The sequence below is a fragment of the Paenibacillus cellulositrophicus genome, assembly GCF_009363095.1.
Lineage (GTDB): Bacteria > Bacillota > Bacilli > Paenibacillales > Paenibacillaceae > Paenibacillus_AQ > Paenibacillus_AQ favisporus.
On sequence record NZ_CP045295.1, the window covers coordinates 4231372 to 4289042 of the forward strand.

General features: G+C 50.9%; 46 protein-coding genes (1 of these 46 running past the window's edge). All 46 read left to right on the forward strand.

The genetic code is table 11. The features are described 5' to 3' along the window. Positions 1–340 precede the first annotated feature (340 nt). The gene (gene murA, locus GCU45_RS18905) at positions 341–1696 is read left to right on the forward strand and encodes a UDP-N-acetylglucosamine 1-carboxyvinyltransferase (protein ID WP_145162902.1); all 1356 of its coding nucleotides are present in this window, start codon (positions 341–343) and stop codon (positions 1694–1696) included. Between the two features lie 560 nt (positions 1697–2256). Beyond that, positions 2257–3591 (forward strand): stage II sporulation protein D, encoded by a 1335-nt coding sequence (gene spoIID / locus GCU45_RS18910; RefSeq protein ID WP_152399966.1) that lies wholly within the window; start codon positions 2257–2259, stop codon positions 3589–3591. Positions 3592–3660: 69 nt separating this feature from the next. Next, on the forward strand, positions 3661–4416 hold the full coding sequence (locus GCU45_RS18915; RefSeq protein ID WP_076174658.1) for a M23 family metallopeptidase: 756 nt from the start codon (positions 3661–3663) through the stop codon (positions 4414–4416). A 236-nt stretch (positions 4417–4652) separates the two neighbouring features. Then, positions 4653–4940 carry a sporulation transcriptional regulator SpoIIID gene (gene spoIIID / locus GCU45_RS18920; RefSeq protein ID WP_089549722.1) on the forward strand — a complete coding sequence of 96 codons (288 nt, stop codon included), beginning with the start codon at positions 4653–4655 and terminating at the stop codon, positions 4938–4940. 232 nt (positions 4941–5172) lie between these two features. After that, the gene (locus GCU45_RS18925; RefSeq protein ID WP_163882780.1) at positions 5173–6171 is read left to right on the forward strand and encodes a rod shape-determining protein; all 999 of its coding nucleotides are present in this window, start codon (positions 5173–5175) and stop codon (positions 6169–6171) included. 384 nt (positions 6172–6555) lie between these two features. Beyond that, positions 6556–7437, forward strand: coding sequence for a flagellar hook-basal body protein (locus tag GCU45_RS18930; RefSeq protein WP_152399967.1), 882 nt, complete (start codon positions 6556–6558; stop codon positions 7435–7437). 30 nt (positions 7438–7467) lie between these two features. Next, entirely contained in the window at positions 7468–8292 is an 825-nt protein-coding gene (locus GCU45_RS18935; RefSeq protein ID WP_152399968.1) for a flagellar hook-basal body protein, read from the forward strand. Between the two features lie 10 nt (positions 8293–8302). After that, positions 8303–8521, forward strand: coding sequence for a DNA-directed RNA polymerase subunit beta (locus tag GCU45_RS18940; RefSeq protein ID WP_076174647.1), 219 nt, complete (start codon positions 8303–8305; stop codon positions 8519–8521). A 286-nt stretch (positions 8522–8807) separates the two neighbouring features. Further along, positions 8808–9245 carry a 3-hydroxyacyl-ACP dehydratase FabZ gene (gene fabZ / locus GCU45_RS18945; RefSeq protein ID WP_076174644.1) on the forward strand — a complete coding sequence of 146 codons (438 nt, stop codon included), beginning with the start codon at positions 8808–8810 and terminating at the stop codon, positions 9243–9245. A gap of 37 nt (positions 9246–9282) precedes the next feature. Further along, positions 9283–11004 (forward strand): phospho-sugar mutase, encoded by a 1722-nt coding sequence (locus tag GCU45_RS18950; protein ID WP_152399969.1) that lies wholly within the window; start codon positions 9283–9285, stop codon positions 11002–11004. 86 nt (positions 11005–11090) lie between these two features. Continuing rightward, positions 11091–13109 (forward strand): DUF5693 family protein, encoded by a 2019-nt coding sequence (locus tag GCU45_RS18955; protein WP_152399970.1) that lies wholly within the window; start codon positions 11091–11093, stop codon positions 13107–13109. Beyond that, positions 13082–14212 carry a polysaccharide pyruvyl transferase CsaB gene (gene csaB / locus GCU45_RS18960; RefSeq protein WP_152399971.1) on the forward strand — a complete coding sequence of 377 codons (1131 nt, stop codon included), beginning with the start codon at positions 13082–13084 and terminating at the stop codon, positions 14210–14212. Before GCU45_RS18955 ends, csaB begins: the two co-directional genes overlap by 28 nt. Positions 14213–14231: 19 nt before the next feature. Continuing rightward, positions 14232–14996, forward strand: a complete 765-nt coding sequence (locus GCU45_RS18965; protein ID WP_244364157.1) for a WecB/TagA/CpsF family glycosyltransferase — start codon at positions 14232–14234, stop codon at positions 14994–14996. Positions 14997–15109: 113 nt separating this feature from the next. After that, the gene (locus GCU45_RS18970) at positions 15110–16231 is read left to right on the forward strand and encodes a glycosyltransferase family 4 protein (RefSeq protein ID WP_116233481.1); all 1122 of its coding nucleotides are present in this window, start codon (positions 15110–15112) and stop codon (positions 16229–16231) included. Positions 16232–16466: 235 nt separating this feature from the next. Then, complete coding sequence (locus GCU45_RS18975) at positions 16467–16988, forward strand: stalk domain-containing protein (protein ID WP_105444848.1); 522 nt, start codon at positions 16467–16469, stop codon at positions 16986–16988. Positions 16989–17247: 259 nt separating this feature from the next. Next, positions 17248–21183: an S-layer homology domain-containing protein gene (locus GCU45_RS18980; RefSeq protein ID WP_152399972.1), complete on the forward strand. Its 3936-nt coding sequence runs from the start codon at positions 17248–17250 to the stop codon at positions 21181–21183. Between the two features lie 132 nt (positions 21184–21315). Beyond that, positions 21316–21657 carry a hypothetical protein gene (locus GCU45_RS18985; protein WP_152399973.1) on the forward strand — a complete coding sequence of 114 codons (342 nt, stop codon included), beginning with the start codon at positions 21316–21318 and terminating at the stop codon, positions 21655–21657. Positions 21658–22112: 455 nt separating this feature from the next. Continuing rightward, positions 22113–25403, forward strand: coding sequence for an immunoglobulin-like domain-containing protein (locus tag GCU45_RS18990; RefSeq protein ID WP_167527166.1), 3291 nt, complete (start codon positions 22113–22115; stop codon positions 25401–25403). 128 nt (positions 25404–25531) lie between these two features. Further along, on the forward strand, positions 25532–26068 hold the full coding sequence (locus GCU45_RS18995; protein ID WP_152399975.1) for a hypothetical protein: 537 nt from the start codon (positions 25532–25534) through the stop codon (positions 26066–26068). A gap of 113 nt (positions 26069–26181) precedes the next feature. Then, complete coding sequence (locus tag GCU45_RS19000) at positions 26182–26454, forward strand: alpha/beta-type small acid-soluble spore protein (RefSeq protein WP_152399976.1); 273 nt, start codon at positions 26182–26184, stop codon at positions 26452–26454. Positions 26455–26660: 206 nt separating this feature from the next. Next, positions 26661–27863, forward strand: coding sequence for a methionine adenosyltransferase (metK, locus tag GCU45_RS19005; protein ID WP_076174616.1), 1203 nt, complete (start codon positions 26661–26663; stop codon positions 27861–27863). Between the two features lie 292 nt (positions 27864–28155). Continuing rightward, positions 28156–32151 carry an Ig-like domain-containing protein gene (locus GCU45_RS19010; RefSeq protein WP_167527167.1) on the forward strand — a complete coding sequence of 1332 codons (3996 nt, stop codon included), beginning with the start codon at positions 28156–28158 and terminating at the stop codon, positions 32149–32151. A gap of 296 nt (positions 32152–32447) precedes the next feature. Further along, positions 32448–35162 (forward strand): stalk domain-containing protein, encoded by a 2715-nt coding sequence (locus GCU45_RS19015; RefSeq protein WP_152399978.1) that lies wholly within the window; start codon positions 32448–32450, stop codon positions 35160–35162. A gap of 93 nt (positions 35163–35255) precedes the next feature. After that, a complete protein-coding gene (locus tag GCU45_RS19020; protein WP_089549739.1) occupies positions 35256–36410 on the forward strand; it encodes a sensor histidine kinase in 1155 nt (384 codons plus the stop codon). Positions 36411–36414: 4 nt separating this feature from the next. Continuing rightward, complete coding sequence (locus GCU45_RS19025; RefSeq protein ID WP_076174607.1) at positions 36415–37137, forward strand: response regulator transcription factor; 723 nt, start codon at positions 36415–36417, stop codon at positions 37135–37137. Between the two features lie 165 nt (positions 37138–37302). Next, positions 37303–37713, forward strand: coding sequence for a hypothetical protein (locus GCU45_RS19030; RefSeq protein ID WP_152399979.1), 411 nt, complete (start codon positions 37303–37305; stop codon positions 37711–37713). 348 nt (positions 37714–38061) lie between these two features. Next, the gene (locus GCU45_RS19035) at positions 38062–40356 is read left to right on the forward strand and encodes a helicase-related protein (RefSeq protein ID WP_244364159.1); all 2295 of its coding nucleotides are present in this window, start codon (positions 38062–38064) and stop codon (positions 40354–40356) included. Positions 40357–40749: 393 nt separating this feature from the next. Continuing rightward, complete coding sequence (locus tag GCU45_RS19040) at positions 40750–41406, forward strand: ComF family protein (RefSeq protein ID WP_152399980.1); 657 nt, start codon at positions 40750–40752, stop codon at positions 41404–41406. A 130-nt stretch (positions 41407–41536) separates the two neighbouring features. Then, positions 41537–41947 carry a TIGR03826 family flagellar region protein gene (locus GCU45_RS19045; RefSeq protein ID WP_152399981.1) on the forward strand — a complete coding sequence of 137 codons (411 nt, stop codon included), beginning with the start codon at positions 41537–41539 and terminating at the stop codon, positions 41945–41947. A 178-nt stretch (positions 41948–42125) separates the two neighbouring features. Further along, a complete protein-coding gene (flgM, locus tag GCU45_RS19050) occupies positions 42126–42410 on the forward strand; it encodes a flagellar biosynthesis anti-sigma factor FlgM (protein ID WP_076174595.1) in 285 nt (94 codons plus the stop codon). 9 nt (positions 42411–42419) lie between these two features. After that, positions 42420–42920 (forward strand): flagellar protein FlgN, encoded by a 501-nt coding sequence (locus GCU45_RS19055; RefSeq protein ID WP_152399982.1) that lies wholly within the window; start codon positions 42420–42422, stop codon positions 42918–42920. 157 nt (positions 42921–43077) lie between these two features. Then, positions 43078–44637, forward strand: coding sequence for a flagellar hook-associated protein FlgK (gene flgK / locus GCU45_RS19060; protein ID WP_152399983.1), 1560 nt, complete (start codon positions 43078–43080; stop codon positions 44635–44637). A gap of 21 nt (positions 44638–44658) precedes the next feature. Continuing rightward, positions 44659–45615, forward strand: coding sequence for a flagellar hook-associated protein FlgL (gene flgL / locus GCU45_RS19065; protein WP_152399984.1), 957 nt, complete (start codon positions 44659–44661; stop codon positions 45613–45615). Positions 45616–45636: 21 nt separating this feature from the next. Next, a complete protein-coding gene (locus GCU45_RS19070; RefSeq protein ID WP_152399985.1) occupies positions 45637–46203 on the forward strand; it encodes a DUF6470 family protein in 567 nt (188 codons plus the stop codon). Between the two features lie 167 nt (positions 46204–46370). Continuing rightward, positions 46371–46820 (forward strand): flagellar assembly protein FliW, encoded by a 450-nt coding sequence (gene fliW, locus GCU45_RS19075; protein ID WP_152399986.1) that lies wholly within the window; start codon positions 46371–46373, stop codon positions 46818–46820. Positions 46821–46823: 3 nt separating this feature from the next. Next, complete coding sequence (gene csrA / locus GCU45_RS19080; RefSeq protein WP_152399987.1) at positions 46824–47063, forward strand: carbon storage regulator CsrA; 240 nt, start codon at positions 46824–46826, stop codon at positions 47061–47063. Between the two features lie 152 nt (positions 47064–47215). Next, positions 47216–48853 (forward strand): flagellin N-terminal helical domain-containing protein, encoded by a 1638-nt coding sequence (locus GCU45_RS19085; protein WP_152399988.1) that lies wholly within the window; start codon positions 47216–47218, stop codon positions 48851–48853. A 137-nt stretch (positions 48854–48990) separates the two neighbouring features. Next, the gene (locus tag GCU45_RS19090; protein WP_076174578.1) at positions 48991–49359 is read left to right on the forward strand and encodes a flagellar protein FlaG; all 369 of its coding nucleotides are present in this window, start codon (positions 48991–48993) and stop codon (positions 49357–49359) included. Positions 49360–49374: 15 nt separating this feature from the next. After that, positions 49375–50895 (forward strand): flagellar filament capping protein FliD, encoded by a 1521-nt coding sequence (gene fliD / locus GCU45_RS19095; protein ID WP_152399989.1) that lies wholly within the window; start codon positions 49375–49377, stop codon positions 50893–50895. A 24-nt stretch (positions 50896–50919) separates the two neighbouring features. After that, positions 50920–51318: a flagellar export chaperone FliS gene (gene fliS, locus GCU45_RS19100; RefSeq protein WP_152399990.1), complete on the forward strand. Its 399-nt coding sequence runs from the start codon at positions 50920–50922 to the stop codon at positions 51316–51318. Beyond that, the gene (locus GCU45_RS19105) at positions 51311–51646 is read left to right on the forward strand and encodes a flagellar protein FliT (protein WP_089549752.1); all 336 of its coding nucleotides are present in this window, start codon (positions 51311–51313) and stop codon (positions 51644–51646) included. The genes fliS and GCU45_RS19105 overlap by 8 nt, the downstream gene beginning before the upstream one ends. Before the next feature lie 332 nt (positions 51647–51978). After that, on the forward strand, positions 51979–53490 hold the full coding sequence (locus GCU45_RS19110; protein ID WP_152399991.1) for an S-layer homology domain-containing protein: 1512 nt from the start codon (positions 51979–51981) through the stop codon (positions 53488–53490). Further along, positions 53491–55362 carry a hypothetical protein gene (locus tag GCU45_RS19115; RefSeq protein ID WP_152399992.1) on the forward strand — a complete coding sequence of 624 codons (1872 nt, stop codon included), beginning with the start codon at positions 53491–53493 and terminating at the stop codon, positions 55360–55362. It abuts the gene before it with no gap. Between the two features lie 225 nt (positions 55363–55587). After that, the gene (locus GCU45_RS19120) at positions 55588–55785 is read left to right on the forward strand and encodes a cold shock domain-containing protein (protein ID WP_152399993.1); all 198 of its coding nucleotides are present in this window, start codon (positions 55588–55590) and stop codon (positions 55783–55785) included. Positions 55786–56069: 284 nt separating this feature from the next. Beyond that, the gene (gene hpf / locus GCU45_RS19125; RefSeq protein ID WP_076174563.1) at positions 56070–56648 is read left to right on the forward strand and encodes a ribosome hibernation-promoting factor, HPF/YfiA family; all 579 of its coding nucleotides are present in this window, start codon (positions 56070–56072) and stop codon (positions 56646–56648) included. A 445-nt stretch (positions 56649–57093) separates the two neighbouring features. Further along, positions 57094–57671, forward strand: the start of a protein-coding gene (gene secA / locus GCU45_RS19130; RefSeq protein WP_152399994.1) for a preprotein translocase subunit SecA. Its footprint extends 1921 nt past the window's final position; the window shows 578 of its 2499 coding nt (coding positions 1–578); its start codon is at positions 57094–57096; the stop codon falls past the right edge of the window.

Consider the following 57671-nt stretch of genomic DNA (forward strand, 5'->3'; position numbering starts at 1 on the left):
ATGGTTGAAAGATGTCGAATAATAACATTTTTTTATGTCAACAATGAAAAAGAACAGTTTAGGTAAGGCTGGCGGTTCCACTTGCCGATGGTGGCAGGAAAGCCTTACACGTTTAAAAAAGATGTGGACCTGGAGCCGAAAAAGTCTGATTTCGTAACTCATCCCGCTTAGCGTGCCCTGATGCCGGCCGGCTTGAAGCGATAGTTCCTCCGGAGCATATTCGCCAAAAAACGCTTGTATCCGTCAAAAGGTCAGTGTTATGATGGAAGTTAGGGAATTAGCAATGTAATTTCTTGAATATCCAGAAATAAAGGAAAAATTGGACGCGGAGGGAATCATGATGAGCAAATTTATCGTCCGCGGTGGCAATAAACTGACCGGAAGCGTGAAAGTCAGCGGGGCAAAAAATTCTGTTCTTCCGATCATCGCTGCCTCTCTTCTTGGGGAAGAAGGAGAAAGCATCATTATCGATGCGCCTCCTCTTGACGATGTAATTACAATCAGTAAAGTATTGGAATCCATAGGTGCAGTCATTACATACGAAAACGATGTAATGAGGGTCAATGCCCAAACGATTTCCTCATGTGAGGCACCTTATGAGTGGGTGCGGAAGATGCGGGCGTCTTTTCTGGTCATGGGTCCTCTGCTTACGAGAATGGGCCATACGCGGATTTCACTGCCGGGCGGGTGTGCCATCGGTACAAGACCTATCGATCAGCATCTGAAGGGCTTTGAAGCGCTGGGTGCCGAAATCAGCCTGGGACAAGGATACATTGAAGCGAAAAGTAATGGCAGACTGCGCGGAGCCAAGATCTATCTGGACGTGGCCAGCGTAGGCGCTACTGAAAATATTATGATGGCCGCCACGCTGGCTGAAGGCGTGACGGTGATCGAAAATGCGGCGAAAGAGCCGGAAATTGTCGATTTGGCGAACTACCTGAACGGCATGGGCGCGAAAGTGCGCGGTGCCGGTACGGGTATCATCCGGATCGAAGGCGTGGAGAAGCTGCACGGTACCGAGCATACGGTCATTCCGGACCGGATCGAAGCAGGCACCTACATGGTGGCGGCCGCGATTACCGGCGGAGACGTGTACGTTGAAGGCGCGATTCCGGATCATTTGGGTCCGGTGATTGCCAAGCTTGAGGAGATGGGCGTTGAGATCGAACCAGGCGAAAACGGCGTGCGCGTAAAGGCGAACCATCCGCTCAAAGCGGTTGATATCAAGACGCTGCCGTATCCGGGCTTCCCGACCGACATGCAGTCGCAAATGATGGCGCTGCTGCTAAAGTCGGAGGGCACGAGTGTCGTGACCGAAACGGTGTTTGAGAACCGCTTTATGCATGTGGACCAGTTCCAGCTGATGAATGCGGAGATCAAGGTTGAGGGCCGTACGGCCATCGTAACCGGCGGTGCCAAGCTGACAGGCGCCAAGGTATGCGCTACCGACCTTCGGGCCGGAGCAGCCTTGATTCTGGCGGGCCTCGTGTCGGAAGGAACGACAGAGGTCAGCGGTACGCATCATATCGACCGGGGCTATGTTCACCTGGCTGAGAAGCTGCAAGGCCTTGGAGCCGATATTTGGCGGATTTCCGTCGATGAGCCGACCTTGACTCAGCCGGTAGCGGCTAAGAAAGAGGCGGACAGCAAAGAAGAGGAAGTCAAGCTGGTGAATGTGCAGCCGACTTGGGTGTAAGTCCTTATTTGATCTTGTGATAGGCGGAACATTTTACTGGAAACGATTCATTGTACTGTAAACAAACAAACGGCCGGAGCCACGCGGCCATCCACCATAAGCAGCTGAGAAAAGACCAGGCCCGTTGCGGCCTGGTCTTTTCTGTCGTCGACTGGTCTACGATCCACCATCTCCTTCGTTTTCATCTCCCCAATCAAAGTCTTTCTTATTATAAAGAGAGCTTTCCGAGTGAATGAACGATCCTGCCGATGTCACTGGGCCGTTTCGGCTCTGGGCCAGTTCATACTTCTTCATATACGATGCAGGGCATCGGGTTCTGACTCAGCCTATTTGTTCTCTTAAGGAATGGAAGGTTCCTTCTGATTGGAAGGCACAATCTCTGTTTCTCTTAAAAAGGGTTCTATCACTCTCAAGCCTCTCATATGTATGAATATCGGATGTGAACGGTGAAGACGGGAGCGGACGATAGCGCCGCGTCCCATCGATATCTGCCCGCCGCGCAGCCGGTATCCGGAAGGTCTAGTAACAAAGACGAAGCATGGACGGAGGTTTGAGAGAATATGAAGGATCCACGCACACAATTAAAAATTCCCGTCGCTCCCAGAAGCGAAGCGCTCACGCCGGATGATCCGAGAAGCACGGCCCCCCAGCCGGGCAGGCCGCAGCTGACGCTGCTGCCCGGCCAGGCTGCGCAGCCGCCAGAGGCTGCAGCGCCGGCGAGGCCGGAGCGCCAAGGCACGCTCCGGCCCGAAGCCCCGGGCGCGCCTGGCGGCGCCCGGCACACCCCAGGGCGGCGCCCATGGACGCCGCCGCCAAGCCGCGGCCCGGCCAAAGGGCCGCGGCGCCCGGGTAGCGCCCGCAAGGTGCCCCCAGCCGCCCTGTGGGGGGCGGGCGGGGTGCTCGCACTGGCGCTGCTGCTGCCCACGCTGGTGGTGGTGTCGACGCACCACCACCCTGCGCCGGTGCCCGCGCCCATTCCGGCGCCGGCACCGGCCAAGCCCGCTGCGCCGCAAACGGAGGCGCAGCTGCCGAACGTGTCCGTCTATCTGACGAAGACGGGACAAGTGGAAGTGCTGCCGATGGAAGACTACGTCACCGGCGTGCTGGCGGCCGAGATGCCGGCGGACTTTGAGCTTGAGGCCCTCAAAGCGCAGGCGATCGCGGCCCGCACCTTTATCGTCCGCCGTCTCGTGGACGGCGACATGAGCGGCGTGCCGGACCGCAAGGCTATGGTGACCGATACGGTCAGCCACCAGGCGTATATCTCCAAGGAAGTATTGGAGAAGGAATGGAAGGCGCAGGGGAAATCCGCGGAGCTGGCCAAGCTGCAGCGGGCGGTGCAGGAAACTCGCAATACGATCATGACCTATAAAGGCAAGCCGATTACGGCATCCTTTTTCTCTACCAGCAACGGGTATACCGAAAATTCAGAAGATTATTGGAAGGAAGACATTCCGTACCTCCGCAGCGTAGCAAGCCCATGGGACAAAGAGCTGTCGCCGGGGTACAAGGAAACGGTCACGATCAGCCGGAAAGATTTTATCACCAAGCTCGGTTTGGCCGGACAGGCTATCACGGTATCGACGGGTCAGCCTTTCATTCAAGTCTTGTCTACGACGGAGGGGCACCGGATTAAAGAGATTTCCATCGGGGGTCATGTGTTCAGCGGCCGGGAAGTGAGAGAGAAGCTGAACCTGCGGTCCAGCGAGTTTACTTGGAAGACCTCGGGGGCGGACATCCAGATCACCACGTACGGATACGGGCATGGCGTCGGGATGAGCCAGTGGGGCGCGGACGGGATGGCCAAGGAAGGGTCGACCGCCACGCAAATTCTCAAACACTACTATACGGGCATCGACTTTACGCAAGCCTCAAAACTTCTCTCTAAAGATTGAAAAAATAATATAAAGAGATACGTATAAAAGATTCCGCCCCGGTAACAATGTTACTGAGGTGATAAACATATGAATGAACAAAACAAAAGTAGTCAAAACCACGGCGAAGCTCCTAAAAAAGTGCAAGGAGAGCCTGTAAATCAGCCTTCTTCGTGGAAAAAGCTGTTGTCCAAACGGTGGGTATACCCGGCAGCTTACGTGGCCGCAGCAGCAATTATACTAACCTTAGTGTGGGTCTACCAGGATACCAGCCAGAAGAACCTTACCCAAGACCCCGCTAAAGTAACGGAGCAATCTACTACCGCTTCGGATGCTGCAGCAAGCAAGGACACTGCCACAGACGCCAAGGACAATGCCGTTGAAGTAACCGCCAATGCCGAAGGTATGGTTTGGCCGGTGGCGAATGCCAAAGACGTAAAAGTCGTGAAGCCGTTCTATGATGAAAATGGTACCGAAGAAAATCATCAAGCCGCGATGGTTCAGTACGATGACACGTTCACGCCGAACGTCGGTGTCGACCTGGCCCGCGCAGATGACCAAGCGTTTGACGTCAAAGCCGCTCTCGGCGGAAAAGTCACTCGCGTCGATTTGAACCCGCCGCTGACGGGAACCGTGATCGAGATTACCCATGACAACAATCTCAAGACGGTTTACCAAAGCCTCTCGGACGCCAAAGTTAAACTGGGCGACACCGTGAAGCAGGGCGATACGATCGGCACCGCCGGACGCAGCGAAATCGAGAAGGAACTGGGCAACCACGTACACTTCGAAGTGTACGACAAGGGAACACCGGTCAATCCGGAAACCGTTCTTCCGAAGCAATAACCGAAAGCGTGAAGAAAAAATAAGCCTAAAGGCAGGGACAATCCCTGCCTTTTTGTGTGCAAACCCTTGTGAATGGCGGGAAAGGGCTCTTGGCAGCCCCCTCGATTTGCGGGGTTATTTTGCGCTGCCCGTAAAATAAATGGGCCTTGCGGAGCTTGTCAGGCTTGGAAAGCGCGAATATATAGGCACGCCCCTCATATAATGTACCAAACTATCCACAGTAGGGAGGCGGGAGCGTGCACGATTACATCAAAGAACGGACCATTAAAATTGGTCGTTGTATCGTGGAAACGAGACACACGGTCCGAACCATTGCCAAGGAATTTGGCGTATCGAAGAGCACAGTGCATAAGGATTTGACCGAACGTTTGCCGGAAATCAATCCCGATCTGGCTGATCAGGTTAAGCACATTCTTGAATACCACAAATCGATCCGTCATCTCCGGGGAGGCGAAGCGACCAAGATTAAGTATAAAAAGACCAGCGGGAAAAAACGGGAAGCCGTCGCTTCCGCCAAAGCCTGACCATCTGGGCTTCCGGGCCCGGTTCATATGATCTTGCGGCAGGGCACACCTGTGCCCATTGTATCCCTCCCCTGAAGTATGATATGTTAAAAGATGGTATAAGGTCGACAAATGTGATCCCTTTTTCCCAAAAATACATAACTTCCTGCCACATCCTGTCGAAATGGGACTTCGATAAGCGGTAACAGGGACTCTTTTACCATAAAATAATACTTTGGGGGCTCTTTTCATGATGTTTAGCAAGGATATTGGAATTGATCTTGGCACAGCCAACGTGCTGATTCATGTCAAAGGGAGGGGGGTTGTACTCAACGAGCCTTCCGTCGTGACGATCGAAAGCGACACCAAAAGAGTCCTTGCCGTCGGGGAAGAAGCCCGGAGAATGGTTGGCCGCACGCCTGGGAATATTGTGGCGATTCGTCCGCTGCGCGACGGGGTCATTGCCGATTTTGCGATTACGGAAGCGATGCTGAAGTACTTCATCAGCAGTGTGGGAGGACGCAGCTGGAGCAGCCGGCCGCGGATTCTGATCTGCGCGCCTACGAATATTACCTCTGTTGAACAGAAGGCCATCCGGGAAGCCGCCGAGCGAAGCGGAGCCAAGGATGTGTTCCTGGAAGAAGAACCGAAAGCCGCAGCCATTGGCGCGGGTATGGATATTTATCAGCCAAGCGGCAATATGGTCGTCGATATCGGCGGCGGAACGACGGATGTAGCCGTCCTGTCTATGGGCGACGTCGTTACCGCCTCTTCTATTAAAATGGCGGGGGACAAGTTCGACGAAGCCATCGTGAAATATATTAAAAATAAGTACAAGCTCCTCATCGGTGAACGCACCTCGGAGGATATCAAGATCAAGGTAGGCACCGTCCGTCCGGGCGGACGCCAGGATGAGATCGATATCCGCGGGCGCGATATGGTCAGCGGGCTGCCGCTTACCGTGACGGTCTCTTCGAACGAAGTTCAGGAAGCGCTGTGGGAACCGGTCTCGATGATCGTGGCCGCTGCCAAGTCGGTGCTGGAACGGACGCCTCCCGAGCTGTCCGCCGACATTATCGACCGCGGCGTCATTCTCACCGGCGGTGGCGCTTTGCTTGACGGATTGGACGAGCTGCTCGCCGAAGAGCTGCACGTGCCGGTATTAATCGCAGAAGACCCGATGCACTGTGTCGTGAAAGGCACGGGACTCATGCTCGATCACTTGGACAAGGTGTCCAAGAAAGCATTCTAATAACTTGTGGCCGGCCCCTGAGCCGGCTGCGGCAAAACCCTAAAAAAACCCGGGCCTATGTCCGATATATGTACTATGGATCGCGGGCTCTGAGGAGCTCGTTCATATAGATCAGCGATGTATTCTATATAAGTTGAACTAAAGAATAGGATGCAGGCAAGGGAGTAAAAGGATTCCGAAGAAGCAAAGCGGTCGTATTTGGCTTTCGGATTTCTACCTTAAGTGGGCTCTATACCATCAAGAAATCCGAAAACAAGAGCGATCGTAGGAACATTTTACGCACTTGCCCCTTCATCCATTTCAATGGTTTAGCTTATATATATGAAGATAAAATTTTTATTACCCAATGAACAAGCACATGAAACAGGGAGGGACCCCATCTCAATGCTGAGAGGACTTTACACCGCCGCTGCCGGCATGATGACGCAGCAGAGCCGCCATGACACCGACGTCCAAAATATTGCCAACATCAACACCCCTGGGTACAAGCAGGTCAACAGCGTTGCCCGTTCGTTCCCCGAGGTGCTGATTTCGATGATCGGCGGGGGAGCGGAGAACCCGAACCCGCAGCTCGGCAAGCTGAACACGGGCGTTTTTGCGGAAGAGAGCTTGTCCATGTACCAGCAGGGCGTCATCACAGAGAGCGAGAAGCCGACCGACTTTGCGCTGGTGTCTGATATTGAAGTCACCGATCCGGCAACGGGCCAGAACATTCCGTTCGACCAATCCGGCAAGTATGTTGACCCGGACGGCAATGTGACCTACAAGCCGGAGGCGTACTTTACAGTCCGTAATGCGGATGGGGAAATCGGGTATACGAAAGACGGCAGCTTCCAGGTGACACCAGACGGTTTGCTGCTGACTTCGGCCGGGTACCAGGTATTGGATGCCAATAATCAGCCCATTCGGTTGACAGGCTCGGTGGACAGCCTTAAAGTGAACGAGCAGGGGTTTATTTTGAATCCCGCAACGGGTGCGCCCGGAACACGGCTCGGCATTGCCGTCGTGGGGCAGCCCGGCCAGATGGTGCGTACGGGTGACGGATTGTTCAAGGTGGATGATACCGCAGCTGCCGGTGTCCGCGCGTTGGGTAACGCCGACCGCGTAGAAGTGCGGCAGCATTATTTGGAGCAGTCCAACGTGGATTCCTCTGCGGCGGTCGTAGACATGAACACGGCGCTTCGGGCCTATGAGGCCAATCAGAAGGTCGTGCAATTTTATGATAAAAGTTTGGACAAGGCTGTCAACGAGGTCGGCAAGGTATAGGATGCTACGGACTAGGGAGGGTGGACGTAAATGAATAACTCCATGATCAGCGCGATGGTATCCATGAATGCGCTGCAGCGGAAGCTGGACGTTATCGCGGATAACATCGCCAACATCGATACGGACGGATACAAGCGGAAGGAGAGTTCCTTCGAGGACGTGCTGACGACGGTCACGCAGCAGCCGGACGGCTTCAAGCAGAACGGACGGGTTTCCCCGCTTGGATACAATAACGGTTTTGGCATGCGGATGACGGAAATCACCCGTGACATGCAGCAGGGACCGCTGAATCAGACGGGGAATCCGCTGGATCTCGCCATTGAAGGCACGGGCCTGTTTGCAGTTGAAGCGAACGGACGCACGGCCTACACCCGGGAAGGCGCCTTCCATTTTGTGCCCGATCCCGATCCTGCCAAGCCGGATAACATGGTGCTGGTGAACAATCAGGGATACTTCGTTCTGGACACGAACGGCAGACAAATCTCCGTCGCCAACAATGCCAAGGTGGCCGTCGATCAGGACGGACAGGTCATTGTTAAGAATGCAGCGGGGACAAGTGCCGTGGCTACCATTCAGCTGGCATCGCCGGTCCGCCCGGATGCGCTGGTGCAGATGGACGGCAACCTGTTTGTTATTCCCGGCAACCTGACGAAAGCTCAGGTGTTCGGCAATGCCCCTTATACCCCAGCCGCCTCCGGGACAACCATCCGTTCGGGATATCTGGAACAGTCGAATGTCGATTATGCGCAAGAAATAACGGATATGATGCAGGCGCAGCGCGCTTATCAGCTATCCGCCCGGGCACTGACATCCAGCGACACGATGATGAATCTGGCGAACAATATCCGTGGATAGGAGTTCTGCAATGAGTGAGAAAACCCAAGCAGCTGGCAAAGCGAAACCGGCCGTGCGGAAGACGGCAAGATGGAGAATCGTCATCCGCTGGATGATTCCGCTGTTTTTGCTGCTCGCTCTGGTTGGCGGGATGACCTTCGGTTATGTCTTTATCGGCAAACAGAGCCTGTCCGACGTGTTTCAATGGAAGACTTGGCAGCATGTGATCGATTTGGTATTTGCGCCCTGACGGGGCGTCTAACCGCTGACTTTTGACAGAAAACTCCTTCCATTCGGGAGTTTTCTTTTTTTGCTCGGAAAATGTATAATGATGGGGGACTTGCGAAGCCCGTACAAAAGGGCCTCCCCCGTGCCGTTCATCAGGATCGGCATACCGGAGAAAGGCCCCTTATCTGAACCTTCACTTCTGCAGAGGGTGAAGGATAGTTTAGTTTTTTCCGAAATCTATGGATTTTATGCAGTATAACCCTTGAAAGTTGCGGTGATTCGCCTATTTTGAAAGGAGTTTGAGAGACGTGCTTAACGTGAAAGAAATTCAGGAGATCATCCCGCACCGGCCTCCGTTTTTGCTGGTGGACCGCATCATCGAGATGGAAGTCGGCAAGCGTGCGGTCGGGATCAAGAACGTAACCATTAATGAGCCTTTCTTCATCGGCCACTTTCCGGAATATCCGGTTATGCCAGGCGTACTGATCACCGAGGCGCTGGCGCAGGTTGGGGCAGCTGCTATTTTGAAGGAAGAGAGCAACCGGGGCAAAATCGGCTTTCTGGCCGGTCTCGACAACTTCCGCTTCCGTGGACAAGTGGTACCTGGCGATACGCTTCGCCTTGAAGTGGAAATTACCCGCCTGAAGGGAAGCATCGGGAAGGGACACGCCGTAGCCAAGGTCGACGATAAAGTCGTCGCGGAAGGCGACATCATGTTCGCCCTGTCCGACCCCGCACAATCTTAATTACCCATCATTCTTATTATGGAAAGGAGAAGCAGTAATGACACAAGAGCTCAGCACGCAAGCAAGTGAAAATGTCAAGCAATGGCTTCAAGATCCTTCTATAGATGAAGAAACGAAACGGGAGCTCGAAGGGCTGTCCGATCAGCCGCTGGAGCTGGAAGACCGTTTTTACAAAGATTTGGAGTTTGGCACAGGCGGCCTCCGCGGCGTGATCGGTGCAGGAAGCAACCGCATCAACCGGTACACCGTCGGCAAGGCGACGCAAGGATTTGCACGCTACATACTGGAGCAGCACGGTTCGGCCGAAGGCACGCCTTCGGTTGTGATCGCCCACGATTCCCGCCACTTCTCGCCGGAGTTTGCGCTGGAGGCCGCTCTGGTGCTTGCAGGCAACGGTATCACAGCCAAGCTGTTCCCATCCCTGCGCCCGACGCCGCAGCTGTCGTTCAGCGTGCGCCATTTGGGAGCGACCGGCGGCATCGTCATTACGGCGAGCCATAACCCGCCGGAGTATAACGGGTACAAGGTGTACAACGCCGAGGGCGGACAGCTCGTGCCGGACGAAGCGGAGAAGGTCATCTCTTACATCCAGCAGGTCGATTCCTTCGCTGCGGTGAAGCGGCTGGATCAGCAGGAAGCGGAAGCGAAGGGGCTGCTTGTGTGGCTCGGCCAAGAGGATGACGATGCGTTTATCCGCACCGTAGCCGATGTCAGCGTAAACCGCGAGGCGATTGCTTCGACGCTCGGCAAAGATTTTAAAATCGTCTACACGCCGCTCCATGGAACAGGAAATATTCCGGTCCGCCGCGTGCTGGAGGAAGTCGGCTTTACGAACGTGCATATCGTAGCGGAGCAGGAGCAGCCGGACGCCGAATTTTCCACCGTGAAATCTCCGAACCCGGAAGAACGCGAAGCGTTCACGCTGGCCATGAAGGTAGGGCAGGAGATCGGTGCTGATTTGCTGATCGGAACCGACCCGGATGCCGACCGCATGGGTGCGGTAGTGAAGAACCAGGCAGGGGAATTCGTTGTTTTGTCCGGCAACCAGTCCGGAGCACTCATGATTTATTATTTGCTCAGCCAATTAAAAGAAGCCGGCAAGCTGCCAAGCAACGGGGCGGTTATCAAAACGATCGTGACCAGCGAGATGGGTGCGACGATCGCCGAGCATTTTGGGGCGGAAGTATTCAACACGCTGACTGGCTTTAAATACATTGGGGAGAAAATGACCCAGTTCGAGAAGACCGGCTCCCATACGTATCTGTTCGGATACGAGGAGAGCTACGGATACCTCGCCGGCAACTATGCCCGCGATAAAGACGCCGTATTGGCCTCGCTGCTCATTTGTGAAGCGGGTGCCTACTACAAGGCTCAAGGCAAGACGCTGTACGAAGTGCTGCAGGAGCTGTATGAGCAGTTCGGCTACTTCCAGGAGAAACTGGAGTCCCGCACGTTGAAAGGCAAAGACGGCCTGGCCCAAATCCAGGCGAAAATGTCCGATTGGCGCAGCAACCCGCCGCAGACGGTGGCGGGACAAGCCGTCACGCAGGTGCTGGATTATTCGAAAGGGCTGGACGGTCTGCCGAAGGAAAACGTGCTGAAATATATGCTGGAAGACGGTTCATGGTTCTGCCTTCGTCCATCGGGGACAGAGCCGAAGATCAAGGTATACTTTGCCGTCAGAGGCGATTCTCTGGATGATGCGAATGCGCGTATTCAGAAATTGTCGGATGAAGTGATGGCAAGGGTAGACGCCTGACATTTAAGAAATGGATATTCCGGGAGGCCGCGTGTTCGAAGAAGAACGCTGCGGATTCCCGGAGTTATTATGAGGAGGTACTTTTGGTGCATCAGAAATGGCAGCGTTGGAACACGGCATCCCGCAAATGGCTCTGGATTCTCGTCGTGCTGGGCATAATCGCCGCGATTCCGGTGATTTATGACCGCTACCGGACGGAGTCATCTTCCAATAACGTAGAGTTGGTGTATAACTATCGCGGACTGGTGGAGACGGCTTCGTATCAAGCCCATCCGGAGGAATACCTTCAGCAGCAGTTGGATCAGCTGAAGGCGGCGGGCGTGACGAGCATGGCGATGTTCGAGAGTACGCTGGACGATTTTAAAAAATCCCGCCGCATCATGATGTTTAATGCGGGAGACGTCGCCTCGATGACGAAGAGCGTCATCCCGACCAACGATAACTATACCTATATTCTGTTTACGAACGAAGAGAATGCGGGACGCTTGTCTCCCCTGATCGAAGACACCTTTACGGGGATCGGCATCGGCGTCAAGCCATGGGAATTCAACGGGCAGAAGGGCCTGATTCTGGAAACTTCCCCGGAGGATGCCGTGCTCAAGCCAATGCAGCCAGATCCGATTGCATTCGAAATGCTGCGCAGCAAAGGATTCAACATCGTACCGCGGATGTCCGACAGCCTTCCTTATAATCAGGAAGCGATGGACAAGCTGCTGGCCTACTATCAGGCGAACGGCGTCAAACGCGTATTGTTTGAGGGCGATTCCGTTAAAGGCTTCAATGACAATGAGGACATGAACAGCTTGCAGGGCTTTGCCAACCTGCTGAACCAATACGGGATCGGCATTGCGGCCATCGAGAACCTGAAGCAGCCGCAGAAGGGGCTGTCCAAGCTGGCCTACGATACGGATTACAACGTAGCCCGTCTGTACTCCCTGAGCGACCGTGATGCTGCGGCGCTGAGTCCGGAGACGATTGCCGACCGGTTTGCGCTGGCGACGAAGGACCGGAACATCCGGATGCTGTATATCAATGTCGCTCCTTCCCGCAACGTAACCAAGGCCACAATTACCGATTCTGTGGAAAATATCGTGAAAACCTTGCAAGAGCCGGGAAATGCCATCAAGCAGATGGAGAACAACGGCTTCAAAATGGGCCAAGCGGGAGCATTCCATATTTATGATTCGGCCGGACAGCGTTATTTTAAAATGGTTGTCGTGCTCGGCGGGGTTGCCTTCGTTGCGCTCCTCGTTTCTTACTTCATCCCGGCACTGACCCTGATCGCGTTTGTGCTTGGGTTAATCGGCAGTGCAGGACTGTATGTCCTCAAGCCGACGCTGTTTGAGCAGGCGCTGGCTCTGCTCGTGGCGATCAGCGCACCGACGATTGCCGTGCTGCTGGCAGTGAGAAAGCTGAACGAAATGAACGCGGCCAACGCCGGGCTTACATCTGGACGCCGGTTGGCTCATGCGGTTGTGACTTATATCAAGACGGCGATTATTTCGATGAGTGCGATTCCTTTTGTCATCGCGCTGCTGAACAACATTACGTACAGCCTGGTGCTGAATCAGTTCCGCGGCGTCAGCCTGCTGCATTTGGCCCCAATCGGTCTCATCGCGATTTATGTCGTGCTGTACCGCGGCGGCAAACCGCTGCAGCAAATCGGTAAATTATTCCGCACCCCGATTACGCTGACCTGGGTAGTGGCAGCAGGGGTCATTGGTGTGTTAGGCTTATATTATCTGAGCCGCACCGGCAACGGGGGAAGCGTCAGCTCGATTGAAATGACGTTACGCACAGTTCTGGAAAACACGTTCCACGTTCGTCCCCGGAACAAGGAGCTCGTTGCACACGCGCTGTTCTTGCTGGGCATCTTCGTGTCGCTTAGATACCGCAACGTCGTTTATTTGATGATCTTTACGGTCATCGGCCAGCTGTCGATGGTGGATACGTTCGCGCATATCCACTCGCCGATGAAAATTTCGTTCGTTCGTGACCTGCTCGGTCTGGGTCTCGGATTTATCTTTGGCCTGATCGCCATTGGCGTATGGCAAGTACTGGAAGGGTGTTGGAAACGATGGGTACCACCTCTCAGAAGACCGTAGTCATCTCCGGATACTACGGGTTCCGGAACAGCGGGGATGAGGCAGTGCTCCAATCGATCTTAACCGCTCTGGAGGAGCGGGGGAAGGCTGCCGGCGTTCCGATTCGGCCGGTGGTTCTCTCCATCGATCCCGAGTGGACCAAGGCCACCTACGGCGTGGACGCGGTACACCGGATGAGGCTGGGCGAAGTGAGGCAGGCGCTGAAGGAAAGCTCAGGCCTGATCAGCGGCGGCGGCAGCCTGCTGCAGGATGCCACCAGCTCCAAGACGATCCCTTATTATCTCGGAGTGATCAAGCTGGCCCAGTGGCTGAAGAAGCCGGTCTTTATCTACTCTCAGGGGATTGGGCCCGTCAACCGGAAGTTGTTTCACCCGTTCATCAAAAGCGTATTTAACAAATGTGAATATATATCGGTTCGGGATCAAGAATCGGCACGCCTGCTGGAGCGCATGGGGCTGGGCTGGAACCGGGTTCAGGTCGTGCCAGACCCGGTGATGGGCCTGACGACCGGCGGCAAGAAGCCGGAATCGCTGCAGCAGGACGCCGAACGTCCTCTGCCGGTAATCGGCATCTCGGTCCGCTATTGGGATCCGGAGCGCCGGGAGCTGCAGGCGATGGCCGACGGGCTGAGCAAGCTGTGCCAGGAGCAGGCCGTGCATCTGCGCTTCCTGCCTTTCCATTTGCCGGACGATGTAAAAGCATCGCAGGAAATCATCGACCGGATGGGCGATGTATCCGCGAACGGCAGCGTCGTGTCGGTGTGCCGCGATGTGGTACATCCGCAGCAGATGCTGGCCGAGGTTGGCCGCTGTGACGTCGTCATCGGGATGAGGCTGCACAGCCTCATCTATGCCGCGAATCAGCTGGTGCCGATGATTGGCGTGTCCTATGATCCGAAGATCGATAACTTTTTGAAGCGGCTGGATCTGGAGCCTGTAGGGACAAGCGCTTCGCTGGCCCCTGAGGCGCTAAAGAGCGAAGTGGCCCGCCTGCTGAGCGAGAACAGCCTCTGGCAGGAGGCGAACCGCGAGCGCATCGCGGTGCTGAAGGAAGAGGCGCAGGCTCCGGCGCAGCATATTATTGATTTTTTGCAGCAGCAATAAAGGATAAGGTGATTATAGCGTGAACCAACCAAGCCAAGTGCCCACGGTGCCGATTTTCGGCATACCGGTGAGCCGATGGGGCATGACCGATACCGTTCAATATTTAACCGGACTCATCCAGTCGGGTGAGCGCCGGCCGCATCAGATCATTACCGCCAATCCCATTATGGTGATGACGGCCCTTCAGGACCCTGCTTACATGGACGTCATGAGCAGAGCCGATCTGCTCGTCCCGGACGGGACGGGAGTGGTATGGGCGGCGGATAAGGCCGGATCGCCCGTGAAGGAACGCGTTGCAGGTTTTGACCTCCTACATGAATTGATGAAGGTCGGAGAAGACTATCACTGGAAAGTGTATTTGCTCGGCTCGACGTCCGAAGTGATTCAGGCGACGGCGGAGCGGTTACATTTGCAGTATCCGGGAGTTCAAATCTCGGGCTTTCGTGATGGCTACTTTTCCCAAGAGCAGGACGCCGATGTGATCGCGGCAATCCGCGAAGCGGAGCCGGACATTCTGTTCGTGGCACGCGCCGTGGATACGCAGGAGCCGTGGATCGCGCGGTATAAAGAGCAGCTTGGCGTACCGGTCATGATGGGCGTCGGCGGAAGCTTCGACGTCATTTCCGGCAAGTCCAAGCGGGCTCCCAAGTTGTTCCAGCAGCTGCGGGCGGAATGGTTATACCGCCTGTTAAAGGAACCGACGCGAGCCAAAAGAATGCTTGCGCTGCCGAAATTCGTAGTGAAAGTGCTGCGGGATAAAGAAAACCTGACAAAACCCAGATAAAAAGATGAAATCGTCTTGAATAACCCGATATTTTGCGAAAAAACGGGATTGGTTTTATTTTTCGATCAGAGTATAATTCAATCCGGTAGAACAATTGGGGGTTGAACAATCACATGTTAATGCTAGCCATCATCGGATGTATCGTGTCGCTCATCCTGGCACTGGTCTTGACGCCGCTTGTCAAGAAGCTGGCGGTGAAGATCGGAGCCGTGGACGTACCGAATGCCCGAAAAGTGCATACGCGAATTATGCCCCGGCTTGGCGGTTTAGCCATATATCTTGCTTTTATACTAGCCATGTTCGCAGTGCTTCCGTTTGTCGCCGATCATTTCTCGATGCGGGATTCCAACTTTATTAAGGCATTCCTGCTGGGCGGAACGCTGATCGTGCTGATCGGTGCGCTCGACGACCGCTTCGAACTGTCGGCCAAGGTGAAGCTGCTCGGACAGATCATCGCTGCGTGCGTGGTCGTGTTCGGATTCGATATCAAAGTGGACTTTGTAAATATTCCTTTTGCTGATAACTATTCTTCGCTGGAAAACTGGATTTCCATTCCGCTGACCATCATTTGGATTATCGGCGTAACGAACGCCATTAACCTCATCGACGGTCTCGACGGCCTGGCAGCCGGCGTATCCGGCATCGCGATCGGCACCATCCTTGTGATGTCCCTGCTGATGGGCAACATGATGGTCGCCATGCTGTGTCTCTTGCTTCTCGGCGCCATCGTCGGATTCTTGTACTTCAATTTCCACCCGGCCAAGATTTTCATGGGGGACACGGGATCGCTGTTCCTGGGCTTCTGTCTGGCGATGCTCTCCCTGCTTGGGTTCAAGCAGATTGCGATCATCTCGTTTATCACCCCGCTGATCATCATCGGCGTGCCGCTGTCGGATACGTTCTTCGCGATCATCCGCCGCTGGGTGCAGAAGAAACCGATCTTCGCACCGGACAAGGGCCATCTGCATCACTGCCTTCGCGAAATCGGCTTCAGCCACCGCCAGTCGGTGCTGATCGTGTACGGTATCGCCGCGTTCTTCGGTGTCCTGGCGGTCATCCAGTCCTCGGCGGCGATGTATGAAGCGAACTGGGTCACGTTCGTCGTGATTTGCGTCATGATGTTCTTCCTGCAAATCGGCGCAGAGATCATCGGCCTCGTCGGCAAGACGAAGCGGCCGATCCTGAATCTGATCGCAAGGCTGCGGATGAAGGTTAGTGAGAACCGTCATAATTAGGGTAAGATAAGAAGCGTTATGCAATTATATATATTGTTAAGTGGAACGTCGCACCTGGGGGTACGGCGTTTTTTATTACTTATGGTGCAGTCATAAGTCTTCCTGCCTATCCAAAATCAGGATGAACAGCCTATCGACAATAATTTGAAAAATAAATAAAGTTTGTTTAGTCAAATGCTAACTAGCTGGGTAATAAACATGAGTGTAAGTAATTTAAAAGGGGAGAAGGGTACATATGAAAAAATTGATTATTGGTCTTACGGTTGGAATGCTCATCGGGTCTTCTACAGTAGCTATGGCTGCCACTTCGAGCACAGTGAAAGCTACGCTTGTGAAGTATAAAATTATCGCGAATGGAATACCGAAACAGGTGGCATCCAACCAATTGTCCTATAATGGGAACACTTATGTTCAACTGCGCGACGCTGGATCTATCTTTGGTTATAACACAACGTATGAAGCGGCAAGCAAAACGATCAAATTTATTCCAAAAGACGGAACCGAGGGCTGGATTACGCTTGGGGATTATGCTGGCGGAGCAAATTTCAAAGTTGAAGTGGATCAGAATAAACCATATGTTTACAACCTGGTTCGCGGCAAAGACGAAATTATTTCCTCCTTTAACACGCAGGATCTCAAAGAACGCGAGGAAAGAGGCTCATCCACGACTACTAACGGAACTGTCATTTATTTCACTAAAATAAACGGTTCCCTTGTTCTGAGCAAAGAAAGCTTGAAAAAAGCTGGATTAATGTAGAGATTACTTATACTTGTGTAATTTTAAGGATTCCAAGCCTGGAAGCACTGAGGTGCACCGGGTTTGGGATTTTTTTATTTTCTCTTTATTTCGATTACAACAACACGATGCTTAACATAGGGGGGGACTTTTTTCTAGTTTCACCTAAAAAATAGGAAGAAAGTATCCGATAGAAAGAGTAAGAGAACTAATTGGAATTTCCAGTCATGATTACCGGAAATCTCACAAAAGCTAGGCGAAAAGGAGAGATCAAACATTTATGCACCGCATTAAGAAGACGTATGTCTGGATCATGCTCGTAGCATTGATCGTTTCATTGTTTCCAGCAGGGTTAACTCAGCCTGCGCATGCAGCGGATTCGCAGCCGGCCACCTATTTTATACCGGATGACCTAGATCTGCGGAAAACATCGTTATTAACGACTGAAGTCTCCGATGACCAAATTAGCAGGGGTAATGTGTATGTGTCCAGCAGTCCCACCCTTACCATAACCGGTACATACGCATATGTTACCGAGGATTCACTCAAAGCAAAGGTGGAGCAGCTAAGCTCCAAAACTTTGCAGGGTGGCGGAATTGAATGGGTGACGGATTCGTCCCATTTTAAAGACGGGAATATTACGAAAGATTCTTCGTCTTCTGCCCAAAAATTTAAGGCGACAAACTTATCTCTGTTCCCTGGATTCAACAAGATTACCTTGTCGGGTTCGCAAAACGGAATTACACGGTCTGACGTGTTCTACGTTTTGTTTGACCAAGTACCTTATGTCCAAAACCTGAAGCTGCTAGGATCCAGCCTCGGGGAAATTTATCTTAATGAAGGGACACAGGTTGTCTCGGACAAGCAGTCCGTAACCCTTCAAGGTGATGTAAAGAATGCAACGGATGTTACCGTAGCCGTAAATAGTGATACGCCGCTGGTATCAACTTTAACGCAAACGGGTAAGTTCTTTTCCCCGGCGTTGAAACTGAAAACGGGTCTTAACACGCTGACGATTGCGATCAAGAATGGCTCGGACTCAGTCTCCGTTACACGTGAGGTTTATTACTACGACAAGAAGAGTCCGTTTGTTACTTTGGACATGAACTATAACGGTAAGGACTACAACCTGCTGAATAACACACCAACCGTTACTGATAACGGCCAAAACGGGTCTCCTGCGGGCACTCTAACCGCAAGGGTTCTTCTTGATGATACGGGTAAATCCTTTAAAGATGCCGGTACGGTCCTCATTGACAACCAAAAAATAACTGATTACTCGGTTTTAGAGGAAGCAGCTATTCCGGGACCAGACGGAGTTACTCCAGCTTATCGTCTTGTTACGTTTAAAGTAAACTCCCTGGCGTTCGCTGCCGGTGTCCAAGCGCAAAAAATCAAGCTTGGCGTTTCCTATGACAACAAGATCGATGCCACTACGGACTTGATCTTCAAATATTTGCCGGGCGAAGTTGGTATTTTGAACATGAAATACCTGAAGGGCTATAAGGAAGGTAATAAATTAGCCGATACGAGTGTGTTGCCGCTGGATGGAACGGAACTCGAGGCGGATACTTTTTATGTACTTGTTCAAGCTGATCAGAAAATAAAAGGAGTTACTCCTGAGCCAGTATTAAATGCAGAGTATCTTCCTGTTGGAACTCTAAATATAAGTAAGGTAAGTCAGGGATCACAACCGTCTGATCTTGCTGATAACGAAGCTGTATACAAAGTAACAGGATTCTCAAACGGCAAACAGCAGGTGAGATTCCATTTCAATGACTCCAGTGCTTATTATACGGTCAATATCGCTTATGCTACGAAGAACTATATTTATGTAGAGAATCTCTACGACGGTCAGACATTTGAAATTGACTCCAGTAAGGGAGAAGCAACGATTCGTCTGAAAGGTGAATACCGTGATTTTGAAAACATCTCGAATGCCGAACTGTTCGTCAACGGCCTGACGGGAACCGATTTGAAGCTTAATCCGTCTTTTAAAGTTGACAACACAACCAAAACCTTTGATTTAAATCTTAAGGTTGATGTGTCAGGTCCTCTTTATTATGGAGAGAACCGGATCGTTCTGACAGGTTCTTCAATGGACGGTAAGGGCAATACACGGGTCGTCCGAAAAGAACTGCGAATTTATATCGTAGATACGAACGTTTCGAATATTACGACATTCCAGCCTTCCATTGCCGATGATGCAAACCGTGAACCGTTTAGCCAATTGAACTTGGCGCAGACGACAAGCAATCCGAAGCTGGATAAGATTTTGGAACGTTCGCCGCTCTTCGAATATAAGGACAATATTTATGAAACAAGTCAGTTGAAGTACGACTTGGTGATTCAAGGTGGCGGAACGAAAATTATCAATCTAAACCTTGGATCGCAAAAGTTCTTCTCGTCTCAGGACCAAAAAATTGACCTATCCAAAGTGACAACGGGAACCACAGAGATTAAAACAGACAAGTTCCAATACAATGGCAAGGATTATGACTATGATCTGGCCATTGTTGATGGGAAGTTCCTGCTTCGAATCCGAAACATTCCGTTTGATGCACCAGGAAGTCATGTCTATAATCTGGAGCTGATTAACAGTACAGGAGCGCGTACCAGTCAACGCCTTGAAATCACACGCGTCGTGGCACCGTTCCGTATTTTGTCGCCAAAAGCAACGGTTGGAGACCAGATCGTGGTCAATAAGAACTTTGTGCGTTTCGATATCGAGGCAGAAGGAGCCACTCAAGTTCTGGTCGATAAAGGTGTAGCCACTAAGAGATCGGATATGAACGACCGTTTCTTCTATGATTATGTGGGACTGAAACCGGACAAATCCACGAAGATCAAAATTTCAATTGTAAGAGGCACGCAGACGCTCACCCAAACGGTGGATGTGTATTACACCAGCGCCGTGACCGTTGACTCCCAATACATGACGGAAAAACCGGCTACCAAGTACAGTGCATTCAATAAGGCCCTAGAGCTCTCCTTCCCGAAAGGAACCGTGCTGAAATCGGCGAACGTCGGCGTAGGGGAAGTGGCCAAGTTCTATCCTGACAATAAGTATTTGTTTGGCATTGCCGATCCGAAAGACGGGGTCCTGGAAAGAAAGAACGATTACGGAGACGTGATCGGCTTGAACAAAGACCAAAGAACGCCGAATGGACAGGAAACGATCAAGCTGCCGGTCGACCTGCTGGAGTTCTTCAACTCTACAGCCAAGACGTATAACTTTACACGAGTATCCAATGTATATTGGATTAGTGCCGGATTAGGGGAATCAGGATCCCCGGATACGCCGGGTTATAAGCCATCCACAAATGGATTGGCGCCATACTCTATTGAGGGTAACTTCAGAGATCTGTCGATCCTTGAGCCAGAGAGAAAAATCGTACCTTCCCAGCGGGGAACGTTGACCATTGCGTTTAACCCTGACGTGGTGGATGCGGCAGGAACAACCGTGACCGTATTCCGATTTACGGATAAAGCAGAATGGGAGAATGTCGGAGGAGCCGTGAACACCAAGGCTCACACCATTACCGTTCCTTTTGATGACTCGGGCTATTATGTCGTCATGAAGCAAAGCCGCGGATTCAGCGATATTACGAAGCATCCATGGGCGAGAGACATTCTGAATGCTCTTTATGCCAAAGGCATTATGTCCAATGTTCAAGCCGATGCCTTCGGTGCTGATGACCTGACGACTCGTGGTGAGTTTGCTACATTGCTGGTTAAGGGTCTCGATATTCCGTTGAATTATGATAATAATGTACAGACCTATTTCGATATTGTGCCTGGGGCTAAGACCGATACATGGGATTTCAAATACATCGAGACGGCTTCCAGAGCCGGTATTGTCACAGGTATTGGTGAGGGATACTTTGGTGTCGAAGAACCGATTACCCGCGAACAGGCAGCGGTCATGGTCGCACGTGCCCTGAAACTGAAGATGCCTGCGAACGACGCAAAGCTTAAAGCTTCGTTAGATAAGCAGTTCCAGGATTCCGGAAAAATTGATATATATGCGCGTCCTGGTATTTCAGCCGTCGTGAGCGCTAAAATCATGGCCGGCCAGCCGATTACGATTACGGGCCAGAAAAAACCTTCTTATAATTTCAACCCGCAAAGCAGCATGACGCGTGCGGAAGCCGGTAAGATTGCCGTTGAGTTGCTCAAGAAGAGCACCAGCATTTTCCCTAAAAATCTAAGCTAGTATGGATAAGCCTCTTCCCTTTATTTATGGGTAGAGGCTATCTTTTTCCAATTTCAACTCTTTGTAATTTGTCGGAAATTAGGATACAATGGCGTAGAACGATATTTTATCTTAGAGGGTGAAGGCAATCTTATGAAACCGATCTATTCGAAGGCGCAGCTGGATTATTTGAAAGCGAAGACTAAATTTGAGAATAAAGCTAACATTTTGGAGAAGAAAATCGAAACCACTCGGAAAACGAGAGAAATTACGCAAGAAGTAATGGAAGGTCTCGTAATGGAGACCGGATTCCATGATGCATATAACGAGCTGGTCATTTCTGAGAACGAACTCATTGAATGGTCTCATTCGACAATTAAGCATGACAAAACCTACCGCGAAAATAAGCAGCCGATCGAGCAAATGTACGAAAACCTCAATACAAGCCCGGAAATGCGCGCTCAGATCATTCAGCTTGCCATGAAAATCCGTTAATATTTTGTAACCTTTGACTCATTTACATCGTCCAACAAGGTGCCAATCGGCGCCTTGTTTTTTTGTTTTCCTTGTTTCAAGCAAGTGAGGAAAGGTTAATGTTTTCCAGATATTTCTTGGACAAACAGGGCTTCTGACGTCTTTTATTATGGTTCGGTAACAATTTTGAAATTTTTTTAAAAAAGGTGCAACTTTTTAGAAACCAGCGCGTCTAAGATGTAGAGTCAATTACGATGGGTATTTAACCAGCATTGCCCTAAGCAAGAAAGATGTCTATTTTTTAGAAAAATTATCTTTACGCTGTGTGGGGCCCATTGTATAATACTTAGGTAGGATTAGGAATCTACTCTTTTTTTTGCCGCTTTTAATTGATATGTTTACCAGTTTCTGTGATATCGTCACAGACATCATTTATATGAACCATGCTCAACTCGGGAAAGGGGGTGCACTGGCTAATGAGTAACACGAGCTACCCATTTAAAGAAAACTCTAATGTGATGAATGTTCAAGGAGGAGAAAAAAAGGTTATGAAGAAAATTTTGACAGTCGCTCTGTCTACAGCAATGGCATTCTCCATGTTTGCATCTGTAGCATTCGGTGATACCGCAGTAACTCCGCAACAAAAATTCGACGCTCTGGCAGCTAAGGGGATCTTCAACGGCTACCCAGACGGATCTGCTCATCTTGAAAAAGAAATGACTCGCGCTGAGTTCGCGAAAGTCATCACGAAGCTTCTTGGACTGAAAGAAGTAACTGGAACTCTTTCTTACAAAGATAAAGGTTACGACGCCAAGAACTGGGCAGTACCTTACATTGAAGCAGTAACTGCTGCTGGTATCATGCAAGGTCAAGACAGCGTGAAGAAAATCTTCAACTACAACGGAAAAGTAACCATCCAAGAAATGGCGACTGTTCTGACTCGTGCGCTGAAACTTGAAGTTCCTGCAAACCCAAGCAACAACGCAGCTGACTGGGCTAAAGGATATGTTCAAGCAGCAATCGACAAAGGCCTTATCTCTAAAGATGCTAACTTCAAAGCAAACGCTAGCCGTTCCCAACTGGTTGAAGCTGCATATGCAATCGACCAAGCGGCTAACATCACTTTCACTTACAAAGTCGTTGACCCAAGCAACGTTGAGTTCACACTTTCTACTGGTGAAGTAGTAAAGGTTAAACTTGACAAACCGCTTGAAGCCAATAAAGAGACTGAAGTTAAATTCAAGGACGCAGCTGGCAACGAGTACACTGCAAAAGTGACTTGGGCTGTAACGACTGCAACTAAAGTTCAAGGCGCTAGCGCTACGAACCTCAAAGAAGTAGTGGTTAAATTCGACGGTGAAGTTGATAAAGACACTGCTGAAAATGCAGCAAACTACACTTTGAGATCCGGTAAACTGGTTGACTCGGTTTCCTTGTCTGATGACAAGACTACTGCAACCCTCTTGCTGAAAGCCGGCAGCGTATTGAACAACAACAAAACTGATGCTGTTTCCGTTTCCAATGTAAAAGCTGGCGACAAAACAATCAGCGCAAGCAATGTTGAGTTCTCCGTTGTTGACAACTCGCTCCCAGAAGTTTCCTCTGTTAAATCTTTGGGAACGAAATCTCTGAAAGTAGTATTCAGTGAGCCTGTAAACAATGTAACACAAAGCAACTTCAGCCTTGATGGCAAAGAGTTCTTTGGTAAAGTTACTGTAAGCAACAACGACAGAACAGTTGTTCTGACGCCATTCAGCACAACTGCACTTGCAGTTGGCGATCACAAAGTAACAGTTAGCGGAGTTAAAGACTATGCTGGATTTGTTTCCCTGGCATCTTCCCATGACTTCACTGTAGCTGAAGACACTACTGCTCCAACAGTTTCTGAAGCAACTGCTACTTTGGAAAGCGTAACAGTTACATTCTCTGAAGATGTGGACGTAGACACTGTATCTGCAAGCAAAGTATACTGGAAGTCCGGTTCCAGTAAAATCACTGCTGTTAGCGTGAAACAACTGGCTGACAACAAATTCAGATTTGACTTTGGTGCTGACCGTGCTCTCCCAACTGGAGCAGTTTCGGTATTCGTAGAAGGAGTTAAAGACTACTCTGGTAACGAAATCGCTAAAGATACTTCCGTTGTTGTTAATCCAGTAATCGATCAAACACGTCCAGAAGTAAGCACCGTTTCTGCTGAAAACGCGCGTCTTATCAAAGTTACTTTCTCTAAAGCTGTTAATGAAGAAAGTGCTGAGAAAAACGCAAATTACACACTGAAAGACAAAGATGGTAAAGCTATTACTGTTAAGTCTGCAGAGCGCGATAACAATGATCATAAAGTAGTTTATGTAAGTCTTTACACTGATTTGTCTGTTGGCAACAACACATTGACAATTCAAAATGTTAAAGATGACACAAGACTGCAAAATACTCTGCTTGATTACACTGGTACAGTAAGCTTGGCAGATAAAAATGCTCCAACAATCGATTCTTCTACTGTTAATACACAACAGCGCCGCGTTGTCGTTAAATTTAACAAGAAAATGGACGTTGAGACTCTGACCAACTACTCCAACTATCTTGTTCAAATCGACGACAAAATTCAGCCATTGACATCCAGCATCGCTGATATTTCTCCGTTGCAAGATGGTTCTGCAGTTGCGATTACTTTTGCAGACAGCATCAATGGTAAATACGTGAAGCTTGCCACAGGAACTGGTGCCGCAGGTTATACTAACATTTCCCAATTGCGTATTCTGGCAGTGAAAGACACTAACGGAAATGTTCTTAAAGAATTCACTAACAACGGTGGAACTATTAACCTCGATAAAGATACTGTGGTCGGTTTGGGCGACAAAGTCGAATTGGTTGATAAAAGAACAGTTAAAATCAAATTCAATGCTGGAATCTACTCTTACACAAGAGATGCTATCACAAATGCAGCAGGTAAACCTGTAGTATCAAGCATTGATGTTGACGGCACTTCTACTGTAACTGTACATTTTAGCTCTGATCTTGCTACCGATGGTTCTGATCTTGACCTGACGGTTAATCTTAACCAATTGACAACTACTGCAGGTAATGTTGCTGGTGTTGGTTCTATCCCGGTAAACAATACAACTAATTTCACTGACAGTGTAAAACCTGAAGTGAATACGGATGTTAAGTTTGCGAAGGTAGATGACAATTCGTTCGTGATTCCGTTCTCTGAAAATGTGAAAGCAGCTTCTGATGCTTCTGCAGTAGGTGCTTTGACAATTATCCGTAATACGGATAACAAAGAATTGAAGGCTGTAGATGGTGACTTCACTGTTACTGTAAAAGGTAAAACTGTGACGGTTAACCTTAACGATGCAGCGACTAGAACTGATGCTACGTCTTATCGTGTAAGTGTTGCTGGTGCAAATCTGATCACAGATACAGCTGGTAATGCAATTGCTGATTTCAAAGGTGAAAGTGTTGAGCTTCCAGCTACTGCAGATATAACTGCTGCTACGGAAGCTGCAAAAACCTTGAAGCTGGCCGTTACTAACCCAGGTGATGCAGCACCAACGATCACTTTGCCTGAGACTGGTGACAATGGAACTACTATTACTTGGAAAGCTGGCAACGCAGTTGTTTCTAAGACCTACACTGTAGCTAGAGAAGCTGCTGATACAACAGTTACTTTGACGGCTACAATCAAAAAAGGTACTGATTCTGTAACAAAAGATTTTGTTGTGACAGTACCTACTGGAACTGCTGATGTTACAGTAGCTGCTAAGTAATTCGTGATTTATCAGAAAAGACTAGGGATCACATCTCTAGTCTTTTCTTTTTTTGTTTTATATTAGTCTATTGAATACCTTAATTACTTCCTCTATCATTTAATAGAAGTAAAATCAGGAGGTCCCTCATGAAACCAATCAAGAAAATCACCTTTACCGTGATCGTTCTCGGCGCGGGCATAGCACTTGGCTCCATCTTTGACATCACCGCGCAAGGCGCAGGTGTGACAGGCCAAGCCGGCACAGCTGATGATCCGGTCGTCACGAAGAGCTACGTTGACCAACAGATCCAAAAAGCGTTGGGCGGAGGAACAACGACGCCAACTGCACCTACAACGCCAACGGATAATGGAAACAACAATTCCGGGAATAATAATTCAGCGTCTTCTAGTGACCAAGTCACCATCGTCACCGTTAAACCAGGCGAGAAGCTAATCGCCGCTGCGGGTGCCGAGTTTATCGTCCGCAATGGACATGCTGTCATCTATAGTGCTGACTCCAATGGCGTTGCTGACCTTACGGATGGCAAAGACGTAACCAATGGACAAGCAGTCGGAAACAACCATCTGATGTCCTTTCCGAGAGCCGGACGCGGGATCATGGTTCAAGACGGCGTGAAATCCAGCCTGACGGTTATGGTTCGTGGCGGTTATTCGATCCAATAATCGCCCTACATAAGCTTATTTTTGCCAGAAGTAACAATGATTTATACGTCTAGGGACGGCCGGATGACAAATACTACTCTTGCAAGACCATATTTGCAGGAGGTGTATCCATCATGGCAAGAAGCAATCGTAAAGTGGTACCGGAAAGCCGGAATATGCTGAATCAAATGAAGTACGAAATCGCTGCTGAGTTTGGGCTGGGTGCAGCGTACGGATCTGCAGGATTTAGCAGTGCGGACACTGAGTTTGCATCCGACCTGGGTGAAGCTGGAGGCGTTGGATTTGGCCGTGTGAACGGGGCTCATCTGACATCCCGGGAAAACGGTTCGGTGGGCGGAGAAATGACGAAACGGCTTGTTCGTCTGGCGCAGCAAAACCTGCTGTAACCAGCCATTTCAACGCTGATCAGAGAAGCACTCATGCAGCTTTTTTCGAGGCCCATGTTCCCTCTGCGTTGATTGACATGGGTTGACAAATACGTTAATATGACATACGAGGATTGTAGAACAACCTTTTCCTTTGCGGAAAAGGTTCATTTTTTGTTTAGAACTTATCTGCCGTTGTTATAATACCCTTATAGGAGGTTGATACAATGTCTGTAAAAGGACGTCATCTGTTCACATCCGAGTCCGTTACGGAAGGACATCCGGACAAGATTTGCGACCAGATCTCCGATGCGGTTCTTGACGCTTTTCTGGAAAATGATCCGAATGCCCGCGTGGCGTGCGAAGTATCGGTTGCGACCGGCCTGGTGCTCGTCATCGGTGAAATCAGTACGAAATCCGAATATGTAGATATTCCCGCTATTGTTCGAAATACGGTAAAAGAAATCGGCTACACTCGGGCCAAGTATGGCTTCGACTCCAATACGATGGCCGTGTTGACATCGCTCAACGAGCAGTCGGCCGACATCGCTCAAGGCGTTAACGCTGCCCTGGAGAGCCGTGACCCAGCACAGGTCGACAAGGAAACTGAAAACATCGGTGCCGGCGACCAAGGTCTGATGTTCGGTTTTGCGACCAACGAGACGCCAGAACTGATGCCGCTTCCGATCGCGCTGTCCCACCGCATTGCCCGCCGCTTGGCTGAGGTGCGCAAGAACGGTACGTTGGACTACCTGCGTCCGGACGGTAAAACGCAAGTGACGATCGAGTATGTGGACGATAAGCCTGTCCGTGTCGATACGATCGTCGTTTCGACGCAGCACTCGGAAGACGTGACGCTGGAGCAAATCCAGAAAGACGTGAAAGAGCAAGTCATTCTGCCGGTGGTTCCTGCTGAACTGCTTGACGCCGAGACAAAGTATTACATCAATCCTACGGGTCGTTTTGTCATTGGCGGACCTCAAGGGGACGCTGGTTTGACAGGACGTAAAATTATCGTGGATACGTACGGTGGATATGCCCGTCATGGCGGCGGTGCCTTCTCCGGTAAGGATCCGACGAAAGTGGACCGTTCCGCCGCATACGCTGCGCGTTACGTAGCGAAGAACCTGGTCGCTGCAGGACTGGCTGACAAATGCGAAATCCAATTGGCTTACGCCATTGGTGTAGCGACTCCGGTATCGATCAACGTCGATACGTACGGAACGGGTAAAGTGAGCGACGAGAAGCTCGTCGAGCTGATTCGCGCCAACTTTGACCTGCGCCCAGCCGGCATCATCCGCATGCTGGATCTGCGCCGTCCGATTTACAAGCAAACCGCAGCATACGGTCACTTTGGCCGTACCGATGTGGATCTGCCTTGGGAACGCGTGGACAAAGCGGAAGAGCTGCGTGCTCAAGCCGGTCTGTAATCGAAGCGACTACTTATAATAGAAGAAATTTTTTTAAACCTCAGTTTGGCTAAACGGCCTGACTGAGGTTTTTTGCATACCTATCACTCAACGTTTCTACCAATAGGCTAAACTTCCTTTTCACTTTAACCGACATAGAAGTATAAGCGTGTGCCTGTGAGAAGTGCATAGTGTGCTTTCGTTTCACAGGGGCGGAATACGAGGAAAGGTAGGTTTAAGCCATTCTATGAAAAAAATAACGGTATGCATGCTAGCACTCGCCATGGCATTGGACATAGGAATCACAGGAGGGATGGGAGGAAGTCCCGTATCAGCTGCAGCAACGGCAGTCCAGGCTCAAATGAGCGGACCGCTTATCTCCACACTGCCAGAGGATGGGGCCGTGGAGGTTGGGAGACGTCCGGATTTTCAGCTGACCTTTAACCAAAACGTACATATTGCCGATCCATCTGGTAATCCAGCGTCGGACCCAGTGGTGCGGATCATTGATCCGGCAAATTCGGCTGAAGCAAATCAGATCAAGCTCAGCCTAAGCGATTTAAAGGCTATGAATTCAACGAATCCAGCACCCACCAATAAACTCACCTTCCAGCTGCCTGCAGGCAAATGGCTGTCCTATAAGACGGATTATCAGGTGAAGGTCGAAGCGGGGGTTCTGAAAGACGCTTCAGATCAACCATTAGACGAGTCGACGTTTACGTTCACCACGTTAAGCAAGCTGGCTGTCGTGGATTACGCGCCACAAGTGGGTTCAATCGGAGCCAGTCCTTCCAACGCGCTGCAGCTGACTTTTAATGAGGAGATCCAAACGGGAAGCGGCAGCGTGCAGATCAAACGCGTGTCCGACAACCAAGTGGTGGACTCCATCACCCTAACGCAGGGGCAGACGAATTCACGGGTTCAAGTGGATGGGAAAAAGGTAAGCTTCACGTTGTCCCGTTCTCTGGACAAAAACACGACGTATTACGTTTATATCCCTACAGGTGCGATCACCACGTTGGATGGACAAGCGTTCAGCGGGTTGACGACGGGCGGGCAGTGGTACTTTACAACGCAGGGTGATACCGCAATTACGGCCAAATTGCCGCAAAGCGCCGCTACCGGGATCGCCACAAACAGCAAGCTCCAGCTGTCCTTCAACAACCCGGTGTATCCAGGGCAGGGAACAATTGATTTGTATAAATCGAACGGTACCAAGGTAACTTCGGTTAACGTACAATCCACCCAGGTGACCGGCGGCGGCTCGACGACCGTGACGATCGATCCGGGAAGTGTGTTGGCGTACGGGACGTCGTATTATGTGATCGTGCCTGCAGGGGCTTTTCAGGACCGGGGAGGCAGTAACGTGGCGGGGATCACCTCGACCACAGGCTGGACCTTCACGACGGCAGCAGCGCCAGGCAGCACGACTCCGCTATCCGTTTCCAGCTTGTCCCCGACAAGTGGAAGCACGAACGTGGCGGTAGACGCGACGCTGTATATGAATTTTAACCGGGAAGTAGTTCGAGGTTCGGGGAATGTATTGCTCCGCAAATCTTCCAATGGTGCCAGCCTTCCGGTAACAGTCACGGTAAGCGGGACCCAGGCCAAAATCCAGCTGCAATCCGGTTACACACTCGACAAGGACGCGTCCTATTACGTTACCGTAGAGCCGGGGGCTTTTTATGACAAACAGAACCCAAGCATGAACTATGCCGGAATTACAAGCAGTACGGGGTGGACGTTCCAGACGAACACGTCGGACAAGCAGGCTCCGGTACTGCAGAGCAGCGAGATGTACAGCAACACGACGATCCGGCTCGTATATAATGAAGCTTTGTATTCGGACTCCTGGCCATCGACGGCCAATTTTAACGTGACGGTGAACGATGAAGCGCGGCGGATCAGCTACGTGTATACTTCCGGTGACAGCGTCTATGTCATTCTGGAGACCGGCGTCGCCGTCGGGCAAAATGTGAAAATCAGCTACAGCGGCGGCTCCAGCCCGATCCGCGATACGGCGGGGAATGCGGCGGCGGCTTTTGGGGCCCGCGAGGTCGTGAACGGCGTGGACTCCGCGCTGCCGAAGCCGACCAGCGGCACGATTTCGGGCAGCACGGTGGTGCTGTATTTTAGCCAGTCGCTGAAAAGCCCATCTGCCTATGCCTACGAGCAGTTCACAGTGACGGCGGACGGAACGAGTATGGGCGTCAAAAGCGTGACTCAGAGCGGCCAGTCTTTGACGCTGTCCCTGAACACGTCCGTCGGCGACGGGCAGGTAGTGCGGGTCAGCTACAAGCCGGGGGCGTATCCGATTCAGGATTACCGCGGACAAAATATCGCCGGATTCACGGACTACATCGTCCGCAACTATTGGGACACGAAGCCTCCGGTCCTGGACAAGGCGGAAGGCGGCGGCACCAAGCTGGTTCTGACGTATAACGAGCTGCTCAGCACGACCAATGTGCCGATGAAAAGCCAGTTTTCCGTACTGGCCAACAATGCGCCGAATTACGTGACCGCGGTGGAGATCAAGGGCAGTCAGGTAACGCTGACACTGACGTCTGCGCTGAGCAAAGATAACAAAGTGACGATCTCGTACGTACCCGGTACCGCGCGCCTGACGGACCTAAATGGGAACTCGGCCGGATATCTGAATCTGGAGCCGGTTACGGTTACGACGCTGCTCGATACGGGTGACATCCAATCGGCGGTAGTACAGGGAGATACGATCCAGGTCGTGTTCAATAAAACGCTGGTGTCCCAGTCCTCCGTAACAGTAACCCAATTCCAAGTATTGGTGGACGGAACGACAAGCTCCCTGGCCAGTGCCTCGGTCAATGGCAGCACACTGACGATCAAGCTCAGCAATCCGGTCATTAATGGCCAAAAGGTGGAGCTGTCCTACATTCCAGGGGCCACGCCGCTCAGGGACAGTGCAGGAACTTACCTGAAGTATTTTAACAAAGTCCCGGTCAGCAACACGGGCACGACAACCGGCAGCGGATCGACCGATCCGAACCGCCCGTCCTACCTGACACTGATGGAGGTGGGAGAGTTCGGACAGGCCATGTTTGCACTGGGCAATCAGGCGACAGCCGTGTCGGACGTAAAATCCCGCAACAACCAATATATTAAGCAGTACCGGGTCGATGGCGAGAAACTGAAGCAGGCCTACCAATATATGCTGAATTCCGGTGAAAAGCTGCACACGCTCGTTGTGGATGCGGCCGTTGGACTAAACTCTGCATCGGTTACGTTCCCTTTGGATGCGCTGCAGCAAGTCTATAACATCGATCGCAGTGCCGTGCTGGCGGTAAAAGCCGGGGACGCCGTGTATATGGTACCTTTTAGCAAAATGAACCTGCCGGACATTGCCAGCAGCCTGAATGCCAGCAGCTCTTCCGTCACGCTCAACATCACGGTAGAGAAGCTGTCGACGGAGGCCGCCGCGGATTTGAGCAAGAAGCTGAACACCAGCTCCAGTCAAAAGATCACCGAACCTGTAGACTTCTATGTATCTGCTGTGAACAACAGCTCGCCGAACAATCCGCGTGAATTGAAGCTCAACGGGGAGTATCTTGTACGGACGGGCAGCGCGCTGCAGGACAGCCGGTCCAGCCTGGTCCGCTTCGACAGCGGAGCCAACAAGCTGACCTACGTTCCGGGAGTGATCGACACAGCAGGCAGCCGCCGGGTATTCCATGGCAAGGTAAAGGGGAACTTCACTGTTTTCGGAGCGACGTTCTACAAATATTACAGCGATCTCGGCAACCACTGGGCGAAAGACGCAATTAGCACGCTGTCCGCCAAGCAGGTCATCGAGGGCCGCACCAATACGCTGTTTGCCCCGGATCAGAGTATAACCCGCGCTGAGTTCGCTGAGTATGTTGCACGAGCCCTCGGATTGGAAGGGGATGCGCAGAGCGCGGACCGCTTCTATGACGTGGTCAACATCGGCTCCAGCGCTTATATCGGAGCGGCCGCCAAAGCCGGCATCGTCACTGGTAATACAGACGGATCGTTTAAGCCGAACAGCTCGATTACACGCGAGCAGATGGGGATCATGATGGTCCGGGCCATGAACTATGCGGGATACAACTCGACGCTGAGCTATCCGGCGTCCACGTACCTGAAAGTGTTCAAGGACAGCAAGCAAATTCAGTATCCGGATTCCGCGGCACGCGTGCTGAAGGAAGGCATTATCCAGGGCGTCACGGCGAACACGTTCCAGCCCCGGGGAAATGCGACCCGCGCCCAGGCGGCCGTCATGCTGCAGCGTCTGTTGGATAAGATCGGGTACATGTAACCAGAGCAGTGAACAGGCTAAATCTCTCACAAAATCTTAGAGTTTCCATTTCGGTACGTCAGCCCTACTTAGGTAGGGCTTTTTTTGTGGGATTTTTCGGTGGATTTTGCTAAAAAGATTAATTTTCCGTAACTTTTTTGGATAATTTCAGTCTATTTAATAGGGAGTTCATACTGGACCTAGATCATAGAGTCTGTGAACTCATGCTGTAACGTGTATAGTCGGTTGGTCCTGTTTATGAACGAGCAACGATAGAATAGCATTGCGTATGAAGAAGATGGGAGAGTTAACAGTACATGAAATGGCATAATGATCGCATGGGGAACGAGCACAAGAAGGGTGCAGGCAAGAAGTGGATGGTCGTATCGCTGGCTGGCCTGCTGTTTATCACACCGGTTATCGGCAGCGGCATCCCGCTGAACGGACATTCCATTGCTTCGGTGGCCAGCGCGGCCACAGCGGCGACCGTAACGAAGCTGAGCGAAAGCCCGGTTACGTCTGGGGCGATAATGACCAAGTACAAATTTACGACGACGCGCTCCGGCAAACAGGCGACGGCGCTGGCGGACGTCATCAAAGTGGATTTGCAGAATCCGAACGTCAAGATTGACGTCATGAACGGCCAGGACGGTCAGCTGACCACCAAACAGAGCACCGGCGGCATGGTCAAAGAGACCGGCGCGGTAGCGGGCGTGAACGGGGACTATTTTAATACGGCCGGAGACGGGGCACCGATCGGGGGTCAGGTCACCAGCGGGGAACTGGTATCGACGCCTTCGGATCTGAAGGGGATGTATTCCTTTGCGGTAACCAAGAGCGGCACGCCGGTCATCGATCAGTTTTCGTTTGACGGAACGGTGACAGCCCAAGACGGCTCTACGTTCCCACTGGCTGGTGTCAATAAGGCGTCTTACACGCCGGAGAGCGGTACTTCAAATTACAGCCATGCGAATGCCATGTATATTTATACAAGCGCCTGGAAGTCGTCGGCTCGTCCGAAGAACAGCTCCACTACACCGGTTGAGGTCCTGGTGCAAAATAACGTGATTACGCAAATTTCCGAGCCGGGCGGCTTCGATTTCGCGGTGCCGGAGGACGGGTACATTTTGCGGACCCACGGAACGGCAGCGCAGTTCGTAACGAACCATATGGCAGTCGGCCAAACGATCACAACCGACTACAAGCTGCTGTCCAAAACGTCCGGACAGTCGCTTGATCCGGCCAACCTGCAGATGATGATTGGCGGGCATACCATCCTGGTGAACAATGGAGCGGCGTCGGCCTTTTCGCGCGACGTATCCAGCATCGGAGGCTACCGCGCCCGTACGGCACTCGGATATTCGAAGGATCAGCGCTACGCGTACATCGTAGCCGTCGAGAAGAACGACAACAGCTCTGGCATGTCGCTGTCCGAGCTGCAGACCTTTATGGTCAAAGTCGGTGTCTGGAAAGGCATGAACCTGGACGGTGGCGGCTCCACGACGATGGTGGACCGGCCGCTCGGCGAAACGGGCACGAAGCTGACGTTCGATACGGAATACGGCACGACCCAGCGCAGCGTCGTTAACGCTGTCGGCGTGTACACCGAGGCGCCGCAGGGCAGCCTGCTCGGGCTGAAAATCAGCGGCTCTTCCGCGATCCTGATCGGACAGCAGGCGTCGTTCCAGCTGAAAGGCTATGACACCTACTACAACCCGATCGACGTGTCGAGCATTACGCCGACCTGGAAGTCAAGCAACGGCAACATCGCCGTCAGCGGGCAGACGGTGAAGGGCGTGAAGCCGGGAACATCGACAATTACAGCGGTCAGCGGCAGTGCCAACGCCAGCATGCAGGTGAAGGTTATCGGCGGAGACGACCTGTCCGCCCTGAACGTCGGAACGGCAACGGCTCCGCTGAAGGCAGGCAGCACGGTATCAGTGCCCGTTACGGCGGTGACGAAGGACGGGCAGAGCATCACGGTTCCGGCCGGATCCCTGAAGTGGGAATTCGTTGGCTTTAAAGGCAGCGTGCAGGATGACAAGCTGACGGTCGCTTCGGTGAACGCCAATACAAAGGTCGGCTATGCCATCGCCCGTTATAACGGCTTCAGCACCGTCGTTGTGCTGTCGGCAGCAGGCGAAGACATGTGGGAAAACTTTGAAAATGTCACATACCCGGTCGATTTTACGACCAACAGCGGCAGCCAGGTTACCGGATCGGCGCAGGTGACGCAGGGAACCGGCGACCACGCCAATTCCAAAGTGCTTCAGCTGCAGTATGACATGACAGCCGGCAGCGGCAAAATGTATGCTTATGCACAACTGAACGGCACTTCGGGCAAAGGCATTAATGCGGCGGCCACGTCGATGTCGATCGACGCAATGGGCGACAACAGCCTGAACTGGATGCGTGCCGAGCTGACGGACGCGAAAGGACAGACGGTATACGTCGATCTTGCCAAAGCCATTGACTGGACGGGCTGGAAGACGATCAACGTCGATCTGAGCAGCCTGGGTATCGCCTTCCCGGCCCAGCTGAAGCGCCTCTACGTCGTCAATGTTGAAGATGGCCAGGACGAGCGGGCGAAGACGGGTACGGTCGCTTTTGACAACATTAAATTCACGATGCCTTCGCTGTCCAGTGATGCCGGCCTTCCAACCGGCAAGGTGATCATGGCGGTCGGGCAGAAGTCCTATATGTCGAATGGTCTGAAGAAATCTATGGACGCTGCGCCGGTCATGAAGAACGGTACGACCTATATTCCGGTGAAATACGTACTGGATACATTTGGCGGACAAGCCACATGGGATTCAGCCAATCAGCGGATCAGCGTCCTGCGGGGCGGCAAGCTGATGGACTTGACGGTCGGCAAAAAGGAATATATCCTAAACGGCAAGCGTAAAAGCGCAGAAGTTGCTCCATTCATCACCCAAGGTCGTACTTTAGTCCCACTTCGGCTCGTTTCCGAGCAATTAGGATTACAAGTAAATTGGGAACAAAACACGAAGACCATTACCATCCAATCATGATATGGTATGATATGTATAGAATTGAACTTAGGAAATGCGACTGCAGCTCATTCTATGTAGAACTGTAATGGTTAGAAATGGAGTAGAACATTCGTGGATTTTCAAGCCGATGCGATAGACCGAGTCATTAAGAATGCCATCCAGGTGGTTGAAAACAGCAAATATCAGATGTTCGAGATTCTCGAGACGGCCCGGGACGAGCTGCTCACGCTGAATCAGGAACTGCAGTTAGTGATGAAGGAAACCGTGGATACGCTGCAGAAGGTGGATCAGCTGGAGCTGAACTACCGGCGTTCCCGGATCCGGCTGACCGAGGTCAGCCGGGACTTCGTCCGGTACAAAGAGGATGATATTAGGCAGGCCTACGAGAAAGCGACGCAGCTTCAGCTTGATGTGATGATTTATCGCGAGAAGGAAATGTATTTGAAGGCCAGACGCGATGAACTCCAGAAGCGGGTGAGAAGTGTCGAAAACTCGATAGAACGTGCCGAATCCATCGGATCGCAAATGGGCGTTGTCATGGAATACCTGTCGGGAGAGCTGGGACAAGTGACCCGGATCATCGAGACGGCCAAGAACCGCCAGGTGATCGGTCTGAAAATTATTTTGGCGCAGGAAGAAGAGCGCAAACGCATCGCCCGTGAAATCCATGATGGTCCGGCGCAACTGCTCGCAAACCTGGTCCTGAGAACCGAAATTGTGGAAAGAATGCTGCTGAAGCAGGAATTTAAGATGGTGCAGGACGAAATAGTAGATTTGAAGGGGCAGGTACGCTCCAGCCTTGAAGAAATGCGCAAGGTCATTTTTAATCTGCGTCCTATGGCACTCGATGATTTGGGACTGATCCCGACGCTGCGCAAATACGCGCACGATTACGAGGAGAAGACCAAGATCCGTACCATGTTCGAAACGAGAGGGAAAGAGCATCGTCTTTCTTCTGCAATGGAGGCGGCGATCTACCGTCTGGTCCAGGAAGCACTGAGCAATGCGGCGAAGCATGCCCACCCAACCTATGTGTTAATTGAGATTACATATCAAGCGCAGATGGTTAAAATTGTCGTTCAAGACAATGGACTTGGATTCCGAGTCGAGCTTCTGGAACAGAAGAGCAAGGATCATTTCGGTTTAATCGGAATGCGCGAGAGGGTAGAGCTTCTCGAAGGGAGAATGGAGATCGAATCGGCCGAGAATCAGGGTACGAAGATCATTATCCATATCCCAACGAACGTGGAAAAGGGAAAGGAGTAGTTGGATGGAAACGAGAGATTCCGGCAAAACAACCATTAAGGTCCTCCTGGCTGACGATCATCAACTGTTTCGCGAGGGTCTGAAGCGTATTTTGAACATGGAGGAAGACATTGAGGTCATCGGGGAATGCGGCGATGGTATTCAGGTGCTCGAATTTTGCAACGATATCAAACCCGACATTGTCCTGATGGATATTAATATGCCTGTGGAAAATGGTGTGGAGGCCACGGAGAAGCTCCGCGAGCTGTTTCCGGATGTAAAGGTCATTATTCTATCCATTCATGATGATGAGAGTTACGTATTCGAGACGCTCCGCAAGGGCGCGAACGGATACCTGCTCAAGGATATGGAAGCCGAGTCGCTGATCAATGCGATCCGTTCGGTTCAGGAAGGCTATGCATTCATTCATCCTAAAGTGACCGGCAAGCTGATTCAGCAGCTGCGGCGCATGACCTTCCTGAACGAAACGGGTGCCATGACCGAGAGCGGCGTCCGCGAAGCAGGCGTCAAGTTCGTGGCCGGCGAGAACAATCCGCTGACCCGGCGGGAAGCTGAAGTGCTGCGCCTGATGGCGGAAGGCAAGAGCAACAAGATGATCGGAGAGTTTTTATTCATTAGTGAGAAAACGGTCAAGAACCATGTCAGCAGCATCCTGCAGAAGATGGAAGTCGACGACCGTACACAAGCAGTTATCAACTCGATTAAATACGGTTGGGTAACGCTCTAATACCATAATTTTGGGATAGCTGCTTGCCTCTGCCAAAGTTTGTGAAAAATTCCACTGTGCGCTCGCTCATGCCCCTTTCGTCAGAGGTGTGGGCGATCCGGCCTTTATCATTCACCGTCCGGTTTGTACCCGCATATAGTGTGGGTATACAGGAGGTGAGTCTGCATGATGATTCCGCTTTTGTGGATCACGGCGGTATACGTGCTGGCGGCTGCGGCGGTTCACTTATTTCATGCTTGGCAGAAGCGCAAAAGTTCACCCTGGGTTCACTATACGCTGGTGACGTCCAACCATGAAGGACAGATCGAATGGTACATCCGGGCATTCGGGTGGTATTCGTTCATTTCAGGCAAGAAGCTTCGTCTAACGGTGATGGATGCAGCTTCCACGGATCAGACCGTGGAGATTGTCCACCGAATGCACGGAACCGCAGGTATGGAATTGTACGTCGTCCCGATGCAGTCCTCCGTGGAGAACGGAGACATCGAAGGAACCTTGGTGCTGGCTGACGGCATGATTTCCGAAATGATTGATTTGAGAAAGCCGCATGAAGCGGAGCGCATCCCTTATGTCTAATAAGCAGGGAACTGCGTTCATGCCGGGAGGCGGCATAATGCAGAATACAGAGTGAAGCACACTCCAAAGGCGACAAGCCGGGGGTGTGCTTTTTTGCGTTGGGCGGAAGATAGTCGGTGATTTGTGAATTCTAAGGACTTGTATAGATGTTGCAATGGACCTCTTGTTATAACGGCCCAGTAGAGCCCTATAACATTCATTGCTTTTCATTTCTTTAGTTCGTTCTATGTGATTCACATATCACTCGTGCTGAAAAGATTCTTGAAGAGATTGAGGTTTTCCGTAAGAGGACAGGATATTCAGCTTTTACGTTTCACCGAAACGGGAAGGGAGAAAGGAGGCGGGCGCATGCGTGTCGCCGTATATGCCATCCGGCAAGGGCAGCGGTGGAGGATGAAGATTTCGCTGGACCTGCGTATTGATATCGTATGGTGGGAGTACGTAAGCAGGAATACCGGGATGGACGGAACGATGGTTTTGCTGTCGGGGGACATGCCTTTAGGCTGGGCTTGCAAGGCGGCAAAGGATTTTGTGGGTGCGCCGGAGATGGTGCACTGGAAGATGCAACAGTGGAAGGGGTGGTTGGAGGCGGAGTTGAGGGAGGAGATGGAGCGGGAACAGACCGATGGTGATAGGCCTCGCGCGGAAAAGAATGGGTGGACGTCAGTTGACGGGGAAAGACATGATGCTAGAACAAAGGGCAGTTTGCGGGGAATGAAGGCTCGGGGGAGGGGAGTTTGGAACAGTTTCGAACCCAAGGACCATGACGGTGCGGCATGGGGTGGACTCAAGGCCAAGGGGTATGACCGGTCGGCGCGGGGTGGATTCAAAGACACGGGTTATGGCGGAGCGGTGCGGAATGGACTCAACCCGAAGGGAAATGACGGATCGGCGCGGGATGGGTTCAACTCAATGGGTAATGACAGAAAGGTCGGGGATGGCTGTTCCGGGATGTGGCGCTGGGAGCTCGGCGAGCCGCTAGCTCCTGCCGTATGGCAGGAGCTGATACGTCAGCCGGAAGAGGGACAGTGTGCAGGAGACGTAAGGGATTCGGCAGTGCTCGTGGAACTTGCGGAGCAGGCCGCGCAGCTGGTGGACAGGCTGCATGGCAGGTCGCTGCTTGCAACGGAGGTCGACTCGCTGCTGAGCGACCGGGCGCCGGGGCTTGCCAGCGCCTGGCACAGCCCTGCGCAGCTGGCCTACCTGCAGGGCCAGCTGGCGCTCGACGCGGGCGTGGCTGCTGCCGGCCCGCGCAAATGGCCCCGCGGCACGCTTCGCGCCAGCCGCGGCCAGGCCCCCCGCTGCCGCCGGTGCGGCAGCGAAGCCACGGGCCGCACGGCATGCGCCGCGTGCGGCCTCGCGGCATGCGCCTACTGCGAGGCATGCCTCGCGCTTGGGCGCAGCCGCGCCTGCTCGCTGCTGCTTCGCACAGCAGCGGATCCGGCCGTGCGGGGCACGGCCGGGGAATCCACCGCCGCCGTTGCGGGGCGGTGGGGATTGAGCGCGGCCCAGGGCGATGCCGCCTGGGCCGCGCTGGGGTTCCTGGCGGAGCCGCCCCAAGGGGGCTCCGCGGCAGGCGGCCGCACCGGCTGGATGCGGCCGAGATGGGGTGCCGCGCGGAGAAGCGGCACCAGCACCGCGCCCTCCCGCTTCCTCCTATGGGCCGTGACGGGCGCGGGCAAAACCGAAATGATCTTCCCGCTGCTGGACTCCGTGCTGGCGGTGGGCGGGCGCGTGCTTGTGGCCACGCCGCGCCGGGACGTGGTGCTCGAACTCGCCCCACGCCTGGCCAAAGCATTCAGCGGTGTCCGGATCGTCACCCTGTACGGCGGCAGCACCGAGCGCTGGGAAAGCGGCGCCTTGACGCTCGCGACCACCCACCAGCTGATGCGTTTCTATCACGCCTTTGACCTGGTAGTGATCGATGAGCTGGACGCATTTCCCTATCACAACGACCCTATGCTGGCCTATGCGGCGCAGCATGCCTGTAAGCCGGACGGGAAATTTGTGTATCTGTCGGCGACGCCGCCGCGTCCGCTGCAGCGGGAGGTATCCCGTGGCACGCTGCCGCATGCCAAGGTACCCGTCCGGTATCACGGCCACCCGCTGCCTGTGCCGAAGCGGATCGCGATGCGCAGCGTGGAAATCTGCCTGCGGCAGCCGAAGCTGCTGGGACCGCTTGCCGCGGAGCTTCGCCGGTCGATCGACCGGGGAGCGCAGATCTTTTTGTTCGTTTCCCGGATACGTCATATCGGACCGCTCGTCGAGATTTTACGCCACCGGTTCAAAGATACTGCAGTGGAAGGGACATCCTCGGAAGACTCTGGGCGGGGTGAGAAAGTCATGGCCTTCCGAAAGAAGGACATCCGCCTGCTCGTCACGACAACCATTCTGGAGCGGGGGGTGACCGTTCCCCGCAGCGACGTGTATATCCTGGATGCGGACAGCAGCCTGTTCGACGAGGCATCGCTCGTCCAAATGGCTGGCCGGGCCGGACGGTCTTCTGAGGATCCGGCAGGAAGGGTCATTTTTGCTTCATCCCAGTGGACGTTGTCCCAAAAGCTGGCCGTAAACCAGATCAAGGCGATGAACCGGATTGCCGGCAAGCACGGATATTTAAAGGAGCAGCCTTCTAAGTCATAAGCCGATAGGAGGGATGATAAGTTGAAGTCCAGTAGTTCATTGTTACAGATGATGCAGTATTTGCTGTCTCCACCCGGCGAAATGTGCCTGACCTGCGGCAGCGTTAGCCGTCTTGTCCGGGAATGGCCTGGCATCTGCCGATCTTGTGCGGAAGCGATCCCCTGGATTCATAAGCCCCGCTGTCTCTGCTGCGGCCGCGCCATCGGCTGTCCGGACTGTCTGAGGGAAGAGATGAGACACCGATCTTTTGTCTGCAACCGGAGTGCTGTGCAGTATAACGGGGTAATGAGGGAGTGGCTAGCCCAATATAAGTATCGTGGGCATGAGAAATACGCTGATCTGATTGTCCATATGTTGAATCAAGTTTTCGTGCAGATGCAGGAGGAACTCGGCATGCTTATGCTTGGCTTTAACTCTGACACCCCAAATCAGCATATTCAATCGGATGCCTCTATTGGATTCTTTTCAGCGGTTATTTCCAAGGTTATTTCAAGGGTCGATTTCGTTTTGCCAGAGGTGCCCCTTTTCCATAAATTAAGAGAAACCTCGCAACAGGCTTTATGGAAGCCGGACGTGATAACTTATGTCCCCGTAAGCGACGTCCGGTTGAAGGAGCGGGGATTTAATCAGGCGGAGGTGTTGGCGAGAGGGCTTGGAAGCAAGCATCGGATTCCCGTCATGCCGCTTTTGGTCCGCAGGGAGCACACCGCCAAGCAGAGCTATAAATCCCGTCAGGAGCGGATCGATTCGATGAAGAATGTGTTCGCTGTGCATAAGGAGGGGTTAGAAGCTGCCTTATCGTTGTATATACGTACATATGGGATGCCATCTAAAGCAAGTCATAGTAATAGCGAGATGACTCGTCATGAAAGCCATGGACATGCTATAACGGCTCAGGATGCTCCTCTGCCCATGCAAATTCTTTTAATAGACGACATTTATACGACGGGAAGCACGATCAATGCATGCGCAGAGGTGCTGCGGGATACTTTGCACCTGGGATTGGGGCTTGCCGCCGAAGTGTACAGCCTGACCTGGGCCCGTTCGTAATCCCGACAAAAAAACCATGTCAAGATTTACCGAAATTCGTAAATTAAGATGGACGAGGGGAGCCGGAATAAGGTAATCTAGAACCATATCATCATGGCTTGATTTGGTATTCGATAAGGGGAGAGTTATTGTGGAACTTGCGAATTGCCCACGCTGCGGCAGATTGTTTGCTGCCAATTTCAGAGACATTTGCCCGAACTGCATCAAGGAGATCGAACGCGAATACGAGATTTGCGTGGATTATCTGCGGGAGCAGAAGGGTGCCAATATACAGGAGCTGTCGGAAGCCACGGGCGTTTCCGTCAAGCAGATTACGAGTTTTGTCCGTGAGGGCCGGATCTCGATCGTGAATGCACCGAACTTGATGTATCCGTGCGAGGTTTGCGGTACACTGATTCGTGAGGGGCATATGTGCGACTCTTGCCGCACCCGTCTGACCCGGGAGCTCAGCCAGGCTGCACAAGCAGGCCAAGATCAGGATTCCGGTCCTAGAAAACCGGGTGAAGGTGCCTACCGCGTCGTGGATAAATTCCACAAATAACCGACTGCCGCACTAAAAACGGCAGCAGCTATTAATAATGTTTCAGTGACGACCGATAAACTTAGTAAAGATTATCGGTTGTTTGCATTTTGCATGCGAACGGGCTGACGTGTCGGCTTGAGAGGCCGGGTGAGTACCCGGCAGAGCAGCCCGCATATTGTGAAAGAAGGTGGAAGATATGAAAATTAATGATACCGGCAGAATTGGTGGAGTTAACCCTTATCAACGGAATATGGAGACGCAGCGACAGGAAGCGCAAAAGCCTGCACGCAAGAAGGACCAGGTTTCCATTTCCTCGGAGGCGATTGAAATGCTTGAGGCCCAGAGCCGTGCCAATGACCCGGAGAGAGCGAAGAAGCTCGAGGATCTGAAGCAGAGAATCGCATCCGGCACCTATCAAGTGGATGCAGGTAAACTGGCCGATAAGCTGATGCCTTATTTTAAAGAGTTCCCAAGAAATTAGGTGACCCATATGTCTGTTCATACTTTAATCGACCTGCTGGAGCAGCTGGATACGGTTCATCTCCATATGCTGGACTTGACCGCGGAGAAGAAGAAAGCCATCATTGCCAACGAAGTAGAGTCTCTCATCAAGATCATGAACCAGGAAGCCAAGCTGGTAAAGCAGATCGAAATTCTCGAACAGAAGCGCGCGGTCTCCGCCCAGCAATATTTACGCGAACGCGGCATCAAATCGGAATTGAACCTGAATCTGACGGAACTGTCGCGGCTTGTTTTTGACGTGGAAGAGAAGAAGCGGCTGCTTGCCATTCAGGAGAAGCTGTCGGAGACCCTGCAGAAGTTGAAAAGGGCGAACGAGCTGAACCAGAAGCTGATCGAGCAGTCGCTTTCGTTTATAGATTTGTCCCTGGATATTCTGGTCGGCCGACCGAATCAGGACGTTACCTACCACCATCCGGCGGATCGGAGCGGGAACACAGCCCGAAGCGGCCTTTTCGATTCAAGGGCTTAGGTCCGTTAAGGTCTATTTTTCTTACGAGCATTACGAGTGTCGGGGCTCCCCGCAGATTTTTACATGAACCAACGACGAAGCAGAGACCCACGACGTGGGGCAATTGAGACATGGGTGAGCCCGGCTCTCCCCCGAACGTGAAGGAGGATTTTGTTGCATGACATCCACATTCCATTCCATCGAGACGGCGAAGCGAAGTCTGTTTACGCAGACCGCTGCACTGGGTACGACCGGCCATAACATCGCCAACGCCAATACGGAAGGCTTCAGCCGGCAAACCGTAAAAATGCAGGCATCCCGTCCGATTGAAGCTTACGGCATGAACCGCTCTACTGCGCCTGGACAGCTGGGCACGGGGGTTGAATACCAGTCGGTTGAACGGATCCGCGAGAGCTTTCTCGATACGCAGTTCCGCAGCGAAAGCAACGCCAACGGCAGCTGGACGATCAAATCGGACACATTGGACAAGCTGCAGGGCATTTTTAACGAGCCGTCGGACACGGGCATCAGCAAGGTGCTCGGCAACTTCTGGAATTCCTGGTCCAACCTGAGCAAAGATCCGGAAAGCGCCGCGGCGCGCAAAGTCGTCAAGGAAAATGCAACGGCCCTGACGGATGCAATGAACTACATGAGCGGCCAATTGGATAAAATGAGCCAGGATTTGACCGCCAACGTCGGCGTCAAAGCCAGCGAGGTTCAAAACTACCTGAACTCCATCGCGGACCTGAATCAGTCGATCACGCGGATTGAGGGACTCGGAGATAATGCCAATGACCTTAGAGACCAACGCGACCTGCTGACGGACAAGCTGTCCAAAATCATTAACATCACGGTCCAGGACACCGACCAGGGATATAATATTTCGATGGGCGGACAAGCCCTCGTCGAAGGGTTTGCCGTGAGTGCGGATGTGGATGGTACGGGTCCGGATGACCGCGGTGCTTTTCTTGAAGCAGCCTACGCGTCAGGAAATTTGCAGGGCGGAGAGGTTTACGGCATCATTGCGTCCCGCGAAGGCTACGTGAAGGATTACCAGAAGCAGCTCAATGACTTGGCCAACACCTTGGCGAACGGCGATATCCAGATCACGATTCCTAAAGGCAGCGTATTGCCGGCCGGCGTCACCCTCCCGGGCATTACGGGGCGCGTTGTTGATCAGGATACGGTCGTAACCGTCAAAGGCCTGAACGGCCTGCACCAGCTGGGATATACGATGGATGGTACCACCACGGGCGGTTTGCCTTTCTTTGAATCTAGCGACGGTGGTCCGATTACGGCGGGAAATATCCGCCTGAACACGAAGATTGCGGAAGATCCCACCCTGATTGCTACCTCAATGCGAACCGAAGGTTCGGGAACGGACGAGAAGGTTGTCAAAGGAAGCAATACGCTGGCCCTGCTCATGGCTAATATGAAGCAGACCAACTTTACTTCGCCGGACGGCACCCGCTCCACGACGATCGACGGCTATTACAGCTCGATGGTGGGACAGCTGGGGGTACAAGCCCAGGAAGCGAGCCGGCAGACGCAAAACTCGGACATTCTGGTACAGCAGGTCGAGAGCCAGCGCCAGTCGGTCAGCGGCGTTTCTCTGGACGAGGAGATGGCGAACCTGATCAAGTTCCAGCATGCATACGGCGCGTCCGCGCGTTTTATGACCACGTTCGACCAGCTGCTGGATAAACTGATCAACTCTACAGGAACTGTAGGAAGATAAAGGTAAAGGTGGGTTAACGAAATGCTTAGAGTGACTTCCAATATGATGAACTCCCAGCTGCTCCTGAACTTGAACCGCAACGCGCGCGAGATGAACAACACGCAGAACCAGCTGGCCACCGGCCGCAAGCTGAATCGTCCTTCGGACGATCCCGTGGGCATTACTTACTCGCTGCGCTACCGTTCGGAGCTGGCTTCCAATGACCAATATACATCCAACGTGGACAGCGCGCTGTCCTGGCTGGATTTTAATGATACAGTGCTCAGCGAAGCTGGAGATGTCGTGCAGCGTCTGCGCGAGCTGACAACCAAAGCGGCGAACGGCACGAATCCGCAGTCTGCCCTGGATAGTATCAAGCAGGAAGTGTCCCAGCTGAAGGAACAGCTGATAGATATTGCAAACAGCAAGCTGAACGGGAAGTATGTTTTTAACGGGGAAGCGTATGACAAGAAGCCATATGATTTTCCGAAAAACGATGACGGTACCTCCAACACGACCGGCTTGAACGCGGACGGGTCCTCCAATGGTATGGGGATTGCCGATATCGTTACGGATAAGGGCCTCATTAATTTCAGCGTTGGCGAAAGCGTAAAGCTCCCGATCAACATGACCGGTACAGATGTATTCGGGAACGGGAACGATGCGGACAACATTTTCAACATTATTGAAAATATTACGAAAAATCTGGATGACGGCAACTTTGCGGGACTGTCTTCCCAGCTCGAACTGATCGACAGCCGCACCGAAAAAATGCTCACGTCCCGCGCGGAGCTTGGTGCCAAAACGAACCGGATCGAGCTGATGCAGGACCGGTTGTCCGATCTCAACATCAACCTGACGGATCTTCAGGCTAAAACCGAAGACGCCGACTATGCGGAGCTGATCATGAACTCCAAAATCCAGGAGAACATTTATAACGCCTCGCTGTCTGCCGGCTCCAAAATCATTCAACCATCCCTGGTTGATTTTCTGAGATAGTATCGTTTGTAGGAGGAAGGTATGGTACAGCCTATTCTGCAAATCCGCCAGACCCGGGCCCAGATTGGGATCGATGCCGACTTGGGTCAATATTCCATTCGCCAGCCTAAGGCTGGCGTGACCATGACCACGACGCCGTCGGAGCTGGAAATTCACCAGTACAAGCCGGAGCTTCATGTGGATCAGTCCAAGGCATTTTCGGCCTTCACCGGCGGCAACTTTATCGATATGAACAGCCGGATCTATTCCGGCTTTCAGGAGCTGTACCTGCAGGGGATTGCCCGAAGGGTCGAGGAGGGTAACCGCGCCGCGGCCATTCATATTGCCAGCAACACGATTGCGAATATTTATGGCGAGGACTGGCAGCCGGTTCCTTTTCCTGAGACGCGCACGCCAGCTTCCATCGATAACGTCGACATCCAGATCGACACGCGTCCGCCGGATATCGAGTTCCGAAAGGCGCATACGGATATCCAGGTGCAGGTGAACCGGCCGGAGATCGAATATACCCGGGGCAAGCTGGACATTTATATGAAGCAGTACGCGTCCGTGCAGTATATCCCGCCGGAGATTGATACCCAGCGCTGATGTTGGGCAGGCATGAAATTATAAGTGATGAATTCATAAAGTCATGAAGTTATGAAACTACGCAGACGAAAGACTATAGATGGGCCTGATTGACCGCCTTCTATAGTTTCTTTTTTGTTTATAAAAGATTGGACAAATGCAGATAAATGAACAAAGGAGTGAGCATCGTGATTATTCAAACATCTTCATGGGGAGAATTGGAGATTGCCGATGAGCAGATTTATGGATTCCCCAAGGGAATGCCCGGATTTGAGGAAGAGACGGAATTTGCGTTGATTACGCTGGAAGACAGCCCTTTCGATTATTTACAGTCGACGAAGGAGAAGGAGCTGGCTTTTCTGCTTGGTGATCCTTTTGTCTATTATCCGGAGTATGAGTTCGAGCTGCCGGAGGCGGACAAAGAAGAGCTCCAAATTGAGCAGAACGTCTTCGTGCGCTGCATCATTTCATTGAAAGAGAAAGTGGAACAATCCACGATGAACTTATTGGCCCCTGTTATCCTTAATCCGGATCATCGGCTGGGCAAACAGGTCGTCTTACATAGTTCCCAATATCAGACAAAGCATCTCCTGTGGTCGGATCCGGTCATGTCGTCGTCAGAAAAGGCGGGTGAATAAGCGATGCTGGTATTATCTCGAAAGAAGGGTGAATCGATCGTCATTCAGGATCAGATCGAGCTGACCATTTTAAGCGTGGAAGGAGATACGGTAAAAGTAGGCATTTCAGCACCTCCCCATATCGACATCTTCCGCAAGGAAGTTTATCTCTCGATTAAAGAGAGTAATCGGGAATCCGCGGCCCCTGCCCCAGCCAATCTGGAGGCGCTCATGCAGCGGATGAGAGATCACACCAAGAAATAGAATCCAAAAAAATATTAAAAAAACTCTAAAATGTTCATTGGGGACTGTCGATATATAAGTTAGACGCTGCTTCGGCAGGGCGGCCGACCTTTAATGAGGCAGCGTTTACCACATGGACGTGGTACTAATATATTTCAGGGAGGAAATACCCAATGATTATCAATCACAATATTGCGGCGCTGAACACTCACCGCCAACTGTCTATCAACACAACGAACACAAACAAAAATATCGAGAAACTGTCTTCCGGTCTTCGCATCAACCGTGCCGGTGATGACGCTGCCGGTCTGGCAATCTCCGAAAAAATGCGCGGCCAAATCCGCGGTTTGGACCAAGCTTCCCGTAACGCTCAAGACGGCATCTCTTTGATCCAAACAGCTGAGGGTGCATTGAACGAAACTCACAGCATCCTGCAACGTATGCGCGAAATCTCCAACCAATCTGCAAACGGAACGAACACGGATACTGACCGCGGCGCTCTGCAAGATGAAATGAACCAATTGACTTCCGAAATCAACCGTATCGGTAACACAACTGAGTTCAACACTCAGAAGTTGCTGAAAGGTGACGGCAAAGTTAACCTTGAGGGTACTGGCGTTGCTAAAGATGGATTTTTGGCTGGTGGGAAAACTGATCGTACGCAAGCTAGTCAAACTCTGGACGCTCCTGCTGCTGCAGGTACAATCGGAGATGAACTTACAGTAACTATCAATGGCCAAGATCTCTCCGCTAAATTGACTGCTACTCCTGCTGATGCAGCAGCTACTGGAGCAGCATATGCTGCAGAATTACAAAAGGCTATTGATGCTAACGATACTTTAAAAGGTAGTTACACTGCAACAGCTGATGCAACTGGTAAAATTACAATTTCGGCGGTTACTAAAGAAAACGGCGGGAAGTTTGATGGCGCTGAAGGTAACATGACTGCTGCAAAAATTAATGGTACAGCAGCAGCTGGCGGTGCAGCTAGTGTTGGCACAACCACATACACTGCGGCTTCTGGTGAAATTGACTTTTCAAGCATCACTGATGCTGCCGGTGCTGAAAAACTTATCGGTAAAGGTCTTACGATCAATGGCCAGCAAGTTGAATTTTATGATGCGACTAAAGGCGCATATAAAGGAAATGGCTTAGGAGTAAACATCAGTAGTGCAGCTAGTGGTGATGATGTTGTCAAAGCAATTGTTGCCACACTTGCTGATAAAATTGATGGAGTGAAATTGTCAACTGTTGCAGCTTCCGGAAAATTGACAGTAACATCAACTGCTCAGGGTGAAGCAGGTAATGGAATCACCTTCAAAGATGGTGGAGTACAAAAGGATTTCCAGACTTCTTTCCAAATCGGTGCGAACACTGGTCAATCCATGAGCCTTTCTATTGGAGACATGAGAGCAAACGCTTTGGGCCTTACTGGTAAAGCTGGAGATGCAGGATTCACAAAAACTGACTCCGTTACCGACGGAACAAACGATGTTAAGAACGAAGCTGCTCTGAACATCTCTACTAAAGAAGATGCATCGGCTGCTATCGCAATTCTTGACAAAGCTACTCAAACTGTTTCCAGTGCCCGTTCTAAACTGGGTGCCGTTCAAAACCGTCTGGAGCACACAATTAACAACCTGGGAACAGCTTCTGAGAACCTGACGTCTGCTGAATCCCGTATCCGTGACGTTGATATGGCGAAAGAAATGATGGAACAAACAAAGAACAACATCCTTGCTCAGGCTGCACAAGCTATGTTGGCTCAAGCTAACCAACAGCCACAAGGCGTTCTGCAATTGCTCCGTTAATTTTAAAATTATCATTAAGAGTTCTGGGATATTCCCAGGACTCTTTTTTATTTTCTGCAAATATACAACATCAACTAAATCTCCAAGCGATAAAAGCCGATAATAGTATATATATCATTTTGTCGGAGGTAGCCAGGATGAATGTACAATTTTCCTTGACTGCAAGTACGTCATCTCAGAATAAAACAGATTCGGCGGCATCTATGATCGGTGCAGCATCCATGATTCGAAACGGTGAAGATTTGGCATTGAAAGAAAAGCAGGGCGTATCGGTTTCGATTGGGGAAGAGCAACTGATCCGGAACATTGACCGGGCCGTAAAGTCCCTTCAAGGACCGGAGACAACCTTAGATATCAGTATTCACGATAAAACCCATGAAATTATGGTCAAAGTCCTCAATAAAGAAACAGGAGAAGTGATCAGAGAAGTCCCGCCGGAGAAAACCTTGGACTTGGTGGCCAAGATGATGGAACTGGCGGGCATCATGATTGACGCTAAAGTGTAAGGAGGAATTCCGAAAATGACCCTTCGTATTAATGGCTTTTCAGGTATGGATATCGACAGTATGGTCAAGCAATTGATGACTGCTAAGCGAGCTCCCTTAGATAAGTTAAACCAACAGAAAACATATTTGTCTTGGCAGCGTGATAGCTACAGAGAAATGAACAGCAAGGTGTTTGCATTTAAGAGTAAATTATCAGACACCTTTGGCAAGACGATTAATATGACTTCGCAGACAGCAGTGGTTAGCGACAATACAGATGCAATTAAAGCTGAAGCTACTTCAACAGCCACAGGAACGGCTATGCAGGTTGTAGTTGATCAAGTTGCCACAAAGACAACGATTTCAGCGAAAGGCCCTCTTACTACAAAAGATGGAACTAAAGAAGGAATTGCAAAACTTTCAACATCCATCAGCTCGCTAATCGATTACCCGGCATCTTCAGATACGGATAAAGCCGAAACCTATAAATTGACAATTAACGAAAAGGAAATTGAATTTTCCAGTAAGGATACCTTGTCAAGTGTAATCAGTAAAATCAATAATTCATCTGCAAATGTTACTGCTGTATTCGATGAGGTGAGTGGTAAATTTTCTATCGCCTCAAAGGACTTCGGCAAAAATGGAAAAGTAGATATTTCAGAAACCAGCTCAACGGGAAATGGATCTAAGCTCCTTTCTTTACTTCATATCGACACGTCAGACACCAGCACTATAACTCAAGGAGATGGTGCTAAAATCACAGTAACATCGGATGGAGTAAGCAATGAATTTACATCTGATAACAGTAACAACATTACTGTGAATGGTATTAATATTACTGCTATCAAGGTTACAGCTACAGGTGATAAACCATCCACAATTACGACAACCATCGATACAACTAAGGCTGTTGACACGATCAAATCCTTCATCGACACCTACAACGACCTGCTCAACACCATGAACAGCAAGGTGGATGAAGAAAAGTATCGCGATTTCCCGCCTTTGACCGACGAGCAAAGATCGGCCATGAAGGAAACTGAGATTACAGCATGGGAAGCCAAAGCGAAGAGTGGCCTTCTGAAAAATGACGACATCCTCAAAGATACGATTACAGCTATGCGTTCGGTCATTAACAACAGCATGGGGCAATTAAGTGCAATGGGCATCACCACTGGCCAATACTATGAAGGTGGCAAGCTGTATCTGGATGAGGATAAACTAAAGCAAGCATTACAGAGCAACCCTCAACAACTGTCCGACTTATTTCAAGGCTCAGACGGGATCGTTAACAAGTTGTCTACGACCATGACAAGCACACTCCAAAAGTTCTCCGATCGTGCAGGTACGAACCGTTTCAGCGGGGACCTCAGCGCAGCTTTTAAAGACGAAAGCGTCATGGGAAAACAAATGAAGGAATATACGTCACGCATTAGCGATTTGCTCAAGCGTCTTGATGATCAGGAAGACCGGTATTACAAACAATTTAGCGCGATGGAAACGGCCATGAATCAACTGCAGTCCCAGTCGTCCAGTCTGTTCGGAACTACCCAATAATTTTCTAGTAAAGGGTGAAGACACTTGATAACATCTCCTTATGAAAAATACCGTCAGTCATCCGTTCAAACCTCTACGCCAGGGCAGCTGCTTCTGATGCTGTATGATGGAGCCATCCGCTTTGTCCGTGCTGGAATCGACAGCTTGCAGAAGAAAGATTTGCAGAAGGCCAATTTGAATTTAGGCAAAAGCCAAAGTATCGTCAACGAGCTGCTGTCTACGCTGGACCGAAGTTATGCCGTTTCGGAAGGGCTCGCATCATTATATGAATATATTAATCATCTACTGATTGAGTCCAACGTGAAAAAGACGGTAGCGCCTGCTGAAGAGGCGCTGGGTTATTTGATGGATCTGCGGGAAACCTTTGCCGAAGCCGCTAAAATGACAGCCGGCAGTTTGAGCCAAGAGACGGCCAATGGATAACTTGATCTCTTCGCTTCAAGCGTTGACCGAAACTGTCGTAGCGCGCCTGCAATATACGGCATACGAGGAGCTGCAGGACTTTGTCCAGGAGCGCCAGCAACTGATTGATGAACTGAACCGGCTCAAGCAGCATACCCCATTTTCACCGAGTCAGGTTGAGCAGTTACAAAGCATTTTACAGGCGGATCCACTCATCCTCAACCGCATGAACCAGCTTAAAATGGAAGCCTCCGACTGGCTTCAGCACAGAGGACAAGCCAAAATGCAGCGGAGTGCTTATGAAGCAGCATACACACCGGATAGCTTTTTGATGGACCAAAGGAAGTAATATGTAGCCTGACAAAAAAGCCAGATATAGCAAGACACTGAAAAGACTAGAATCCAAATTCTAGTCTTTTTTGTTTTTATTTTTTAATTCAACCCTAGCAATAAAAAAGTAATAGGAAACAAAAGGAACAAAAGTATAGATTTCCTTTGTCTAAATATGGTAGTATACAAGAAGTATTGATAGTCTTTAAGTCCTGGTTCTAATGTTATAAGTTTTCTGATTTTTCGGGAAAGGGAGGTCGGGTAAAGCAATATCAGATGAAAATATTGTCGATTTAGTTCATATTTTTCGTTATAACGTATGACTACGTAAGTCTATAGGAGGATATTGTTGTGAAAAAAGGTTTGCATGGTACGTTAACCGGATTGCTAGGTTTGGGGATGACTTTGGGGGCTGTTAGTCCCGCATTTGCAGCGCAACCTGTAAAAGATATCAACGGTCACTGGGCTGAAAAACAGCTGCAGGAGTGGGTAAATCAAGGGACTTTGAAAGGTTTTGAGGATGGTACGGTTAGACCCAATCAATCGATTACTCGAGCTGAATTCATCGCGTTGGTCAATCGTATTTTTGGATACGCCGAATCTGCTCAAGTTCAATTCTCCGATCTGTCCAGCAGCAACTGGGCCTATACGGATGTAGCCAAAGCGGTTAAAGCAGGATACATCCAAGGGTACCAAGATCAGACGATTCACCCTTCAGCTGATGTCACCCGGCAAGAAGCTGCGGCTATGATCGCCAAAGTCGTGGGACTGACCGCGGGACAGACGGATTCGTTGTCCACTTTGAAGGATGCCGACCGCATCTCAGCGTGGAGCAAGCAAGCTGTCGCCGCAGTCCTGGAAAGTAAAATCATGAACGGCTACCCGAATCAAACCTTTGAACCGCAGAAAAGCTTGACGAGAGCGGAAGCGGTAGTGCTGATTGACGCAGCCTTTGCAAAGAAAACATCGGAGACCGTGACCTTTGATCAGGCTGGCACCTACGGCGGTAAAGACCAAGAAATCCAGGTTATTCATGGAAACGTTGTCATCAGCGCTCCAGGAATAACACTCCAAAATGTAGAGATCCAAGGCAACCTGATCCTTGCCGAAGGAATTGGCAGCGGAGATGCTACCCTGAAAAACGTCAAAGTTCATGGAACCACCAACGTTGAGGGCGGTGGCGAAAACTCGATCCACTTCGTTGATTCCATACTGGTGAATATCGTTGTGAACAAAAAGGACGGAACCGTGCGTATTGTGGCTGAAGGTTCCACGGTCACCCAAAGCGTCGTTGTGAAGTCGTCGGCCAAATTGGAAGAAGACCATGCCAGCGGCGAGGGTTTTACAAATGTTGAATTGTCCAAGGAACTCCCGGCCAATGCAAAAGTCACGCTGAACGGAACATTCGATGATGTTGATGTTTTTGCTGCATCCATTTCCGTTCAATTGGTTAAGGGTTCTATCGAAAACGTTCAAGTTGATGGTTCTGCAGGAAATACATCGATCGAACTGAGCAGTGAAGCGAAGATCGTGAAACTTGTATTGGATGCGGTAGCGAAACTCCTCGGTTCGGGCCAAATTCAAACAGCAACGATTAACGACGGAGCCAAAGGCTCTACTTTCCAAACTAAACCGAACCAAACGGAAGGCTCTCAAAAGGACTCCATTCAAGTGAACACTCCTGCTTCTTCCGGAAGTTCCGGCGGCTCCAGTAGTGGGGGCAGCAGCGGCGGTTCTTCCGGTGGATCGAGTGGCGGAGGCAATAATGGTGGGGGAGCGACGACTCCAGCAGCTCCTAAGACGGCTCTGTTAGCAGTAGGTTCTAAAGCAGGAACAACTAAGCTAATTGGTGTAGATCCATAAATGCAATATAGCGTTAATGGAATGACTTTTATTAATATACTGGGGACCGAAGTTGACAATATTCCAGTATCTACTGGAACGATCATCAAAGTTCGGTACAGCGGGACATCCACTCAGAATCCATCCGAATCACAGGTGCTCCAAGTAACCGATGATGTTATCGGCCACAATCACTATACCGGGGAAGAGGCCTTGGCCTTTGTAAAACCACAGGACTTTGGCGTCATGCAGTTTTCCGGAGTTAATGGGTACAATGTAGGTTTTGAACTCGTGACTACTACCGCGAAGAATCTTAAAAAAGTTGAAGTAAGCTTGTATAAAGAAGATACGCTTCTACAAAAAAATGTAAGCAACACATTACTTGAAGAGTACCCGGATGCAACCCAACTCTCCAGTCCGTTTGATGTTACCGGGAAAGTATGGAGCGGCAACTGGGAGAATGAAGCCTGGAATGGGACAGCTGCAGATGTGCCAACTCGAGCCGTCATTGTTGTTACGGATCTTGAGGGAAACACGTATACCGTTGAAAATAAGAATTTGACCGGCAACCCAGCCTCACTGATCCCTAAAGATTATACAGGGGCAGATGCGTTAGAATTTGTAAAGCCACAAGACTTCGGCGTGATGCAGTTTTCTGGAGTTAATGGCTACAGCGTAGGTTTTGAACTTCAAAAGGTTAAAGCCGGAGAGCTGAAGAAAGTGGTAGTCAGCTTATATAGAGACAAAACACTGCTGCAGAAAAATGTGAGCAATACCTTGCTCAAGGATTATCCGGATGCTACGCAACTTTCCAGCCCATTTGATGTTACCGGGAAGGTATGGGATGGTAACTGGACTAATGAAGCATGGAATGGAAAACCGGGTGATGTTCCTACAAAGGCCGTAATCGTCGTTACAGACTGGATGGGAAATACGTATACAGTAGAAAACACTAGCCTGACTGGAGACCCGGAATTATTAGATCCAACACAATATACAGGAGAAGAAGCACTGGCATTTGTTAAACCTCAGGACTTTGGGGTAATGCAGTTTTCCGGAGTTAACGGCTATAATGTCGGATTCGAGCTTCAGAAAGTTACTGCAAAGGATATAAAATTGGTTGAAGTCAGTTTATTTAAAAACGATGTTCTTCTTCAGAAAAATGTGAGCAACACTTTGCTCACGGAGTATCCGAACGCTACCCAGCTTTCCAGTCCTTTTGATGTGACCGGAAAAGTATGGAGCGGTAATTGGAAAAACGAAGCCTGGAACGGCACTCCTGAGGATGCACCAACAAGAGCAGTCATTGTCGTTACAGACCTTAAGGGAAACACGTATAAGGTAGAAAGTTCGAATCCTACAGGGGACCCGACCGCATTAATTCCTAAAAAGTACACAGGAAATGAGGCACTGGCATTCGTAAAGCCCCAGGACTTTGGGGTAATGCAATTCTCTGGTGTTAACGGCTACAGCGTAGGTTTTGAACTTCAAACGGTTAAAGCTGGTGAACTAAAGAAAGTGGAAGTCAGCTTATATAAAGACGGAACTCTACTGCAGAGAAATGTGAGCAAGACATTACTCAAGGAGTATCCAGAGGCAACGCAACTCTCCAGTCCTTTTGATGTAAACGGTAGTGTAGTGGACGATAACTGGACGTACGGAGCATGGATCGGAACTTCGGGCGATGTACCTACCAAAGCCGTGATTGTCGTTACAGACTGGATGGGGAATACGTATACTGTGGAAAATACGAGCTTAACGGGTGACCCATCTGTTCTAATTCCGGCTACTTCTCCTAAAGATAATCCATCCTCTCCAATTGGCACATCCAATGAAGAGGATCCTAACAAGAATTTTGATCCGACTGAATTCAATGGGGAACCAACAGTGTAGTCCAGTTCCTTATATTTTTGTGGATTTTCCCGTTTCACTCGTATTAAATCCGGTTAATACAGCATATAAATGATTACGTATCGACATTCTGAATAGCCAGTTGATTGGAATTTTATACAATTAAACCCCTTTCCATTCCAATTGACAATGGACAAGTTTGGGTGGTATATTCAGGAATGTGGGCGTAAGTCACACTTTATTTGACGACGAAGGGAATGTTAGTGCATGCAAGGTAAAGTTAAATGGTTCAACGCAGAAAAAGGTTATGGCTTCATCGAGACTGCTGATGGTGGCGACGTATTCGTACACTTCTCCGCAATCCAATCTGATGGCTTCAAGACTTTGGAAGAAGGTCAAGACGTTGAATTCGACATCGTCGAAGGCGCTCGTGGACCGCAAGCAGCTAACGTAACGAAATTATAATCATCCGGCAAGGCCGACCTACATATACGGTTCGATGGTTAAGTAATTGAAGAACGGTAGCGATAAGACCCTGGATCTCCAGGGTCTTTCTTTGCGTTCCGGCGGATTTTACCATGATCGAACCTGTTTCATTTCCTCCTGTGCGGTTAAGGAATTTTACCCTGCTTTAGGCGGACAGCGGGGGTGAGTAAAGGGCTTTCATTTGGCGGACAGCCGCCCGAAAACGCCTTTTTACTTAGCGTTAACAATTGTGATATAATGGAACTGCAAAGGAGGAGTGCCTTATGAATTTAGCTATTCGAGGTCAACAAATCGAGGTTACTGACGCTTTGAAGGACTATGTCGACAAGAAGCTCAGCAGGCTTGAGAAGTATTTCGATGCACCCCCCGCCTCAGAAGGAAATGTGACACTTGGAGTTACTAGAGGTTTGCACAGTGTGGAGGTAACGATTCCGCTCCCTGGAGTGATGCTCCGGGCCGAAGACCGCAGCGATGACATGTATGCATCCATTGATGCCGTCGTGGACAAGCTGGAACGCCAAATCCGCAAACACAAGACCAAGCTCAACCGCAAGTTCCGCCAGGAAGGAAGCCTGAAGATGCTGTTCACGGAAGAAGCAGCGACCGGTACCGGCCTGCTGCCGACGATGACGGAGGAAGAGCACGACGATCTGGAAGTGGTCCGCACGAAGCGCTTCACCCTGAAGCCGATGGACGTGGAAGAAGCCATTTTGCAGATGAACATGGTCGGACATAATTTCTTTGTTTTTTCGAACATTGATACCCAGGAAGTGAATGTCGTTTACAAACGGAATGATGGAAAATACGGTTTGATCGAACAAAACGAACGCAGCGCGTATTAACAAATGACGGTCCGTTGTAACAATTTTCATGAATGTGTAAATATTGATTGAATTTCGAGTAAAAAAAGAGCCCCTGTCCTGCAACGGATTGGGCTCTTCTTGCGTATATAGATAGAGGAGGTTTGTAAGGCCTGTAAGTTGTTGCGGCATCTCTTACAAACTGTTACAATTTATGCAAACCCGTTTTTATCATAAATACCGGTTTAAATACGATGGGAATGAACTTCAAGCAGTTGCATTTTGTCTGTATGAAGTCGATTCTGTCCGGATCAATTTCAACAAGAGCAGATCTTCAATACTCCTGTATGAATCGATTCTTTGTGAATCCATATCATTCAGCCGGTGTCTGTGTGAATTGGTTCATCAAGGATCTATTTCATTTGAACATAACCCTGAAATAACTGAAGTTGATTCTAACAATTGTTTTGCGCGAAAGGGGTTAACCATGCTAGGTATTGTCAAAAAAATCTTCGGTGACGTCAACGATCGTGATGTCAAGCGTCTGATGAAGACGGTCGATCAGATTAACAAAATAGAGCCGGAATTCGTCGCTCTCTCCGATGAGCAGCTGAAAGCCAAGACGGAGGAGTTCCGCCAGCGTCTGGAAAAAGGGGAAACCCTCGACGATCTTCTTCCTGAAGCGTTTGCCACCGTACGTGAAGCATCCAAGCGTGTACTAGGTAAGCGTCATTACGACGTTCAGCTGGTTGGCGGCATGGCACTGCACGAAGGCAGAATTGCAGAGATGAAGACCGGTGAAGGTAAGACCCTGGTCGGTACCCTTCCGGTGTATTTGAACGCCCTGCTTGGACAGGGTGTACACGTTGTAACCGTCAACGACTATCTCGCACAGCGGGACAGCGCGGAGATGGGTCAAATTTACGAATTCCTGGGCATGACGGTCGGGGTCAACCTGAGCGGCATGGACCATGCGGATAAACAGCTGGCTTACGCCTGCGATATTACGTACGGTACGAATAACGAGTTCGGTTTCGACTACCTGCGTGACAACATGGTTCTGTA

Excerpts from the sequence above, each read along its gene's own strand:
- murA (WP_145162902.1), top strand. The coding sequence starts at position 341 with ATGAGCAAATTTATCGTCCGCGGTGGCAATAAACTGACCGGAAGCGTG.
- spoIID (WP_152399966.1), top strand. The coding sequence starts at position 2,257 with ATGAAGGATCCACGCACACAATTAAAAATTCCCGTCGCTCCCAGAAGC.
- GCU45_RS18915 (WP_076174658.1), top strand. The coding sequence starts at position 3,661 with ATGAATGAACAAAACAAAAGTAGTCAAAACCACGGCGAAGCTCCTAAA.
- GCU45_RS18925 (WP_163882780.1), top strand. The coding sequence starts at position 5,173 with ATGTTTAGCAAGGATATTGGAATTGATCTTGGCACAGCCAACGTGCTG.
- GCU45_RS18930 (WP_152399967.1), top strand. The coding sequence starts at position 6,556 with ATGCTGAGAGGACTTTACACCGCCGCTGCCGGCATGATGACGCAGCAG.
- GCU45_RS18935 (WP_152399968.1), top strand. The coding sequence starts at position 7,468 with ATGAATAACTCCATGATCAGCGCGATGGTATCCATGAATGCGCTGCAG.
- GCU45_RS18940 (WP_076174647.1), top strand. The coding sequence starts at position 8,303 with ATGAGTGAGAAAACCCAAGCAGCTGGCAAAGCGAAACCGGCCGTGCGG.
- GCU45_RS18950 (WP_152399969.1), top strand. The coding sequence starts at position 9,283 with ATGACACAAGAGCTCAGCACGCAAGCAAGTGAAAATGTCAAGCAATGG.
- csaB (WP_152399971.1), top strand. The coding sequence starts at position 13,082 with ATGGGTACCACCTCTCAGAAGACCGTAGTCATCTCCGGATACTACGGG.
- GCU45_RS18970 (WP_116233481.1), top strand. The coding sequence starts at position 15,110 with ATGTTAATGCTAGCCATCATCGGATGTATCGTGTCGCTCATCCTGGCA.
- GCU45_RS18975 (WP_105444848.1), top strand. The coding sequence starts at position 16,467 with ATGAAAAAATTGATTATTGGTCTTACGGTTGGAATGCTCATCGGGTCT.
- GCU45_RS18980 (WP_152399972.1), top strand. The coding sequence starts at position 17,248 with ATGCACCGCATTAAGAAGACGTATGTCTGGATCATGCTCGTAGCATTG.
- GCU45_RS18985 (WP_152399973.1), top strand. The coding sequence starts at position 21,316 with ATGAAACCGATCTATTCGAAGGCGCAGCTGGATTATTTGAAAGCGAAG.
- GCU45_RS18990 (WP_167527166.1), top strand. The coding sequence starts at position 22,113 with ATGAGTAACACGAGCTACCCATTTAAAGAAAACTCTAATGTGATGAAT.
- GCU45_RS18995 (WP_152399975.1), top strand. The coding sequence starts at position 25,532 with ATGAAACCAATCAAGAAAATCACCTTTACCGTGATCGTTCTCGGCGCG.
- GCU45_RS19000 (WP_152399976.1), top strand. The coding sequence starts at position 26,182 with ATGGCAAGAAGCAATCGTAAAGTGGTACCGGAAAGCCGGAATATGCTG.
- metK (WP_076174616.1), top strand. The coding sequence starts at position 26,661 with ATGTCTGTAAAAGGACGTCATCTGTTCACATCCGAGTCCGTTACGGAA.
- GCU45_RS19010 (WP_167527167.1), top strand. The coding sequence starts at position 28,156 with ATGGGAGGAAGTCCCGTATCAGCTGCAGCAACGGCAGTCCAGGCTCAA.
- GCU45_RS19015 (WP_152399978.1), top strand. The coding sequence starts at position 32,448 with ATGAAATGGCATAATGATCGCATGGGGAACGAGCACAAGAAGGGTGCA.
- GCU45_RS19025 (WP_076174607.1), top strand. The coding sequence starts at position 36,415 with ATGGAAACGAGAGATTCCGGCAAAACAACCATTAAGGTCCTCCTGGCT.
- GCU45_RS19030 (WP_152399979.1), top strand. The coding sequence starts at position 37,303 with ATGATGATTCCGCTTTTGTGGATCACGGCGGTATACGTGCTGGCGGCT.
- GCU45_RS19035 (WP_244364159.1), top strand. The coding sequence starts at position 38,062 with ATGCGTGTCGCCGTATATGCCATCCGGCAAGGGCAGCGGTGGAGGATG.
- GCU45_RS19040 (WP_152399980.1), top strand. The coding sequence starts at position 40,750 with ATGCTTATGCTTGGCTTTAACTCTGACACCCCAAATCAGCATATTCAA.
- flgM (WP_076174595.1), top strand. The coding sequence starts at position 42,126 with ATGAAAATTAATGATACCGGCAGAATTGGTGGAGTTAACCCTTATCAA.
- GCU45_RS19055 (WP_152399982.1), top strand. The coding sequence starts at position 42,420 with ATGTCTGTTCATACTTTAATCGACCTGCTGGAGCAGCTGGATACGGTT.
- flgK (WP_152399983.1), top strand. The coding sequence starts at position 43,078 with ATGACATCCACATTCCATTCCATCGAGACGGCGAAGCGAAGTCTGTTT.
- flgL (WP_152399984.1), top strand. The coding sequence starts at position 44,659 with ATGCTTAGAGTGACTTCCAATATGATGAACTCCCAGCTGCTCCTGAAC.
- GCU45_RS19070 (WP_152399985.1), top strand. The coding sequence starts at position 45,637 with ATGGTACAGCCTATTCTGCAAATCCGCCAGACCCGGGCCCAGATTGGG.
- csrA (WP_152399987.1), top strand. The coding sequence starts at position 46,824 with ATGCTGGTATTATCTCGAAAGAAGGGTGAATCGATCGTCATTCAGGAT.
- GCU45_RS19085 (WP_152399988.1), top strand. The coding sequence starts at position 47,216 with ATGATTATCAATCACAATATTGCGGCGCTGAACACTCACCGCCAACTG.
- GCU45_RS19090 (WP_076174578.1), top strand. The coding sequence starts at position 48,991 with ATGAATGTACAATTTTCCTTGACTGCAAGTACGTCATCTCAGAATAAA.
- fliD (WP_152399989.1), top strand. The coding sequence starts at position 49,375 with ATGACCCTTCGTATTAATGGCTTTTCAGGTATGGATATCGACAGTATG.
- GCU45_RS19105 (WP_089549752.1), top strand. The coding sequence starts at position 51,311 with ATGGATAACTTGATCTCTTCGCTTCAAGCGTTGACCGAAACTGTCGTA.
- GCU45_RS19115 (WP_152399992.1), top strand. The coding sequence starts at position 53,491 with ATGCAATATAGCGTTAATGGAATGACTTTTATTAATATACTGGGGACC.
- GCU45_RS19120 (WP_152399993.1), top strand. The coding sequence starts at position 55,588 with ATGCAAGGTAAAGTTAAATGGTTCAACGCAGAAAAAGGTTATGGCTTC.
- hpf (WP_076174563.1), top strand. The coding sequence starts at position 56,070 with ATGAATTTAGCTATTCGAGGTCAACAAATCGAGGTTACTGACGCTTTG.